The following is a 57671-nucleotide window of genomic DNA, read 5'->3' on the forward strand; positions in this document are numbered from 1 at the left end:
GCCGCCGTGAACGGGCTGTTCTTCTGCCTGCCGATGCTCGGCGCGGCCGAGGGCGCCCTCGCGCACTGGTCGGCGTACGCGCAGGACCGGCTGCGCGCCGAGCGCCCGGGAGTGCCCGGGCCCGGCCGCTCCTTCTACGAGGAGACCCTCGCCCGCGCGGGCGGCGAAATCGACGCCGCCCGGCTGCTGTTGGAGCGCATCTCGGCGGTGGCCGACTCCGGCCGGGAGATCACCGCGCTGGAGACGGCGCGGGCCCAGCGGGACTGCGCGCTGGTGGCCGACCTGCTGGTCGGAGCCGTGGACCGGCTGTTCCGGGCCTCCGGGACGGCCGGGCACAGCGAGAGCTCGCCGCTCCAGCGGCTGTGGCGGGACGTGCACTCGGCCGCCGGCCACATCGTGCTCCAGTTCGGGCCCAACGCGAGCGCGTACGCCGCGCAGGCCCTGCCCGTCGGCCCGTCCGACCGGTAGCCGCGACGCACCTCGCTGTTGCTGTGCCCCGGCGGGTCGGCTGGCCCGCCGGGGTGCTCCGCCTTCAGGCGGCGGCCGGCGGGCCGGGCGGGAAGGGGATCTCGGAGAGCAGCGGCAGCAGCGACTCCTCCTCGTAGTCGAGGTGGGCGTTCAGCTCGTGCGACATGCGGGCCAGTTCCTTGCGGAACCGCTCCGGGTCCGCCCCGCTGATGTCGGCCAGCAGCACGCTCAGTTCGTGCTGCAGTCGCGCCACCGTGACGTGCTCGGTCCGCAGCCGGTCGAAGACGTCCTTCAGGTGCGGGTTCTGCGCCGCGAGGGCGGGGAACATGTGCGCGTCCTCGCCGGTGTGGTGGATCTCCAGCGTCTGGCAGAACGCCAGGCAGTGCTGGCGGATCTGGAGCCCGAGGCCCGGCGCCGGCGCGGCACCCTCGCCCTGGTGCGCGGCCACCGTCTCGAAGTAGGCGTCCACCTCGGCACTCACGTGCCGCAGCTGCCCGCGCAGCCACACGTGCACCTCGACCAGCTTGTCGGCCAGGCTCCGGATCTCGGCCGGGCCCTCGCCGGGTGCGGGGTCGCTGCGCTCCAGCACCACCACGGGCAGCACGCGGCTGGTGTTCTCCTGGTACTCGCCGTAGCCCGGCTCGGCCGCCACGACGTGCTCGAACAGCCGGTCCCGGCGCTCGCCCTCGGCGGGCACCGCGACCGCCTCGAAGGAGTCGGCGCCGATCTCCACCTGGACCAGCGGGTTGGCGAGCACGTTGTGGTACCAGTCGGGGTGCTTCGGCCCGCCCAGGTTGGAGCCGATGACCAGCAGGCTGTCGTCGTGGCGCACGTAGCCGAGCGGGACGGTCCGCTCCTCACCCGACTTGGCGCCGGTGACCGTGAGCAGCAGCAGGTCGCTGCCCTCGAAGTACCCTCCGACCTTTCCCTGGTTGGCGCGGAACTCGTCGATGACGGACTGGTTGAAGGACATGGCGGGGTGGGACTCCTCGGGTGATGGGTCTGCGGGGAAAGGAGAAGGAAGGAAGAAAGGAGGAGAAGGGGGGAGGGTGGAAGGCGCGTGCGTGGGCGTCGTCCCGGACGGCACGCCGTGCGACGGCGGGCGGGAGGACGGACGGCGACACGGAGGGACGCGGGGGATACGGCACGGCCGGTTCGAGCGGCGGTGCGGGCGCGCGGAGGCGCCTGGATCAGGCGGAGCCTGTGAGAAGAGAACGCATGCGACGGTCCCTGATGTGCGGGTGGTCGCCCGGTCACCGGCCGGCCCAGTTCTCTTTGGCCGGCGCCACGCGCCACGTTCCTCATTAGAACGACCGCTCCGCGATCTTGTCAACGCGGTCCTAGGTCGTCCCTAGCCGCCCGCTGGCCGGATTCGAGCGGAATCCAGGCGGCCCGCACCACACTCCCGCACGACGACGACACCACAGGGGGGCGCGATGCTCAGCTCGGCCATGGCACGACGACGGTTCCTCGGCATCGGCGCGGCGGCGGGCGCCGCAGCGCTGATCGGCGACGCGGGCTGGGGCGGCACGGCGGTCGCCGCCGAACGCCCCGGCCCGTCGGCGGCCCGCACCGGCCGGCCCGACGTCCTGAACCTGCCGAACGGTTTCCACCCGGCCGGCATCGGCATCGGCCCGGCGCCCTACGCCTACTTCGGTTCGCTGCTCGGCGGCGCGGTCTACCGGGCGTGCCTGCTCACCGGCCGGGGAAAGGTCATCAACCCGGGCCTCGGCGAGGGGTACTACGCGGTCGGGCTCCAGGTGGACGACCGGCAGCGGGTCTTCGTCGCGGGCGGCTGGGGACGGCTGATCACCGTTCTGGACGGAATCACCGGGAAGGTGATCGAGACGTACGAGGTCGGCAACGCCGACACGTTCGTCGACCACGTGGTGCTCACCGCGCGAGCCGCCTGGTTCACGGACTCCTTCAACGGACAGCTGTTCCGCCTGCCGCTCGGCCCGCGCGGGGAGCTTCCGGCGCGCGACGCGGTGACGACCCTGCGGCTGGGCGGCGAATGGACGCAGGGCCCCTCGGACGGGCTCACCGCCACGGGCATCGCGGCCACCCCGGACGGATCCGCGCTCCTGGTGGTCAACATCCACGCCCACGGCGGCAGCCTGTTCCGCGTCGACCCGGTGACCGGTGTCGCCCGGCGCACCGACCTGGGCGGGGTCACGCTTCCCACGACCAACGGCATCCTGGTGCACGGCCGCACCCTCTACGCGCCCCGCATGAACGACCTCGCGGTGCTGCGCCTGGACCCGACCGGCCACAACGCCCGCCTGGCCCGTACGGTCACCGACGCCCGCTTCGAGACCCCTTGCGCGGCGGCCGTCCACGGCAACCGCCTCTACCTGCCCAACTCCCGCTTCCCGCAGCCCCCGGAGCCGGACCTCCCCTACAACGCGGTGGCGCTCGCACTGCCGCTGTAGCGGCGCCGCCCAGGGTGTTGCGCGCCTGCGGTGGTTGAGGTGTCTGGTGGTTGAGGCATCAACAGTTATCCACAGGGCTTTCGGGATCGGATCATGCGCGGGACCTTCGTGACATGACGAACAACAGCGAATCCCGTCGCCCGTCCGACCGGTCCTTCACCAGCCCGGCCGGAACCGCCGACGAACAGCAGATCACCCTGCGCAGCCCGGCCGAACTGGCCGACGCGCTGCCCTACATGCTCGGCTTCCACCCGTCCGACTCGCTCGTCATGGTCGCCGTGCACGGCGAGGGCGGGCGATTCGGCGGCCGCCTCCGCGTCGGCATCCCCACCGCACCCGCCGAATGGGAGGACACCGCCCGACAGGTCGCCGACTGCCTCGTCCGCGGCAGCGAACGGCGCGGCGTCAAGCCCGACGGCATCGTCGTCTACCTGTGCCAGGAGCCGCGCGGGGAGGAGGGCGGCCAGGGGGTGATGACCCGGCTGCGGCCGTTCGCCCAGCGGATCCGGCTGGCCTGCGGCGCGCTGGACGTGCCGGTGCTGGAAGCCCTGTGCCTGTCGGCCGGCCGCTTCTGGTCCTACGTCTGCCCCGACGAGCGGTGCTGCCCGGCCGAGGGCAGCCCCCTCGCCCCGGTCGGCACCTCGGTGATGGCCGCGGCAGCCACCTTCGCCGGGCTCCAGGTCCGCGGCTCCCTCGACGAGATCGAGGGCAGGCTCGCACCGCTGCGCGGGCCCGTGGCCGAGGAGGCGGAGCGGGCCCTGGACCGGGCTGCCACCGCTCTGATGCCGAGGATCCTCCACGGCGCCACCCGCGAGGAGGTGGGCGCCGAGACCATCTCGCTGGCACAGACCCTGATGCGGCGCATGACCCAGGCGCCGCCCGCCGAGGGCGGCCCCCAGGGCGACGACTGGGACGACGCCCTGCTCGGCCACGACGAGGCCGCCTCACTGATCCTCGGCCTCCAGGACCGCGAGGTCCGGGACATCGCGGCCGAGTGGATGGAAGGGGAGGAGGCGGCCTGCGCCCTGCGCCTGTGGCGGGCCCTGGCCCGCCGCTGCGTCGGCGCCTACGGCGAACACGCCGCGGCGCCCCTCACCCTGGCCGGATGGGTCTCCTGGTCCACCGGAGACGAGCCGACCGCCCGGATCGCCCTCGGCCTCGCCCTGCGGGCCGACGCCGAATACCGCTTCGCCCAGCTGCTCCACCACGCCTGCAACGAGGGGGTCGACCCCGAGGGACTGCGCCAGTGCCTGAGGGAGGAGCGGCGCCGCCGCGAACCGAGGCGCGACCGGTCCTCCGCCGTCACCCGGCCGCCCGGACGCCGGGGCCGGACGGCCCCGTGCCGCGGATCCCGCCGCACCGCGGGGAGCGGGCAGTGAGAGCGCGCCGGCCGTCGTACGGCGGTCCCCTGCGGTTGCCCCGCGCCACCTCGGGGCCGGTCCTGCGGCGCGGGACGCGTCCCCGGAGCCCCCGGCCGGAGTCCGGGCCCGTGACCCGGGCGGGGGTGGGGGCGTTCAGCTGGGGGGTGGTGCCGCCCCGGCCGCGCCGCCGCCCTGCTGAACCCACCGGAGCGCAGACAAGGCGACACATGTCTCACCCCGCACCTCCCCGCCCGACCGCCGTGCCCCTGGCCCGCAGGCCCGAGCTGCCGCCCGTGCACGGCGCCGTGATCTGCGTCGCCGCGCCCTGTCTGGTCATCTCGCCCGAACACGGCCAGCTGACCGGGCAGGGCATCGACGGGATCTACCGGTCCGGGCGCCGCCTGCTCTCCCGCTGCGTGCTGCGCGTCGGCGGCCGGGACCCCGTCGCCGTCCAGGGCCGCAGCCTCGGTGCCGACCGGGCCGCCTTCACCGCCACCGTGCGCACCGGGGCCGAGCCCGGCCCCGACCCGGACATCGGCGTGGAACGGATCCGCCACGCGGACGGCACCGAACGGATCACCCTGCGCAGCTTCACGGCCCGGCCGGTACGCCTCCCCGTGGAGCTGCTGCTCGGCTCCGACCTGGCGGAACTGGCCGCGGTGGCCGCCGGCCGCGCCGGCCCGGAGCTGCCCGCCGGGGTGCACGCCGCCGGCCTGCGCTGGAGCACCGGCGAAGCACAGGCCGTCACCACGGCACAGCCGGCCCCGGACGACGCCGTGGCCTCGGCCGGGCTGCTGCGCTGGCAGCTCGAACTGGGTCCCGGCGAGTCCCGCACCATCGAGCTGCGCACCACACAGGACCGGGTGGTGCGGGCCTCCGCCGGCCAGGTGGCGAACCCGCTGGCCGACGCCCGGGCCGAAGGGGACGACCCCAGGACCGAGGCGTGGTTCCGCACCAGCGTCGAGGACCTGCGCGCGCTGCTCTCGCGGGACCCGGAGCAGCCCGGCGACGCCTTCGCGGCGGCCGGGGTGCCCTGGCGGCTGGGCCTGGCACCTGCGGAATCGCTCTGGGCCGCCCGCATGGCGCTGCCGCTGGGGACCGGGCTCGCCGCCGCCACCCTGCGCGTCCTCGCCCGGACACAGACCGAGGCGCGCGGCGCCGAGTCCGGGAAGATCCCGGGGCCCCTGCGCGGAGCGGGCCCGCAGCTGCCGCCCGCGTGCACCGGCACCGAGGCGACCCTCGCCTTTCCCGCAGTGCTCGCCGAAGCCCGCCTCTGGGGCCTGCCGGAGGACGAGGTCGCCCGACTGCTCCCGGCAGCCGAACGGTGCCTCGACTGGCTGCGCGGCGCCTTCGGCGAGGACGGCTTCCTGGCCGATCCCGACCCGGGGCCGCGGCGCTGCGAGACCCAGGCCCACGCCCACCGGGCCGCCGTGCTGGGCGCCGATCTCCTCGCCGGATGCGGACGGCCCGGCGCCGAGGAATGGCGGGAGCGGGCGGCCGCGCTGCGCGAGCGGTTCCGGGACGGGTTCTGGATCGACGGCCCGGACGGCGGACGGCCCGCCTCGGCCCTGCACCCCGACGGGCGGCCACTGCCACGGCTGACCGGTGCCGCCGCCCACCTGCTCGACACCGGGCTGCTCAGCGGCGGCCGGCTCGCCCCCGGTCTCCTCGACCGGGTCCGCACCGAGCAGCTGGCCCGGCTGTTCGGCGCACCCGCCATGGACTGCGGATGGGGGCTGCGGAGCATGGCCCGCGCAGAGCCGGGACACAACCCGTACGGCCACCGCTCCGGCGCGGTACGGGCGTACGAGAGCGCCGTGGCCGTGTCCGGCCTGGCCGCGGCCGGCTTCGAGAAGGAGGCCGCGGGCCTGCTCAGAGGCCTCATGGACGCCGCAGAAGCCTTCGGGTACCGGCTGCCGGAGATGTTCGCGGCCGAGCAGCGCACCACCGGCAGCGTCCCCATCCCGCACCCGGCGGCCTGCCGTCCCGCCGCCGTGGCCGCGGCCGCGGGGGTCCACGTACTGACCGCCCTCGCCGGAATCCGCCCCGACGCCCCCTCGGGCACCGTCGCCCTCGTGCCCCTTCCCGGCGCCCCCCTCGGCGCGATCCGCCTCGCGGGTCTGCGGGTGTCGGGCGAGCCCTTCGCCGTCCGGGTCAGCCGGCTCGGCCTCGCCATGGTGGAGGAGGCCGCGGATGCGCTCCAACTGGGTGTCTAGGGGGTGCCCCGCCCGCCCGGGCCTCTTACGGGCCGTGCCGGTCCGACGCCGGCTCGCAGGCGGCGGGCGTCGCCCGTCGTGCCCGCCGGGCACACCCGCCGGCCCGTGGACCATTGTCTTCAAGGTCACCAAAGCGCTGTTTATCGTCAGGCAGACGACTATGATCGCGGCATGTCGCCCTACGACCCGTCGGCCTATCCGCCCTTCGCAGTCACCGTCGACCTGGTCGTGCTCACCGTGCGGCGCCACGCGCTCTGCGCGCTGGTCGTCCGGCGGGGTGAGCAGCCGTTCCAGGGGCGCTGGGCGCTGCCCGGCGGATTCGTCCGCGGAGACGAGGACCTCGCGGCCGCCGCCGCCCGGGAGCTCTCCGAGGAAACCGGCCTGTGCGCCCATGACCCCGCCATGCCGGGCGCGGGCAACGGGGCGCACCTCGAACAGCTGGCCACCTACGGCGATCCGAAACGGGATCCGCGGATGCGGGTCGTCAGCGTGGCGCATCTGGTACTGGCTCCGGACCTCCCCGCGCCCCGGGCCGGCGGCGACGCCAACAGCGCGCGCTGGGCCCCCGTCGACGAACTGCTGGCCGTCGGCGACGAGAGCGCCGCGGGGCTCGCCTTCGACCACGCCAGGATTCTGGCGGACGGCGTGGAGCGGGCCCGCTCGAAGATCGAGTACTCCTCCCTGGCCACCGCCTTCTGCCCGCCCGAGTTCACCGTGGGGGAGCTGCGCCGGGTGTACGAGGCCGTGTGGGGCGTGGCCCTGGACCCGCGGAACTTCCACCGCAAGGTCACCGGCACCCCCGGCTTCCTGGTACCGGCCGGAGGCACGACGACCCGTCAGGGCGGCCGCCCGGCCCAGCTGTTCCGCGCGGGCGGGGCGACCTTGCTCAATCCGCCGATGCTGCGCCCGGAGGTCTGACGCCGCGTCCCACGCGCCGCCGGTGCCGGGACCGGGTCTCCGGTTCGGGGTGAACCTGACGAAGCGTTCGGCATTCCACCGGATCGGTTGCGCCGAAAATCGGACATATCGCGTTATCTTGCTTGCGGTAATCACCCTGCCGCAGAGCGGTCTCACCCCCCGCGAGAGAAGCGATGCTCCAGGCCATCGGACTCACCAGCAAACCACGCACCGACGCCCCGCCCCTCGTGGACGACCTCACCTTCGAGGCCCGCCCGGGGCACGTGACCGCCCTGCTCGGCGAGCCGGGATCGGGCAAGACGACCGCCCTGCGGCTCATGCTCGAACTCGAACCGGGCCGCGGCGTCACCTACTTCCGCGGCCGCCCGCTGCACCGGATCCCCCACCCCGGCCGTGAGGTCGGAGTGCTGCTCGGGGACGTCCCCGGCAACCCGGCACGGACCGTCCGCAACCAGCTGCGGATGCTCTGCGCCGCCGCCGGGGTGCCCGCCTCCCGCGCCGACACCATGCTTGAGGTCGTCGGCATCGCCGGCCTGCGGGACCAGCGCCTCGGCTCGCTGTCACTCGGCATGGAGCGCAGGGTCGCCCTGGCCTCGGCGCTGCTCGGCGATCCCTGCACCCTGCTCCTCGACGAGCCGGCCGCCGGGCTCTCCCCCCGCGAACGCGGCTGGCTGTACGGCCTGCTGCGCGGCCACGCCTCCCTCGGCGGAGCGGTGCTCTTCACCACCGACGACGCCAAGGAGGCGGCCCGGAGCGCCGACCGGGTCGTCAGCATCGAGGCGGGCCGCCTCGTCGCCGACCAGGAGGCCGCGGACTTCGCGCGGACCCGGCTGAGGCCGCGTGTCGCCGTGCGCACACCGCACGCGGCCCGGCTGGCCGACGTACTGGGCCGGGAAGCCCGGGCGGCCCGGCGCGCGGTGGAGATCGTCGAGGAGAGCGGCAGCCGCCTGTCGGTGTACGGCAGCAACTGCGCCGAGGTCGGTGAGGCGGCGTTCCGCCACGGCGTACTGGTCCACCAGCTCGCCGACGAGACCGGAGACGCCGGCGCGTCGACGGCGCCGGTCCCGCACGCCCGGGCCGCCGCGACCGCCGCGACCGCAACGACGGCCCCCGCCGGGGCCGCGCCGAATCCCTCCGCGGACTCAGGCGGCCGTCCCGGGGACGCCCGCTCCCGGCGTCCGGCCTCGGCCGTGCGGCGCGTCGGCGGACCGCTGCGGCCGCTGCGCTACGAGCTGCTCCGCGTCTTCGGCACCGCCACCCCGGTCCTCACCACCACCCTCGTCGTCGTGGCCTCCGTCCTCACCTCCCTCGTGCTCGCCCGGGCCGGGCAGACCCCGCAGAACCGGCTGCTCGCCGCCTGGCCCGAGCTGCTGCCGCTGCCGCCCGCCGCCCTGGGCGCCGGGCTGCTCGGCGCACTGGCCTTCGGCGAGGAGTACCGCTACCCCGCCCTCGCCGCCGACCGGGGCACCGTGCCGCGCCGGCTGGGGCTGCTCACCGCGAAGCTCGGCGTCTGCGCCGCCCTCGCCCTGCTCCTGGGCACCCTGGTGGTGACGGCCGACGCCGCCGCCCTGGCGCTCGTCTTCGACAGCGGCCCCCTGCGCACGCCGACGGAGTGGCTCTCCCCGGCCGCGAGTTGGGCCGGCCTGCTGATCGGCTGCGCCTGGGCCGGCGTACTGGCCTCCGGCGTCTTCCGGTCCGCCACCGCGGGACTGGCGGCGGTGCTCGCCGTGCCCGTGGGAGTGGTTCCGCTGGTGCGCAAGGCGCTGGAGGGCTCGTCCGCGTACCCGGTCACCGGTCTGGGACCCCGGCTGCGGGGCCTGTCCTGGGTGCAGTGGCCGCCGGAGGCGGACCGGCTGCTCGTGGGGGCCCTACGGGTGATGACCCAGCCCGTCGCGACCGCCCTGGTGCTGTCGCTGATGGTCCTGTTGTGCGCCTATGGGTTCACCGGACTGCGCAGCAGGGTCCGTTGGTGATCGTTCCGATGCCGGAGCGGTCACGGACGGGACCGTTGCAGTCCATGTCGCGTCAAGCGGACCGCAACTCCACGCAATAGGCCCGGTTCTTTACGATAAGTCGTCAATTGCGTAGGTGGCACCGATCACCCTTTCGTGTGCTTTTCACCAAAGACCTCAAGGGTCATGGAGGCACGACCGACAAAGGATTCGTGAGTACCCTTGCGCACACCATGATGACCGCCGCCCGCCATGCCGACTCCGGCCTCGCCGGCGCGGGCGAACTCGACCGCTACCCCTACGCGGAGGCCCCCGGGTCCGACCGCGTCGGAGCACCCCACTGGGACGGCGCCGACGTCGAGTTGAGCCGCGTCGGCCGCCGCGCGGCAGGCAGCCGCGGCCGCGGACTCCACGGCCAACTCGTCCAGCAGCTCGGCCAGATGATCGTCTCCGGCGACCTCGGTGCGGACCGCCCCCTGGTCCCCGAGGAGATCGGCCAGCGCTTCGAGGTCTCCCGCACGGTCGTCCGCGAATCGCTGCGGGTCCTGGAGGCCAAGGGCCTCGTCAGCGCCCGCCCCAACGTCGGCACCCGCGTCCGCCCCGTCGCCGACTGGAACCTGCTCGACCCCGACATCATCGAGTGGCGCGCCTTCGGGCCCCAGCGCGACGACCAGCGCCGCGAGCTGGGCGAGCTCCGCTGGACGATCGAGCCGCTCGCCGCCCGCCTCGCCGCCGGCCACGGCCGGCCGGACATCCAGCAGCGCCTGGCCGACATGGTCGAGATCATGGGCCACGCCCTCGGCCAGGGGGACTCGATCACCTTCGCCCGCGCCGACAACGAGTTCCACGCGCTCCTCATCCAGGTCGCCGGCAACCGCATGCTGGAGCACCTCTCCGGCATCGTCTCCGCCGCCCTCCAGGTCTCCGGCAGCCCGATGACCTCCTGCGACCGCCCGAGCGAGGCCTGCGTCGCGCACCACGCACGGATGGTCGAGGCCCTCGCCGCGGGTGACGCGACGGGTGCCGAGAGCGCGATGCGCCAGCTCCTGACGGTTCATCCGGAGGTCGAGCGCGTGGTTCCCGCCCCGCGCGAGCACTGACGGGCGGGTGCGCGGGGGTGTACGAGACGTCGCCGGGCCCGGTCGGGCCCGGCGACACCGGCGTGCGGACCCCTTCAGGAGCCGCCGCTTCCGCTCCGGAAACCGAGGGGTGTGACCGTATGACCGGCATCCGCGCATACGGGGTGTGACTCGGGACACGAAGATTGGGCGTAACGCTCCGCGAGGTCGCGCGATGACTTAAGAGGTGATGGCCGACGGAGGGAAGACAGCAGCCCTTGGGGGTGCTGTGCAGCTCCCCGGCCCCTGCCCGCGCCGCCGGCCCATCCCCGGTCGGTGGTCGTCGGCTCCGGTCCAGCACCACCAGGCCCGGGGTCGGAAGCCGTTCCCATCGTTCCGAGAGGTTGTTCGTGTCGGCCAGCACATCCCGTACGCTCCCGCCGGAGATCGCCGATTCCGAGTCTGTGATGGCGCTCATCGAGCGGGGCAAGGCCGAGGGGCAGATCGCCGGCGATGACGTGCGTCGGGCCTTCGAGGCTGACCAGATTCCTGCGACCCAGTGGAAGAATGTTCTGCGCAGCCTCAACCAGATCCTCGAGGAAGAGGGTGTGACGCTGATGGTCAGTGCCGCGGAGTCGCCCAAGCGCACCACCCGCAAGAGCGTCGCAGCGAAGAGCCCGGCCAAGCGGACGGCCACCGAGCCCGTCAGGAAGACGGCGGCCAGGACGACGGCGGCGCAGCCCGCCGTCCCCGCGGTCCCGGCGGCCGAGACGGCGGACCCGCAGGCGCCGGACGCCCTCGTCGAGGAAGCCGCCACGGAGCCCGTGGCCAAGAAGGCGGCCGCGAAGAAGACGGCCGCGAAGAAGGCCGCGCCCGCCAAGAAGACGGCCGCCAAGAAGACCGCCGCGAAGAAGACCGCCGCCAAGAAGGACGCCGACGAGGCCGGCGAGGACGAGAACACGGAAGAGGGTCCGGACGCCGTCAAGGCCGAGGGCGACGAAGAGGACGAGAGCGGGGAGAACAAGGGCTTCGTCATCTCGGACGACGAGGACGACGCCCCGGCCCAGCAGGTCGTGGTGGCCGGCGCCACCGCCGACCCGGTCAAGGACTACCTCAAGCAGATCGGCAAGGTCCCCCTCCTCAACGCCGAGCAGGAGGTCGAGCTCGCCAAGCGCATCGAGGCGGGCCTGTTCGCCGAGGACAAGCTGGCGAACTCCGACAAGCTGGCCCCCAAGCTCAAGCGCGAGCTGGAGATCATCGCCGAGGACGGCCGCCGCGCGAAGAACCACCTGCTGGAGGCCAACCTCCGCCTCGTGGTCTCCCTCGCCAAGCGCTACACCGGCCGCGGCATGCTCTTCCTCGTGGTGGATCCGCCAGGCGATCACCCGCGCCATGGCCGACCAGGCCCGCACCATCCGCATCCCCGTGCACATGGTCGAGGTCATCAACAAGCTCGCCCGCGTGCAGCGCCAGATGCTCCAGGACCTGGGCCGCGAGCCCACCCCGGAGGAGCTGGCCAAGGAACTCGACATGACCCCCGAGAAGGTCATCGAGGTCCAGAAGTACGGCCGCGAGCCGATCTCCCTGCACACCCCGCTGGGCGAGGACGGCGACAGCGAGTTCGGCGACCTCATCGAGGACTCCGAGGCCGTCGTCCCGGCCGACGCCGTGAGCTTCACGCTCCTGCAGGAGCAGCTGCACTCGGTGCTCGACACCCTGAGCGAGCGCGAGGCGGGCGTGGTGTCCATGCGCTTCGGCCTCACCGACGGACAGCCCAAGACCCTCGACGAGATCGGCAAGGTCTACGGGGTCACCCGTGAGCGGATCCGCCAGATCGAGTCGAAGACGATGTCGAAGCTGCGCCACCCGTCCCGCTCCCAGGTGCTGCGCGACTACCTGGACTGAGCCGGCGGGCGACCGCGGCGGAGGAGGGGCGCCGGCCGCGGCGATGCAGACGGTGGCGGTGGCCGCGCGGGTGCGCTCGGCCACCGGGCATCCCACTCTGGGTGGAGTCATGCACACTCGGAGTCAGGAGGCCTCATGCGTCGTCCCTTTGCCCGTGTCCTGGCGGGCGCGCTGACCCTGGCGGCGGGAGCGGCCGCGGCGCCGCTCGCCCAGATGCCCCAGGCGGTCGCGGACAGCGTGGTGATCGGCGGGAAGCCGGTGAAGGCGGCCGACAGTCCCTGGGTCGTGGCCCTGGCCAGCCGTGACCGGTTCGGGGGTACGCGGGACGGGCAGTTCTGCGGGGGCGTCGTGGTGGCCCCGACCAAGGTGGTCACCGCGGCCCACTGCCTGGGCCGACAGGTGCTCGGCGGGCCGGTCGAGTCCGTGTCCGACTTCCGGGTGATCGCGGGCCGTACGGAGCTCAGGGCGGCCGACGGCCGGGAGATCGCGGTGCGCGGGGCGCGGGTGAACCCCGACTACGACCCCCAGAGCAACGCCGGGGACCTCGCCGTACTGGAGCTGGCGGAAGCCGTGCCGGCCCACCACGTGCTGCCCATGGCGGAGGCGGGGCACCCCGCGTACGCGGCGGGCACCGAGGCGGCCGTCTACGGCTGGGGCGACACGAGCGGGTTCGGTGACTATGCGTACGCACTGCGGGCCGCGCGCGTGACGGTGCTGGCGGACGAGGTCTGCGGGCGCGCCTACCCCGGGGACGCCGACGGACAGTACCGGGCCGAATCCATGGTGTGCGCGGGAGACGGCGCAGGCGGCAAGGACGCCTGCCAGGGAGACAGCGGCGGGCCGCTGGTCGCGCAGGGGCGGCTCATCGGGCTGGTCTCCTGGGGGCGGGGCTGCGGGCGCGCCGACAGTCCCGGCGTGTACACGCGCATCGCCCCGCTGGCCGGCTTCGTGACGGCCCCGGAGAGGACCGCACAGCCGGACGGGGGCCCGAACGCCGCGTGGGGACCCCAGAGGGGCTCCGGGACGCGGGCAGGGTCCGTACAGGGGCATCGTGCGGCGCAGTAGCCGGCTGCGGACGTGAGGACGGGCGGCACCCCTGGGTCTCAGGGGTGCCGCCCGTCGACCGGCCTGGCCGGTCCTGGCTCGTCGGATGCGAGGTTCGGCCTGTGTGTCAGCGGTCCTCGGGTTCGGCGTGGGCAGCCGGAGCGGACGTGAGCCGCTCGGTCTCATCCTGTATTTCCGCGGCGATCTTCTTGAGTTCCGGCTCGAACTTGCGACCGTGGTGGGCGCAGAAGAGCAGTTCACCGCCGCTCAGCAGGACGACGCGCAGATATGCCTGGGCGCCGCAACGGTCGCATCGGTCAGCGGCCGTCAGCGGGGTCGCGGGTGTCAGAACAGTAGTCACGTCGCCTCTTCTCTAGCTCGACGAGCTGTCGTACCAGGGTCAACATCCAACCAGGCCGAAAACGTTCCCGCTCGCGGCTTTTCCTCGAAACTTCCTTCCGAAGCTGGCCGGCTGTTGCCGGTTGGCGGCGAAGGAGCCGTATTGCGTTGCTTTACGGTTTCGCGTTGTCACTCGTGCGCTTGTTGCAGTTCCATCCTCCCCGGCGAGAGTGCCAGGTTGTTCATGAGGACGTGCCCGAACCCTAAATGGTTCATGCGCGGAAGGGAACGTGATGTTTCCTTCACCCGCCCGGGGGATCGAACATCCGTGCGGATCTGCACTAGGCTGAGGAAAGCGCGAGGGTGGCGTTGCATCGGCTCTACCTGGCCTCGGTACCCTTCGAGCGGCACCCGAGCCACCCCTGCGCCCGACCGGGCCAGAAAAGAAATTCAGCGAGGAGCGAACTGCGTGACCGCCGACACGTCCGTGCCTTCCAGCGCGCTGCTGTCCGGAGCAGACCGGGACGGTTCCAACTACACCGCGCGGCACCTGCTCGTCCTCGAAGGGCTGGAGGCCGTCCGCAAGCGCCCCGGCATGTATATCGGCTCCACCGACAGCCGGGGCCTCATGCACTGCCTGTGGGAGATCATCGACAATTCCGTCGACGAGGCCCTCGGCGGCTACTGCGACCACATCGAGGTGATCCTCCACGAGGACTCCTCGGTCGAGGTCAGGGACAACGGCCGCGGCATCCCCGTGGACGTCGAGCCCAAGACCGGCCTGTCCGGCGTCGAGGTCGTCATGACCAAGCTGCACGCGGGCGGAAAGTTCGGCGGCGGCTCGTACGCGGCCTCCGGCGGTCTGCACGGCGTCGGCGCCTCGGTGGTCAACGCCCTCTCCGCCCGGCTGGACGTCGAGGTCGACCGGGGCAGCTCCACGCACGCCATCAGCTTCCGCCGCGGCGTCCCCGGCATGTTCACCGAGCAGGGCCCCGAGAGCCCCTTCGACCCGGCGAACGGCCTGCGCAAGGTCAAGCGCATCGCCAAGGGCAAGACCGGCACCCGGATCCGCTACTGGGCCGACCGCCAGATCTTCCTCAAGGACGCCCGCCTCGGCCTGGAGACGCTCTACCAGCGCGCCCGGCAGACCGCCTTCCTCGTCCCCGGCCTGACCCTGGTCGTCCGCGACGAGCGGGCCATAGACGGCGCCGGCAAGACCGAGGAGACCTTCCGCTTCGACGGCGGCATCAGCGAGTTCTGCGAGTACCTCGCCCAGGACAAGGCCGCCTGCGACGTGCTGCGGCTGACCGGATCGGGCACCTTCAAGGAGACCGTCCCGGTCCTCGACGACCGTGGCCACATGACCCCCACCGAGGTCACCCGCGAGCTGGGCGTGGACATCGCCCTGCGCTGGGGCACGGGCTACGAGACCAACGTCAAGTCCTTCGTGAACATCATCGCCACCCCCAAGGGCGGCACCCACGTCACCGGTTTCGAACGCTCGGTGACCAAGACCGTCAACGAGGTGCTGCGCTCGGCCAAGATGCTGCGCGTCGCCGAGGACGACGTGGTCAAGGACGACGCGCTGGAGGGCATGACGGCCGTCGTCACCGTCCGCCTGGCCGAACCCCAGTTCGAAGGCCAGACCAAGGAGGTGCTCGGCACCTCCGCCGCCACCCGGGTCGTCGCCGCCGTGGTCGCCAAGGAGCTCAAGGCATTCCTGACCTCCACCAAGCGCGACGACAAGCAGCAGGCCCGCGCCGTGATGGAGAAGATCGTCGCGGCCGCCCGAACCCGGATTGCGGCCCGCCAGCACAAAGAGGCCCAGCGCCGCAAGACCGCGCTGGAGACCTCCTCGCTCCCCGCCAAGCTGGCCGACTGCCGCAGCGACGACGTGGACCGCAGCGAGCTCTTCATCGTCGAGGGGGACTCCGCCCTCGGCACCGCGAAGCTCGCCCGGAACTCCGAATTCCAGGCGCTCCTGCCCATCCGCGGCAAGATCCTCAACGTCCAGAAGTCCTCGGTCTCGGACATGCTCAAGAACGCCGAGTGCGGGGCGATCATCCAGGTCATAGGGGCCGGCTCGGGCCGGACCTTCGACATCGACGCCGCCCGCTACGGCAAGATCGTGCTGCTCGTCGACGCCGATGTCGACGGCGCGCACATCCGCTGCCTGCTGCTCACGCTCTTCCAGCGGTACATGCGCCCGATGGTCGAGGCCGGTCGGGTCTTCGCGGCCGTCCCGCCGCTGCACCGGATCGAGCTGGTCCAGCCCAAGCGGGGCCAGGACAAGTACGTCTACACGTACTCGGACAACGAGCTGCGCCAGACCCTTTTGGAGTACCAGCGCAAGAACATCCGCTACAAGGACTCGATCCAGCGCTACAAGGGCCTCGGCGAGATGGACGCGGACCAGCTGGCGGAGACCACCATGGACCCCCGCTTCCGCACCCTGCGCCGGATCAACATCGGCGACCTGGACTCGGCCGAGCAGGTCTTCGACCTGCTCATGGGCAATGAGGTGGCCCCGCGCAAGGAGTTCATCACCAGCTCCGCGGCGACGCTGGACCGCTCGCGCATCGACGCCTGAGCACGGGGGCACCGGAGGCCGGCGGCGCCTGACACGGGCGGGCGCCACCGCACACCGGTGCCCTTCGCTCCATCACCTGTTGGAGTGAAGAGCACCGGTACACCAGTCCGGAAACCGTCCATTCCGCACATCCTTGTGGGCACGCGGCCAATGCGGCAGCGGACAAGGAGAGTTCGGTGGACAAGCACGAAGGTCGTGATGCCGGAACGATCCGGCTGGACGACCCCTGGTACGACGCGCTGGCCGTCGGCTGGGGCGAGGGCGAGGAGCCGTCCCCGCCGCGGCCGGCCGCGGCCGGCCGCCCGGCGCCCGGCGCATCCGACATCTACCTGGAAGTGCAGCGCAGCGCCGCCTTCCAGGAGGTCCGGAGCCGCTATCGCCGGTTCGTCGTCCCCGCGACCGCCGGGTTCTTCCTCTGGTACGTCGCCTACGTGGTCGCCGCGACGGCCGCGCCCGGCCTGATGGCCCGGCCCGTCCTGGGCGCGGTCAACGTGGCCATGCTGGCGGGGCTCGGCCAGTTCCTCAGCACCTTCCTGCTCACCTGGGCCTACGCCCGGCACGCACGGCTGCGCCGGGACCGGGCCGCGCTCGACCTGCGCTGGACGGTCTTCGAGCAGGAACGCGGCCAGGAGCGGACCCGGGCGAGGAGGGCGGGCCGGTGACGACCGAGCACCAGACCCTCGCGCTGATGCTGTTCAGCCTGTTCATCGCGGTGACCCTGGGCATCACCACCTGGGTCAGCCGCAACCGGCACGGTTCGGCCGAGGAGTTCTACGCCGGCGGGAGACTCTTCTCCCCGATGGAGAACGGTTTCGCCATCGCGGGCGACTACATGTCCGCGGCCTCCTTCCTCGGCATCTCCGGTCTGATCGCCCTCTTCGGCTACGACGGCCTGCTCTACTCGGTGGGATTCCTCGTCGCCTGGCTTGTGGTGCTCTTCCTCGTCGCCGAACTGGTGCGCAACTGCGGGCGCTTCACCCTCGCCGACGTAGTCGCCGCCCGGATGAGCGAGCGCCCGGTGCGGATCGCCGCCGGCATCTCCTCGGTCGTCGTGTCCGTGCTCTACCTCGTCGCGCAGATGGTCGGCGCGGGCAGCCTCGTGGGGCTGCTGCTCGGGAACTCGAGCCCCGTGGCCCGGACCCTCACCGTGATCGGGGTGGGCGCCCTGATGGTGGTCTACGTGTCCTTCGGCGGCATGCGGGCCACCACCTGGATCCAGATCGTGAAGGCCGTGCTCCTGATGGGCGGGGCGATCACCCTGACGGTGCTCGTGCTGCTGCGCTTCCACGGCGATTTCGACCGGCTGCTCACCACCGCCGCCGAACGCAGCGGGTACGGAATGGAGTTCCTCAGCCCCGGCCTCAAATACGGCGGGGACTGGACCGCCCGCTTCGACTTCATGAGCCTGGGCCTCGCGCTCGTCCTGGGGACCGCCGGGCTGCCGCACATCCTGTCGCGCTTCTACACCGTGCCCACCGCCCGCGCGGCCCGCCGCTCGGTGGTGTGGGCGATCGGGCTGATCGGCAGCTTCTACCTGATGACCATCGTGCTCGGTTTCGGTGCGGCGGCCCTGGTCGGGCCGGACGAGGTCCGGGCTTCCAACGCCTCGGGGAACACGGCCGTTCCGCTGCTCGCGGCCTTCCTCGGCGGGGGTGCCGAGACGACCGGTGGCGCGGTGCTGTTCGCCTTCGTCGCCGCCATCGCCTTCGCGACCATCCTGGCCGTGGTGGCCGGCATCACCCTGGCCTCGTCCGCCTCCGTCGCGCACGACCTGTACGCCTCGCTCAAGCGGAGGCGGGCCAGGCAGCGCAGCGAGGTCTCGGTGGCCCGGGGCGCGGCCGTGGGAATCGGGGCGGTGGCCATCGCCCTCGGGCTGCTCGCCCAGAACCTCAACGTGGCGTTCCTGGTGGGGCTGGCCTTCGCGGTGGCGGCCTCCGCCAACCTTCCGGTGCTGCTGTACTCGCTGTTCTGGCGCGGTTTCACCACGCGCGGTGCGGTCTGGTCGGTGTACGGGGGCCTGGTTCCGGCGGTGCTGCTCGTCCTGGTCTCGCCCGTGGTGTCGGGCAGCCCGGAGTCGCTGTTCCCGGGAGCGGACTTCCAGTTCTTCCCGCTGCAGAACCCGGGGATCGTCTCGATCCCGCTGGGCTTCCTGGCCGGCTGGCTGGGCACGGTCACCTCCGGTGAGGAGCCGGACGAGGCGAAGCACGCGGAGACGGAGGTCCGCTCGCTGACCGGCGCCGGAGCGGTCTGAGCCAGGCCGTCAGACCGGTCCCTCCGAGGGGAGCCAGGTGTAGCGGTGCTCGGGGCGGCCGGTCTCGCCGTAGCGCAGGGCCAGGGTGACACGGCCGTTGCGTTCGAGGAGCTTCAGGTAGCGCTGGGCGGTCTGGCGGCTGATGCCCGCGCGGTCGGCGATCTGCTGGGTGGACAGCGGGCCCTCGGCCGTGCGCAGGACCTGGCGGACGAGTTCGGCCGTGGTGGGGGAGTGGCCCTTGGGGAGCTCGTTCACGGTGCCCGCTCCGGCCAGGGCTCCGAAGATCCGGTCCACTTCCGCCTGTTCGGCCTCGCCGCCCGTGTCCAGGGTGCGGCGCAGCGAACCGTACGCCTCCAGCCGGGCGCGCAGCCCGGCGAAGGTGAAGGGTTTGACCAGGTACTGGAGGGCCCCGAGGCGCATGGCGGCCTGCACGGTGGCCAGGTCGCGGGCGGCGGTGACCATGATCACATCGGTGCCGTGGCCGCGCTGGCGCAGGCGGCGGACCAGGTCCAGGCCGTTCTCGTCGGGGAGGTAGTGGTCGAGGAGGACCAGGTCCACCGGGTGGGTGGAGAGGAAGTCCAGGGCCTCGGCCGCCGAATGGGCCTGCGCCGTCACCCGGAATCCGGGAACCTTCGCCACGTACGCCGCGTTGATCCGGGCAACACGCATGTCGTCGTCGACGACCAATACGTGGATCGGGGTCTCGTTCATCGCAGGGCCTCCGGGAGTACGACGGAGAATTCCGCCCCTCCGTCCGCTGCTTCACCGGCCCGGGCGCTGCCGCCCTGTCGCTCCGCGAGGCGGCGTACGAGGGCGAGGCCCAGGCCGCGCTCGCGGTGGGCCCGGGGCTGCTTGGTCGACCAGCCCTCGGTGAAGATCTCCTCGCGGCGCGCGGCGGGGACCCCGGGGCCGCTGTCGCGCACCCGCAGCACGGCGGTACGGCCCTCCGCGTGCAGCTCGACCTCGACCAGGGGCGCGGCTCCGCCGGCGGCGGCGTCCAGGGCGTTGTCCACCAGGTTGCCGACGATGGTGACGAGCCCGCCCGGGTCGACCAGGCGGTCGGGGAGGAGGGTGGCCGCGGCCAGCCGCAGGGGGATGCCGCGTTCGGCGGCGACGGTGGCCTTGCCGACGAGGAGGGCGGCCAGCAGCGGGTCGTGGACCCTCTCGGTGACCTGTTCGGCGGTCGTGCGGTGCACGCCGACGACTTCCGTCACGAATTCCACCGCCTCCTCGTGCAGGCCCAGTTCGAGCAGGCCGAGGAGGGTGTGGAGGCGGTTGGCGTGCTCGTGGTCCTGGGCGCGCAGGGCGTCGATGAGGCCACGGGTGGAGTCGAGTTCGCGGCTCAGGTGCTCCAGTTCGGTGCGGTCGCGCAGGGTGGCGACGGCGCCCCCGTCCTCGGTGGGCATGCGGTTGGCGACCAGGACCCGGGGGCCCTGGACGGTGAGCAGGTCCCGGCCCGTCACGCGGCCGGAGAGTACGTCGGCGGTGCGGCCGGCGCCGAGGACGTCCTCCAGCGGGCGTCCGGCCAGGGTGCCGGTGGCGTCGGGGCTGAGGCCCAGCAGGCGGGCGGCCTCGTCGTTGACGAGGCGGACGCGGCCGTCGGGGGCGAGGGCGATCACGCCTTCGCGGATGGAGTGCAGCATGGCCTCGCGCTCGGCGAGCAGGCCGGCGATGTCGGAGAAGGCCAGGTCGCGGGTCTGGCGCTGGATCCTGCGGGAGAGGAGGTAGGCGGCGAGGGCGCCCGCGGCCAGGGCGCCGCCCGCATAGGCGAGGAGCCCCGGGATGGCCCCGAGCAGCCGGTCTCGGACGCTGTCGTAGGCGATGCCGACGGAGACCGCGCCGACGATCTCGCCGTCGGCGGCGACGAGCGGGACCTTGCCGCGAGCGGAGCGGCCCAGGGTTCCGTCGTCGATCTCCATGACCTCGCGGCCGGCCAGGGCGTCGGCCGGGTCGGTGGAGACGGGCAGCCCGATCCGCTCGGGGCTCGGGTGCGAGCGGCGGATGCCGTCCAGGTCCAGGACGACGACGTACTCGGCGCCGGTCGCCCGGCGGATCCGTTCGGCCGAGGCCTGCACGGGGCTGTCCGGCGACGCCCCGGAGTCCAGGAGGCCGGCGGCGATCGAGGGGTCGGCCGCGGTGCTCTGCGCGATGGCCAGGGCACGCCGCATGGCCTGGTCGTCGAGCTGGGCGCCGAGCGGTGCCAGGAACAGGCCCGTGGCCAGCACGACGACCCCCGCGGCGATGGCCAGCTGGGTCAGCAGGATCTGCGAGACCGCCCGTCTGGGCAGCCCGAGGCGCCGAGCGCTCATGTGGGGGAACCGCATGGACAGCAACGGTAGGTCGGCCCCGGCAGAAGCGGAACGGTTGTGCCCTTTTTGTCGGCTACGCCATCGCCTACGGCATCGGCTGGGGCGGGCGTGGGCCGTGGTACTGGCCGCTCGGCCGCATGCGCAGCGGGCGCTCCTGGTACTCCTCCAGCGCGTGGGCGATCCAGCCCGCGGTGCGGGCCACCGCGAAGACGGTCTCGCCGGCCTCGGCGGGCATTCCGCACGACACCGTCAGCACCGCCAGGGCCAGGTCCACGTTGGCGTGCAGTCCGCCCTGACGGGCCATGACCGCGGCCACCTCGCGGGCAGCGGCCAGTGCGGGACCGGCTTGCCCCAGCCCTTCCAACCGGGCGAACAGCGCCCCCGCCCGGGGGTCCTCGCCCTGGTAGAGGCGGTGGCCCAGGCCCGGGACCCGGCGCCCGGCCCGCAGGTACTCGGCGACCACCGGAGCGGCCCCGCCCTGTTCCAGGACCTCCACCAGCATCCGGTGGGCGAGCCGCCCGGCCGCGCCGTGCAGCGGTCCTTCGAGCGCGCCGAGTCCGGCCGAGACCGCCGCGTACGGGTGGGCGCGCGCCGACGCCGCCACCCGTACAGCCAGTGTGGAGGCGGCCAGGTCGTGGTCGACCAGCAGCGCCAGCGCCAGGTCCAGCACGGCGAGCGCGTCGGGGTCGGGCTCCCGCGGTGTCAGCCGGGACCACAGCCGGCGGGCGATGCGGCCGTCGCCGGCCCATGCGGTGCCGGCCGCGGGCAGGGCGCCGACCAGCGTCGGAATCAGGCAGCGCGCAGAGCCCAGTACCGCCTCCTCCGACAGGTCGAAGCGCAGCGGATCAGCCACCGCGGCGGCGGCGACCGCCACCCGCAGCCGGTCCACCGGGCCGCTGTGCGCCGGCAGGGCCTCCACCGCCCGCCGGGCCGCCTCCAGCGCCTCCGGGGGAGCGGTGAACCGGGTCCCGGGGGTGAGGGTGCCCGTCCAGAGCCACTCGGCGACCTCCTCGTAGCGGTACCGCGAGGCCAGGGCCACGGCGTCGACGCCCCGGAAGTAGTACCGGTCGGGTTCGATGAGGGTCAGTGCCGTGCGGACGGAGAGTTCCCCGGCGGCGGGAGCCGCCGCCTCGCGCCGGCTGCGCCGGGCCAGCGCCTCCACCTCGACGGCGTCGAAGCTGCTGCCGCGCCCGGTGGGATCGCGGCGGCTGGCGAGCTGGCCCCGGCTGACGTAGGCGTACACCGTCGCCGGCTTCACGCCGAGCACCCGCGCCGCCTCCTGTGTGCTGAGCCTGCGTCCGCCCTCGGTCTGGTCACTCATGCCGAACACCCTACAGAGGGCTTGCAATGTTGATTTGATCAATATTGACAAGGATTCAATCCATCATGGATGGTCGATTCATGAACACCACCGACAGCACCATCGAAGGACCGCGGGGCCTCGCGGGAGTCGTGGTCACCGAAACCGAGCTGGGTGACGTCCGCGGCCGCGAGGGCTTCTACCACTACCGCCAGTACTCGGCCGTGGAGCTCGCCGCCGTCCGCGGCTTCGAGGACGTGTGGCACCTGATGTTCCGCGGCACGCTCCCCGCGGACGCCGCGGAACGGGCCGCCTTCGCCGCCGAGACCGCCGCGCTGCGCCGGCTCCCCGAGGAGGTACGGGCCGTCCTGCCGGACCTCGCCCGCGCCACCCGCCTCTCCGGCCCGCTCGCCGGGCTGCGCACCGCGCTCTCGCTCCTCGGAGCCTCCGCCGGCTTCCGGCCGGCGTACGACCTGACCCCCGAGCGGCGGGCCGCGGACGCGCTGGCGGCCTGCGCCGCCGTCCCGACCCTGCTGACCGCCCTGCACCGGCTGGGCCAGGGCCTGGAGCCGGTCGAGCCGCGCGAGGACCTCCCGTACGCCGCCAACTACCTCTACATGCTGACCGGCGAGGAGCCGGATCCGGCCCGGGCCCGCGCGGTCGAGCGGTACCTGATATCCACCGTCGACCACGGCTTCAACGCCTCGACGTTCACCGCCCGGGTGATCGCCTCCACCGGCGCCGACGTCGCCGCCTGCCTGACCGGGGCCATCGGCGCGCTCTCCGGCCCACTGCACGGAGGCGCCCCCAGCCGCGCCCTGGACACCCTCGACGCGATCGGCACCGTGGACCGGATCGGGCCGTGGATCCGTGAACGGGTTCTCGCAGGCGACCGGATCATGGGCTTCGGGCACCCCGTCTACCGCACCGAGGACCCCCGCTCCCGCATGCTGCGCGAGATCGCCCTCGGCTTCGGCGGCCCCCTCGTGGACTTCGCCGTCGAGGTCGAGCGCCAGGTGGAGGAGATCCTCGCCGAACTCAAGCCCGGCCGGGAACTGCACACCAACGTGGAGTTCTACGCGGGCGTGGTCATGGAGCTGTGCGGACTGCCGCGCGGGATGTTCACCCCGACCTTCTGCGCCGCCCGGGTCGTCGGCTGGAGCGCGAACATCCTGGAACAGGCCACCGATTCGAAGATCATCCGACCGGCCGCCCGGTACACGGGACCCACCCCGCCACAGCCGGTGCCGCTCCTCGACTGACCGGACCTGGCTACGATCGACCGGGTGAACAGCAGGCAGCCCATCCCCGTCGTCGTCCTCGCCGGATTCCTCGGATCCGGGAAGACCACCGTGCTGAACCACCTCCTCGCCGGCCGCGGCGGCACCCGGATCGGGGTCGTCGTCAACGACTTCGGCTCGATCGAGGTCGACGCGATGTCGGTGGCCGGCCAGGTCGGGGACTCGATGGTCTCCCTCGGAGGCGGCTGCCTGTGCTGCGCCGTCGACGGCAGCGAGCTGGACGCGTACCTGGAGAAGCTCTCCGCGCCCGTCCACAGGATCGACGTGATCGTCATCGAGGCGAGCGGCCTGGCCGAACCCCAGGAGATGATCCGCATGCTGATGGCCAGCGAGAACCCGGCCGTCCGGTACGGCGGCATGGTGCAGGTCGTCGACGCGGCGGAATTCGACGCGACCCGGGCCCGGCATCCGGAGACCGACCGCCACCTCGCCGTCGCGGACCTGGTGGTGCTCAACAAGACCGACCGGGTCGACGCGCGCGAACGGACCAGGATCGAGACCGAACTCGCCACGCTCTGCGCGCCCGGCACCCCGGTCGTGGGCGCCGAGCACGGCCGCATCGACCCGGAGCTGCTCTTCGACCGCCGGCCCTGGACCGAGACCCGGGGACAGCTCTCCTTCGAGGACCTGCTCGCGGAGGCCGGCGGCCACGACCACCGCACCCACGCGCACGCCGCCTACGAGAGCACGGAGTTCAGCTCGGAACAGGCCCTCTCCCCGCGCCGGTTCATGGACTTCCTCGACCGGCGCCCGGCCGGGCTCTACCGGATCAAGGGCTTCGTGTGGTTCGGGGTCCCCGGACACGAGGAGCGCTACGAGGTCCAGGCCGTCGGCCGCTTCCTCCGCTTCGCCCCGCAGCCCTGGGGGCGGGGCGAGGCACGCCTGACGCAACTGGTCCTGATCGGCTCGGGCACTGACGGCGAGGGCCTGGTGAGGGAGCTGGAGGCCTGCCGCGAGGAGGCCCCTCAGGACGCGAACCCCGAGAGCATGTGGGGCGTGCTGCGGTACGTCGACCGGCCCGCGCAGGAGTGGGGCGACGCCCCCGAGCCGGACATGTCCGAGACGCCCCTGACGTATTGATCACGCCCCGGGCGTGATCCTCCCCTACTTGCCGTCCGAGAAGTTGTGCACGCCCCACCAGCCGGAGGAGTCGTGGTACATGCCCACGCCGACCTCGGTGAACTCCGCGCTGACCTGCGCCTTGTAGTGACCGGGGCTGTGCCGCCACATCGACTGGAACTTCTCGGCGGCTTCCTGGGCGGTCATCGAGGCATCGCTCCACCACACGATGTTCTCGCCCGTCCAGGTACGCGAGCCGGTCTTCAGGTAGGCGCGTTCCTCCTCGGAGGAGTGGCCGAACCCGTTCTTCTGCATGTGCTCGGCCCACCTGCGGGCGAAGTCGCCGAGGTCCTGCCTGAGCACGAGCGGGGGCCTGCCGACGGTGGCCCGTTCGTCGTTCAGCAGCTGCAGGGACAACGACTGGGCCGTTCGGACGTCCTGCGTCGAGGTGCGGGCACCGGGGAGCTTCGGGTCCGGTCCCACCGGACCGTTCCCCGAAGGGCCGCGGCCCGGCTGCGCGGGCCGGTCCTGCTGCGCGGACTGCCCGGACGAGGGTTCGGCCGACGCCGCGGTACGCGAGGGGGAGGCGGCCGTGGCGCTCGCGCCCGGTGTCGCCCCGGCCGTGGGGGTCCCTTCCGCCGCACCGGCCCCGACGGTGGGTGAGGCCGGTCCGGCCGACGGGCCGCCCAGAGGGCCCGGGCCGACGGCGTCGGAGGACGAGGACGAGGAAGCGGCCGTCGCCGCGGTGCGGTCAGGAGCCTCGCCGGATATGAGCGTGTACGCACTCCCGGCTCCGGTCAGCAGGACCACGGCGGCGACCGCCACCGGCACGGGCACCTTCCTGCGGGTCCGGCGGCGACCACCGGCCACCCGGCCCGCGTGGCGCGGCCCGGAAGGCCGGTCCGGCCCCGCCGTGTCCACGCCCTGCCCGAACTCGTCGTCGCGCAACTGCATCGCATCTCCTCGGAGGTGTGACGGCCCACTCGGCCTGACACATGAGGAGCCCCGCGGGGCGGGCGGCGATAACACTTTCTCCGCGTTATCCGCGTGATCCGCGTGATCCGCGTGATCCGGCTCGATGCGTGCTCACCAGACGGCGGCAGGAAGCGGTCCTAGGCGACCTCGACGCCGTATTCGCGCAGCAGGTCCTCCAGGCCGCCGCGGTAGCCCTTGCCGCCTATCACGAAGTCCCAGTCGCCGTTGGAGCGGCGCCGGAAGGAGCCGAGCACCAGCGCGGTCTCCCCGGCCCGGCCGTCGGAGACCTCCAGCTGCCCGGCCTCCGCGCCCGCCGCGTCCAGGAGCCGGATCCGGGCGTCGGTGAAGCCGCCCAGGTCGGCATGCGGATCGGCCTCCGGGTCGACGGCGGCCACCAGTACCAGCCGGTCGGCCTCGCGCGGCAGGGCCTCGAAGGAGACCTCCAGCGCCGCCTTGTCCGGCGCCGCGTGCGCCCGGGCCCGTACCGAACCGTCCGGCGTGCGCGGATTGTTGAAGAACACGAAGTGGTCCTCGCTCAGCACCCGGTTGCCCGTGCAGACGAGGGCGCACACGTCCAGGGCGACCCGGCCGGACCAGCTCATGCCGAGCACGTTGTGGTCGGCGGGCGGGGCGGGCTCGGGAGAACGCTGCGCCGGGACCGCCCCCGCGGAACCTCCGCCGAGGCGCCCGCGCAGCCCGTACTGGTGCAGGAGCTCCACCAGCTTGTCCCCGGGAACCAACTCCAGCGGCTTGCCGTTGGAGAAGGTGTACGACGTGGGACCGAAGGACGAGGTGGTGACCAGCACCCCCTTGTTCGCCCCCTTGTCCTGGACCGTGCCGTACAAGTCCCGTACCGCCGTGGGCGGCACGGTGTTCCGGTAGCGCTTGACCTGTACCACGATGCGTCCGCCCGTGATCGGGGAAGGGTCGTTCGCCTCGATGTCCACACCGCCGTCCCCGGACCGCTGGGTGGTCACCGCCTCCATGCCCATCGCCCGGAAGAGCTCCGCCACCAGGTTCTCGAAGGCGATCGGGTCCATCACGAAGAGGTCCGGCTCCTCCTCGTCGTCGCCCCCGTGCCCGCCGTGGCTGACGACTCCTCCGCCGACCTCGTCGGGCCTGCGTCCCGGGCGTACGGCCGTCAGCTGGTCGGGCCGCGCCGACAGCTGCCCGCGCAACCCCTCCACCAGGCAGTCCACCGCGCTGACCTGCTCCAGCCGCAGCCCGGTGAAGGTGGAGCGGGCCGCCGACACCGAACCCAGGACGATCCGCGCCTCCTGCCCCGTCACCGGATCGTGGTCGTCCACGAACCCGTTGACCACCACCGACTCCAGTGCGCCGAACTCGTCCGCCGCGTACAGCTCACGCACCACCAGCAGCAGGCACTGCGCCAGCAGGTCCCGGTACAGTGCGCGCCGCTGCGTGGCGGGGCGGGCCGTCTCCTTGTCCTGGTCCGTACTCGGCATGTACCGAACCGACTTGGCCTCGGGCACCACCTGGAATCCCGGAAGCTGCCAGTCCAGTACCAGCTCCCGCCCGCCCCGGTCGTAGGCGGCGGCCAGCTGCCTGGGCAGCGCTTCGGGCCAGGCGGTGGAGGCGTAGAGAGCGGCCGAGAAGTACTCCACGGCGGCATCCGCGTCCCCAGCGCGCAGCGCCCTGGCCAGCTCGGTGAGGCCGTTGTTGTGCTCGCGGATCCCGGCGAGCTGCTGCGCGGCCCACTGGTCGTACTGCTGCCGGTACGCCGCCAGTTGCTGCTGCCGCTGCAGCTCGGCGGCATGAGCGGCCTGCCAGGCCTGGGTGTAGCGGGCGTGCGCGTCGCGCTCCGCCTGTGCCCGGCGGTTCGATCCGAGGGCCCAGCCGGTGTTCTGCTGCTGGAACTGCTCGATGCGCGGCATCGGCAGCGGATGTGCGAGGTTCCCCGGGGCGAAGGGTTCCAGCTGTTCGGACCTGATCAGCGCGGCCGTGCGGAACGCGGGTGCCCGGCAGCCCGCGGCCAGCAGCCCCTGCAGGGCGGCGACCTCCGCCTCGATGCGCTCGGTACGCCGTCGCGCCTCGGCCTCCCGGTGCTGGCGGTATGCCGCCTGCTGCTCGCGCTGCCCCCGCGCCGCCTCGCGTTCGTACGCCCGCTGTCGGCGTTCCGCCTCGCGGTGCTGGATCAGCTGTGTCTGCTGCATCCGGCGCTGGGCCTCGGCCCAGTCCCCGATCAAACCGCCCGACCGACGACTCATCAGCTCTGTGTTCTCCCGCCCCACCCGACAGTGCCAAGAGGGAAAACACTAGTCGCCATTCGGGTGGTACGTCCCCCGGACGTACCACCCGAATGGTCTGGAACCTCCTACAGCGCGGGTCCCGCCAGCGTCGCCACGGCCGCCGGCAGGGGCGCCCCCGAGCCGTCCCGGCGCGGGTCCGTGGCCGGCAGCTCGGCCGGAGTGCCGTTCGCCGCCGCCGCGCGGACGGGCGCGCCGCCGGCCCAGGCCAGCACCAGCAGGTCCTCGCCCTTGAGGAACCGCTGGCAGCGCACGCCGCCGGTGGCGCGGCCCTTGCGCGGGTACTGGTCGAAGGGGGTCAGCTTCCCGGACAGCAGGGAGTCGTCCAGGGTCCCGTGCGAGCCGGCCACCGTGAACACCATGGCGTCCCGGCCCGGGTCGACGGCCGAGAAGTGGATCACCTTGGCGTTCTCGGAGAGCTTGATGCCCGCCATACCGCCCGCCGGGCGGCCCTGCGGGCGCACCTGGCCGGCCGGGTAGCGCAGCAGCTGGGCGTCGTCGGTGATGAAGACCAGGTCCTCCTCGCCCGTGCGCAGCTCGACCGCGCCGACGATCCGGTCACCGTCCTTGAGGGTGATGACCTCCAGCTCGTCCTTGTTGGCCGGGTAGTCCGGCACGACGCGCTTGACCACGCCCTGCTCGGTGCCCAGCGCCAGCCCCTGCGAGGACTCGTCCAGCGAGGTCAGGCAGATCACCTTCTCGTCGGCCTCCAGTCCGGAGAGGAACTCCGAGACCGGTGCGCCGCCCGCGAGGTTCGGCGCGGCGTGCGTGTCCGGCAGCTGCGGCAGGTCGATCACCGAGAGCCGCAGCAGCCGGCCGGTGGAGGTGACCACGCCGACGTCGGCCCGCGCGGTCGCGGCGACCTGCGAGACGATCAGGTCGTGCTTGGCCCGGGAGCCGCCCTCGTCCTGCGGCAGCGGCTCGCCGTTCGCCGTACGGGCCAGCAGGCCCGTCGAGGACAGCAGCACCCGGCACGGGTCGTCCGCGACCTCCAGCGGAACGGCCGCCACCGCGGTGCCCGCCGACTCCAGCAGGACCGTGCGGCGCTCGGTGCCGAACTTCTTCGCGACGGCCGCCAGTTCCGCGGAGACCAGCTTGCGCAGCTCGTTGTCGGACTCCAGGATCCCGGTCAGCTCGTCGATCTCGCCCGTCAGCCGGTCGCGCTCCGACTCCAGCTCCAGGCGGTCGAACTTGGTGAGCCGGCGCAGCGGGGTGTCCAGGATGTACTGGGTCTGCGTCTCGCTCAGCGAGAACCGCTCCATGAGCCGGGCCTTGGCCTGGGCGGAGTTCTCGCTGTCGCGGATGAGGCGGATGACCTCGTCGATGTCGATCAGGGCCACGAGCAGGCCCTCGACGAGGTGCAGCCGGTTCCGGCGCTTGGTGCGGCGGAACTCGCTGCGCCGCCGGACGACCTCGAAACGGTGGTCGAGGTAGACCTCGAGCAGTTCCTTGAGGCCGAGGGTGAGCGGCTGCCCGTCCACCAGAGCCACGTTGTTGATGCCGAAGGACTCCTCCATCGGCGTCAGCTTGTAGAGCTGCTCCAGCACGGCCTCCGGGTGGAAGCCGTTCTTGATCTCGATGACCAGGCGCAGGCCGTGGGCCCGGTCGGTGAGGTCCTTGACGTCGGCGATGCCCTGGAGCTTCTTCGAGCCGACCAGGTCCTTGATCTTCGCGATGACCTTCTCGGGGCCGACCGTGAAGGGCAGTTCGGTGACGACCAGGCCCTTGCGGCGCGCCGTCACGTTCTCCACGGCCACCGTCGCGCGGATCTTGAAGGATCCGCGGCCGTTCTCGTAGGCGTCCTTGATGCCGGAGAGCCCGACGATCCGGCCGCCCGTGGGCAGGTCGGGACCCGGCACGAAGCGCATCAGCGCCTCCAGGTCCGCGTGCGGGTGGCGGATCAGGTGGCGGGCGGCCGCGATGACCTCGCCGAGGTTGTGCGGCGGCATGTTGGTCGCCATGCCGACCGCGATCCCGGACGCGCCGTTGACCAGCAGGTTCGGGTAGGCGGCGGGCAGTGCCACCGGCTCCTGCTCCTGGCCGTCGTAGTTGGCGGTGAAGTCGACGGTGTCCTCGTCGATCGACTCCGTCATCAAGGACGTGGCGTCGGCCATGCGGCACTCGGTGTAGCGCATCGCGGCCGGCGGGTCGTCGTTGCCGAGCGAACCGAAGTTGCCGTGGCCGTCGACGAGCGGCAGCCGCATCGAGAAGGGCTGGGCCATGCGCACGAGGGCGTCGTAGATCGACGCGTCACCGTGCGGGTGGAGCTTGCCCATCACCTCGCCGACGACGCGGGCGCACTTGACGTACCCGCGGTCGGGACGCAGACCCATCTCGTTCATCTGGTAGACGATGCGGCGGTGCACCGGCTTCATGCCGTCCCGGGCGTCGGGCAGGGCACGGGAGTAGATCACCGAGTACGCGTACTCGAGGAAGGAGCCCTGCATTTCGTCGACGACGTCGATGTCGAGGATCTTCTCCTCGAAATCCTCCGGCGGCGGGGTCTTCGTGCTGCGGCGGGCCATCGCTGCGCGGCTCCTTAACCAAGAATGTATGTGCTGGGTGTCTGGCTGGTCTGGCGGGGTCTGGCTGGGTCCTGCCGTTGTCCGGCGGGGGTACGACGCCGACCATTGTGGCCCGAGGGACCGACAACGCCGACTCCGACCCAGGTCTGGCCCGGGAACTTATCCGGTGGCCGACGCGCTTGCATACAGTGGCAGGTCTGACGGAAATCTCTGCATCGCGATCGAAGGGACCACATGCCCATGGGTCACACGGCCACAGCCCAGGCCGGCTCCGGCGGCCTGACAGCGACCGAGCACCGGCTGGCCAACGGCCTGCGCGTGGTGCTGTCCGAGGACCACCTGACCCCGGTCGCCGCGGTCTGCCTCTGGTACGACGTCGGCTCGCGCCACGAAGTCAAGGGGCGTACCGGCCTGGCTCACCTCTTCGAGCACCTGATGTTCCAGGGTTCGGCGAGCGTACCGGGCAACGGACACTTCGAGCTGGTCCAGGGTGCCGGCGGCTCCCTCAACGGCACCACCAGCTTCGAGCGCACCAACTACTTCGAGACGATGCCGACCCACCAGCTGGAGCTCGCGCTCTGGCTGGAGGCGGACCGGATGGGGTCGCTGCTGGCCGCCCTGGACGAAGAGTCCATGGAGAACCAGCGCGACGTCGTCAAGAACGAGCGCCGCCAGCGCTACGACAACGTCCCGTACGGCACCGCCTTCGAGCGGCTGACGGCCCTGGCCTACCCGGAGGGCCACCCGTACCACCACACCCCGATCGGCTCCATGGCCGATCTGGACGCCGCGTCCCTGGAGGACGCGCGCACCTTCTTCCGTACGTACTACGCGCCCAACAACGCGGTGCTGTCGGTCGTCGGTGACATCGACCCCGAGCAGACGCTCGCCTGGATCGAGAAGTACTTCGGCACCATCCCCTCCCACGACGGCAAGCAGCCGCCCCGCGACGGCTCGCTGCCCGACGTCATCGGGGAGCAGCTGCGCGAGGAGATCGTCGAGGACGTCCCGGCACGCGCGCTGATGGCCGCCTACCGGCTGCCGCACGACGGCACCCGCGAGTGCGACGCCGCCGACGTGGCGCTGACCATCCTGGGCGGCGGCGAGTCCTCGCTGCTGCACAACCGCCTGGTACGCCGCGACCAGACGGCCGTCGCCGCCGGCTTCGGCGTGCTGCGCCTGGCCGGGGCGCCGTCGATGGGCTGGCTGGACGTCAAGACCTCCAGCGGGGTCGAGATCCCCGCCATCGAGGCGGCCGTCGACGAGGAGCTCGCGCGGTTCGCCGCCGAGGGCCCGACCGCCGAGGAGATGGAGCGCGCCCAGGCGCAGCTGGAGCGCGAATGGCTGGACCGGCTGAGCACGGTGGCCGGGCGCGCCGACGAACTGTGCCGTTACGCGGTGCTGTTCGGCGACCCGCAGCTGGCGCTCACCGCCGTCCGGCGCGTCCTCGACGTCACCGCCGAGGAGGTGCAGGCCGTGGCCGCGGCCCGACTGCGGCCGGACAACCGCGTGGTGCTCGTCTACGAGCCCCTCGCGGCGGACGCGGCCGAGGGCGGAGAGGGCGAAGAGAACGCCGACAGCGACGAGAACGAGGGGGCGGAGCAGTGAGCGACACCGCAGCCGTCACGATGACCTTCCACCCGCGCCCGCAGGCCGGCGAGCCGCAGCCGTGGGCCTTCCCGGCCCCCGAGCGCGCGACGCTGTCCAACGGGCTGACCCTGCTGCGCTGCCACCGGCCGGGCCAGCAGGTCATCGCGGTCGAGATGAACCTCACCGCGCCCCTCGACGCCGAGCCCGAGGGCCTGGACGGCGTGGCGACCATCATGGCGCGCGCCCTGTCGGAGGGCACCGACAAGCACTCCGCCGAGGAGTTCGCGGCCGAGCTGGAGCGCTGCGGAGCCACCCTCGACGCGCACGCCGACCACCCGGGCCTGCGGGTCTCCCTGGAGGTGCCCGCCTCCCGGCTGGCCAAGGCGCTGGGCCTGCTCGCCGAGGCGCTGCGCGCGCCCGCCTTCGCCGACGCCGAGGTCGACCGGCTGGTGCGCAACCGGCTCGACGAGATCCCGCACGAGCTGGCCAACCCTCAGCGCCGCGCCGCCAAGCAGCTCTCCAAGGAGCTCTTCCCGGCGTCCCTGAGGATGTCCCGGCCGCGCCAGGGCACCGAGGAGACGGTCGCCCGTATCGACTCCGCCGCCGTACGCGCCTTCTACGAGGCCCACGTACGGCCCGCCACCGCCACCGCGGTGGTCGTCGGTGACCTGACCGGCATCGACCTGGACGCCGTCCTGGCGGACACCCTGGGCGCCTGGACCGGTGGCACCGCCGAGGCGCGTCCCGTGCCGCCGGTGACCGCCGACGACACCGGCCGCGTGGTCATCGTCGACCGGCCGGGCGCGGTCCAGACGCAGCTGCTGATCGGGCGCATCGGGCCGGACCGCCACGACCGCGTCTGGGCGGCCCAGGTGCTGGGCACGTACTGCCTGGGCGGCACCCTCACCTCCCGTCTGGACAAGGTGCTGCGCGAGGAGAAGGGCTACACCTACGGCGTGCGGGCCTTCGGCCAGGTGCTGCGCTCCACCGCCGACGGCAAGGGCGCCTCCATGCTCGCCATCAGCGGCTCGGTGGACACCCCCAACACCGGACCCGCGCTGGAGGACCTCTGGAAGGTGCTGCGCACCCTCGCGGAGGGCGGTCTGACCGACGCCGAGCGCGATGTGGCCGTGCAGAACCTGGTGGGCGTGGCCCCGCTGAAGTTCGAGACGGCGGCCTCGGTCGCCGGCACCCTGGCCGACCAGGTCGAGCAGGAGCTGCCCGACGACTACCAGGCGCAGCTGTACGCGCAGTTGGCCGAGACGGGCACGGTGGAGGCCACCACGGCCGTCGTGAAGGCGTTCCCGGCGGACCGGCTGGTCACGATCCTGGTGGGCGACGCCTCGGTCATCGCGGAGCCCGTGCGGGCCCTCGGGATCGGTGAGGTCACGGTCGTCACCAACTGACGTCGCAGGCGCCCGGACGACGGGCAACTGACGCACTTTTCAAGGGGCTCCGGCGATTTTCCGCCGGAGCCCCTTTTGTCCGTTTGGTGGTGAGGTTGCTTGTATGCGGTGTGGCGTACGCAACAAAAAGGCGCGTCTGTTTGGCGATTGACTGATGATCCGCCTAGCGTCATCCGTGCTGTCCGTCAGTTGTGCCCGCCGCACCCGCGGCACCGGACAGCGATCGCCGAGTCCCCGTCAGGCGCGAGCCTGGGGAGCCGGGGACCCACATCAGTCCCTGGGGTGAATCGGACCCCCTCGCAAGAGGAGGCCCGTAGGAGACCTTCCTGCTCCGAACCCGTCAGCTAACCCGGTAGGCGAGAAGGAAGGAAAGGATCAAACCCTTCATGGCGTTTGGCAGTCGTCCCGCTGGTACCGGCAAGCACCGTGGTTCCAGCCGCCTGAGCAAGAAGACCGCCGGCTACGCCGGTATCGCCGCGATCGCCACCACGGGTGTGGTCGGCTCCCTCGCCGCCCCGGCCTTCGCCGCGGACAACCACAGCAGCTCCGCTCCGGAGAACGGGCTGGGTGCCGTCGTCGTCGCCGAGGACCTCGCGGGCGACATCGAGGACCAGGCCGAGGCCCAGCAGCGCGCCGCCGAGCACGCCGCCGCCAAGGCCCAGGCCGAGGCCGACGCCAAGCAGAAGGCCGCCGAGGCCAAGCGCCTCGCCGAGGCCAAGGCGAAGGCCGAGCGCGAGGCCGCCGAGCGCGCCGCCCGCGAGGAGGAGCGCAAGCGCCTCAACACCTTCGTCTCCCCGCTGGACGACTCCTACGTCAGCACGCAGTACAAGGCGGGCGGCGGCATGTGGTCCTCCGGCAGCCACACCGGCATCGACTTCCACGCCGCCTCCGGCACCTCGGTCCACGCGGTGGGCTTCGGTACCGTCGTCGAGGCCGGCTGGGGCGGTGCGTACGGCAACAACGTCGTCATCAAGCACAACGACGGCACCTTCACGCAGTACGGCCACATGTCCTCGCTGAACGTCTCCGTCGGCCAGCAGGTCACCCCGGGCCAGCAGATCGGCCTGTCGGGCTCCACCGGCAACTCCAGTGGCCCGCACCTGCACTTCGAGGCCCGCACCGGCTCGCAGTACGGCTCGGACATCGACCCGATCTCGTACCTGCGCTCGCACGGCGTCAGCCTCTGACCCGTTCCGCGGCTCACCGCGTACCGCGCACAGCTTCACGAAGACCCCGCCTCCCGAGCCGGGGTCTTCGTGTTTTCGCGTTCCGGCGCAATGTTTCGGATTTCCGTCCGTTCTCGAAATCTTGCTGTGCTGCAATAGAGTCGTTGTGTGCGCGTGGGTGCGCACGGGGGGCTGGCGGTCGGAAATAGGCGGAGGTTCGGTCTTGCGTATTCCTGCGCACGCGGTATGCACGGCAATTCGCGACGACATCGTCTCCGGGGTGTTCGAACCGGGCGGTCGGCTGACCGAGGAGGTGCTGGCCCGCCGGTACGGAGTCTCGCGGGTGCCGGTGCGCGAGGCGCTGCGGACCCTGGAGTCCGAGGGCTTCGTGACCACGCGCCGCCACGCCGGTGCCTGTGTGGCCGAGCCGACCGCCCAGGAGGCGGCGGACCTGCTGGAGCTGCGGATGCTGCTGGAGCCGCTGGCGGCGTCCCGGGCCGCCCGGCGCCGCACCGACGCACACCTCAAGGTGCTGCGGGGGCTGGTCAGGCTGGGTCAGGAGCGGGCCAGGCGGGGCCAGGGAGAGGACCTGCGGGCGCTCGGGGGCTGGTTCCACGAGACGCTCGCGCAGGCCTCCGGCAGCCCCGGACTGATTGCGCTGCTCACGCAGATGCGGCACAAGGTGGCGTGGATGTTCGTGGTGGAGGCGTCGGCCCGGCCCGCGGAGTCCTGGGCGGAACACGGCGCGATCGTCGACGCGGTGGCGCGCGGCGACGCCGAGCGCGCGCGGACCCTGGCCGCGATCCACACCGATCGCGCGGCCGCCGCGCACCGGCTGAGGCGGCAGCCGGTGAGCACTTCGCAACCTGCCGTAAACATGTCGGGTGGCCGGCATTAACAGACGGCGTATACAAAGGATGGAATCGCGGGAATTCTCCGGCGCCTCATTTCTGCGCAGCGGCGGGAAATAGGTGCGGCGCGCCGCTTTCCGGGCGACCCGCATTCCCTGAATTCCGGCCGATTCCGCGAGCCGTCGCGAAGCCCGCCGGAGAACTCGCGAAGCGGTGCCCCGGCCCTGGCCCCGGACGGCGACTCCCTCGCGCGGCGGCACCGCCCCGACGGGCGGCCGGTCCGGCAGTCCGCGTGCCAACGGCGAAGCCGCGGCCCCGTGATGGGGCCGCGGCTTCGGCGCTGGTGTTCGGTGGGGCGAACCCGAAGGGTCAGACCGTCTCGGGGAGCTCTTCGAGGCCCTCGGCGACCAGCTTCGCGAGGCGGTCCAGGGCGGCCTCGGCACCCTCGGCCTCCGAGGCGAGGACGATCTCCTCGCCGCCCTGGGCGCCCAGGCCCAGCACCGCCAGCATGGAGGCGGCGTTGACGGGGTCGCCGCCGGACTTCGCGATGGTCACCGGGACGCCGGAAGCGGTCGTCGCACGGACGAAGATCGAGGCGGGACGAGCGTGCAGGCCCTCGGCCCAACCGACGTTGACGCGGCGCTCTGCCATGGTGATGCCCTTCAGGTTCTTACGGTTGTCTAGACCAGTCTCTCACGGCGCCCCGAATGCTCGGACCGACCCTCGGCCTGAATTCCTTGTTTTCGCCGCTGAACGAGCTTCCCCAGCTTGCACCGGTTCATCCCGGCTTGCCTACTGCGCCGCGCGAGCGCTGTCCGGCCCGGTCCGGCCGTAAGGTATGCCCATGACCATAGAGTCGGACCCGTCCTACCCGGCCCACTGGGAAGCCGACGTCGTCCTCCGTGACGGCGGTACCGCCCGGATCAGGCCCATCACCACCGAGGACGCCGGCCGGCTCGTCAGCTTCTACGAGCAGGTCTCCGACGAGTCGAAGTACTACCGCTTCTTCGCGCCCTACCCCCGCCTCTCCGACCGCGACGTGCACCGCTTCACGCACCACGACTACGTGGACCGGGTGGGCCTCGCCGCGACCATCGGCGAGGAGTTCATCGGCACCGTCCGCTACGACCGCATCGGCCCCGACGGCCGCCCCGCCTCCGCCCCCGCCGACGAGGCCGAGGTCGCCTTCCTCGTCCAGGACGCGCACCAGGGCCGCGGCGTCGCCTCGGCCCTCCTCGAACACATCGGCGCGGTGGCCCGGGAGCGCGGCATCCGCCGGTTCGCCGCCGAGGTGCTGCCCGCCAACACCAAGATGATCAAGGTGTTCACGGACGTCGGCTACCAGCAGAAGCGCAGCTTCGAGGACGGCTCCGTCCACCTCACCCTCGACCTCGAACCCACCGCCGAGTCCCTCGCCGTGCAGCGCGCCAGGGAACAGCGCGCCGAAGCCCGCTCCGTGCAGCGCCTGCTGGCCCCCGGCTCGGTCGCCGTCGTCGGGGTCAGCCGGTCCGGCGCCGGCGTGGGCGCGGCCGCCCTGCGCAACCTGCGCGACAGCGGCTTCCACGGCCACCTCTACGCCGTCAACGAGGCCGTCACCCGCGATCTCCTCGACGGAGTGCGGGCCTACCGCACCGTCGAGGACATCGGCGCCCCCGTCGACCTCGCGGTGATCGCGGTCCCGGCCGACCGGGTCCCGGGCGCGGTGGCCGCCTGCGGCGAGCACGGCGTGCAGGGGCTCGTCGTCCTCTCCGCCGGATACGGGGACAGCGGCCCGGCCGGACTCGCCCGCCAGCGCGAGCTGCTGCGGCAGGTGCGCTCGTACGGGATGCGCCTCATCGGACCCAACGCCTACGGGGTGATCAACACCGCCCCGGAGGTGGAGCTCAACGCCTCGCTGACCCCCGCGCCGATGCCCGTGCGCGGCCGGACCGGCCTGTTCACGCAGTCCGGGGCGATCGGGATCGCCCTGCTCTCGGCGCTGCTGCGGCGCGGCGAGGGCCTGTCGTCCTTCGTCTCCGCGGGGAACCGGGCCGACGTCTCGGGCAACGACATCCTCCAGTACTGGTACGAGGACGAGGCGACCGACGTCGCCCTGATGTACCTCGAAACCCTCGGCAACCCGCGGAAGTTCACCCGCCTCGCCCGCCGGACGGCGGCCGTCAAGCCGGTCGTCGTCGCCAAGGGCGGCCGGCACACCCCCGCCGGGCACGTCGTCCCCGGCACCCGGCTGTCGGAGGACACCGTCTCCGCCCTCCTGCGCCAGGCCGGCGTCATCCGCGTCGACACGGTCACCGAGCTGGTGGACGTCGGCCTGCTGCTGGCCTCGCAGCCGCTGCCCGCCGGACCCCGGATCGCGATCCTCGGCAATTCCGAGTCCCTCGGGGTCCTCACCTACGACGCCTGCCTGGCGCAGGGCCTGCGGCCGCTGCCGCCCCTGGACCTGACGACCGCCGCGTCCCCGGAGGACTTCCGCACCGCCCTGGCCGCCGCCCTCGCCTCCGACGACTGCGACGCGGTGATCGTGACCGCCATCCCGTGGGTCAGCGAGCACGCCCTCGCCGACGACCTGGCCGACGCGCTGCGCGAGGCCGTCGCCGAGGCCCCCGGCAAGCCGGTGGCGGTCGTGCACGTGGAACTGGCCGAGCTGGTGCGGGCCCTGTCCGCGACCCGCGGGCCCGCCGACCGGCCACCGACCCGCCCGGGCACCGACGCCGCCGGGATCCCGGCCGCCCTCACGCCCACCGGCACCGGCACCCCCGACCCGGACCGGATCCCCAGCTACCCCGCCGCCGAGCGCGCCGTCAAGGCCGTCGCGGAAGCCGTGCGCTACGGGCAGTGGCGCCGCGCCCTCGCCGACGCCGGGCAGGTCCCCGAATACGAGGACATCGACGAGGCCGGCGCCGCGGCCCAGCTCGCCGGGCTGCTCGCGGACGTCGACGACGGCGCCGTGCTGACCCTCGCCGACTGGGACGCCCGCGAGCTGCTCGCGCGCTACGGGATCCGCGTCCTGCCCACGCTTCCCGCGCCCAGCCCCGACGCCGCCGTCCGGGCCGCAGCCGTCCTCGGCTACCCCGTCGCCCTCAAGACCACCGCCCCGCACCTGCGCCACCGCGCGGACCTCGGCGGCGTACGGCTCGACCTGACGAACGAGGCCGAGCTGAGGCGCTCATACGAGGAGCTCACCGACGCGCTGGGCAAGCCGGCCGAGCTCCAGCCCGTGGTGCAGCCCATGGTGCCGCGGGGCGTCGACACCGTCGTGCGGTCCGTCATCGACCCGGCCGCCGGCGCCGTCCTCTCCTTCGGGCTCGCCGGCGTGGCCTCCGAACTGCTCGGCGACACCGCCCACCGGCTGGTCCCGGCCACCGACGCCGACGCCGCCGCGCTGATCCGGTCCATCCGGGCGGCACCCCTCCTCTACGGCTGGCGCGGCAGCGACCCCGTCGACACCCCCGCCCTGGAGGAGACGCTCCTGCGGCTGTCCCGGCTCGTCGACGACCACCCCGAGGTGATCGGGGTCACCCTGGAGCCCGTCGTCGTCGCCGTCGAGGGCGTGTCCGCCCTCAGCGCGACCGTCCGCGTCGCCCATCCGCCCGCCCGCGGTGATCTCGGCCCCCGGACGCTTCCCAGTTACTGAGCGGGTACGGCGCGGTAGGAGGGACCCCGGGGGGCCTTACCATTGACCCCATGGCGAAATCCGGTACGACGACCCAGGGGCTGCGCACGGCGATCGAGCGCAGCGGCTACTACCCGGCCCTCGTGGCCGAGGCCGTGGAGGCCGCGGTGGGCGGCGAGCCGATCTCGTCGTACCTGGTCCACCAGGAGACGACCTTCGACTCCAACGAGGTGCGCCGCCACGTCACCGTGCTGGTCCTGACCGGCAACCGCTTCATCGTCAGCCACACCGACGAGCAGGCGGCCGACGCCGGGTCCCCCTCGCCGTACGCGACGACCTCCACCGAGTCGGTCAAGCTCTCCAGCATCTCCTCCGTGGTGCTGAGCCGTGTCGTCGCCAACCCGGAGTCCTACACCCCGGGCACCCTGCCCCGCGAGGTCGTCCTGACCATCGGCTGGGGCGCGGTCTCCCGGATCGACCTGGAGCCGGCCGCCTGCGGCGACCCCAACTGCGACTCCGACCACGGCTACACCGGCAACTCCACCGCCGACGACCTCAGCCTGCGGGTCAGCGAGGCCGGCGACGGGCCGGAGGCGGTGCGCCAGACCCTCGTCTTCGCGCAGGCGCTCAGCGAGGCGACAGCGGCCACGTCCTCCTCCTCCGCCCGCTGATGGCGTACTCCGCACCGCAGGACTGGACCGAGCCGGAGCTGCTGGACCTGGCCGGCGCCCCCGTCCCGGAGTACGGAGCCGGGTCGCTCGCCGACCTGCTGCCGACGCTCGTGGCCGGGCAGGGCGTGCCCGGCTACACCGCCGCCATCGCCGAGCTGACCCCGGCCGACCGCAACTGCGTGTTCCTGGTCGACGGCATGGGCTGGGAGCAGATCAAGGCCCACGCTGACGAAGCCCCGTACCTGGCCTCCCTCCTCGGCAGCTCGCGCGGCGGCACCGGGCGCCCGATCACCGCGGGCTTCCCGGCGACCACCGCCACCTCCCTGGCCTCCGTCGGCACCGGGCTGCCGCCGGCCCGCCACGGCCTGCCCGGCTACGCCGTGCGCAACCCGGCCACCGGCGAGCTGATGAACCAGCTCCGCTGGCAGCCGTGGGCGCCGCCGAAGCCGTGGCAGCCGTACCCGACGGTCTTCCAGGAGGCGGACAAGGCCGGTGTGGCGACCGCGCAGGTGTCCTCGCCCGCCTTCCAGACCACCCCGCTCACCAAGGTCGCCCTGAGCGGCGGCACCTTCCTCGGCCGGATGACCGGCGAGGAGCGGATGGACCTGGCCGCCGAGCGCCTCGCCGCCGGCGACCGCTCGCTCGTCTACACCTACTACAGCGAGCTCGACGGGGCCGGCCACCGCCACGGCGTGGACTCCGACGCCTGGCGCGGCCAGCTGATGTACGTGGACCGGCTCGTCCAGCGGCTCGCCGAGCAGCTGCCCGCGCGCACGGCGCTGTACGTGACCGCCGACCACGGCATGGTCGACGTCCCCTTCGACGAGGACTCGCGGATCGACTTCGACGAGGACTGGGAGCTCGGCGCCGGCGTGGCCCTGCTGGGCGGCGAGGGCCGGGCCCGGCACGTGTACGCGGTGCCGGGGGCGGAGGCCGACGTGCTGACCGTGTGGCGCGAGGTGCTCGGTGACCGCTTCTGGGTCGCCGGCCGCGAAGAGGCCCTGGACCTGGGCTGGTTCGGCCCGCCGGGGGAGTGCGACGAGCGCGTGCTCGGGCGGATCGGCGACGTGGTCGCCGCCGCCGCGACCGATGCCGCGATCACCGCTTCGCGCAACGAGCCGAACGAGTCGGCCCTCGCCGGGATGCACGGCTCCATGACCGCGGCGGAGCAGCTCGTCCCGCTGCTCGAAATCCGCACCTGACCGCCTCGCTCAGGCCTGCTCCCCCCAGCCCCGTCACCTCCACCCACGATCCGAAAGGTCCCGTACCTCCCATGCCCGAGCTGGTGTTCTTCTCCGGAACGATGGACTGCGGAAAGAGCACTCTGGCGCTCCAGATCACGCACAACCGCTCGGCCCGCGGCCTGCAGGGCGTGATCTTCACCCGCCAGGACCGCGCCGGTGAGGGCAAGCTGTCCTCCCGCCTGGGCCTGGTCACGGAAGCGGTCGAGGTCGCCGACGCCATGGACCTCTACGCCTACCTCGTGGGCGAGCTCTCCCAGGGCGGCAGGGCGGACTACGTCATCGTCGACGAGGCCCAGTTCCTCGCGCCGGAGCAGATCGACCAGCTGGCCCGGATCGTCGACGACCTCGACATGGACGTCTTCGCCTTCGGCATCACCACGGACTTCCGCACGAAGCTCTTCCCCGGCTCGCAGCGCCTGATCGAGCTCGCCGACCGCATAGAGCAGCTCCAGGTCGAGGCCCTGTGCTGGTGCGGAGCCCGCGCCACGCACAACGCCCGCACGGTGGGCGGCGTGATGGTCGTCGAAGGCGAGCAGGTCGTGGTCGGGGACGTGAACCGCCCGGCCGAGGAGATCGGCTACGAAGTCCTCTGCCGCCGTCACCACCGCCGGCACATGACCTCCGCCGCGGCCCACGCCGCCGCCCTCTCCCCGGACGTCCTCCCCGTCAACAACCCCTGACCGGACCGGTCAGGAGGGGCGGCGGCGGGCGCCGATGCCCTGGGGGTCGGGCGTGCGGGCCAGGGTGCGGCGGGCCGGGTCGGTGTACGCGCGGTCGACGGACTCCCGCAGCAGGGCCAGTTCGGTGTCGACGGCCGGGCGGGACGCGGCCGGCACGGCGCCTAGGAGGCTTTCCAGCAGGGCCCCGAGCCGCCGGCAGATCTGGAGGGACGAGGTGCCGTACTCGCGGATCTCGGTCACGGCCAGCTGGAGGTAGTCCACCCAGTCCCGGCCCCGGACCACCAGCCGCGGGGTGCCGTGACGGTCGCCGAGCACGTAGCGCTCGCGCAGGCCGGTGCGGCCGACCGTGTGGAGGAACGCCTCGATCTGGTTGAGCACTTGGACCGCGGTGGTCGGGTCGTTCACGGCGGGGGAGAGCGCCCGGACGGCGATGTCGACGAGCACCCGCAGCGCGAACGCCGGGTCCTGCTCGATCGTCCGCTCGGAGCCGAAGGCGATCAGCCCGGTCACCCGCCGCGGCTCCGGGGCCGACGACCCGCCGTGGACCTCGACGACGACCCCGCCCGGCGGTACGAAGTCCCCGACCAGGCGGGTGACCACGAGGACGCAGTCGTGGCGCGCCGCCAGGGCCGTCAGCCGGTCCGCGTGGACGGCCTGGATCACCCCGCCGCGTTCGGACCGTACGTACGCCACCGGACCGCCGTCCGCCGGCGGTACGGTGTCGCCCGCGCGCGGCGCGGCGCCGAGGACGGCGGCCTCTCCGCGGACCAGGACCGTTTCCCCCATCCGTCCGACCAGTTGGGCGATGGCCACGGGCCGGAGGTTGTGGGTGAACCGGTTGAGGTAGACCAGCAGCAACAACAGGCTGACGGACACGGCGGCACCGGCAAGGGTGATCCCGAGGTCGGGCACGGAGTCCGACTCGATGGTGCGCAGCAGGGCGAAGGAGAAGGAGAAGGTCCCGGTGAAGGTGGCCAGCACCGCCTTCTGCAGCCGGTCCCGGTACCACAGGCGCATGTAGCGCGGGGACAGGGTGCCGGTCGCCTGCTGGACGACGAGCACGCCGATGGTGACGACGAAGCCGAGCAGGGCGATCATCGCGCCGACGATGGCGGTCAGCACGCCGCTGGCCGTCGAGGCGGAGTACCGCCAGCCGGCCGGGAGCCCGGTGGTGTCCACGGTGACGGCCCATTCCGCGAGCAGTACGCCGAGGAGCAGACCGAGCAGCGGCACGATCCAGAGGCTGGCCTTCGTGTACTGCAGCAGCCGGAAGCGGGAGGCCCAGGACATCAGGGGGCGCGGCGGGATTCCGGTCGCCCGCCGGGCGGCGTCGTACGTCGGTGCGGCACAGGTGACCTCCGGCCTCCGGTTCGCGGTTCGGGACGGCCTTCAGGCCCACGGTAAGGCCGCCCGGCGCCCTCCGCACGCCGCCGCCGGGCCTCCGCAGGCCCACCTGCGGAGCCAGGGTGCTCCGCAGGACCGGCCGGACATTCCTGCCTAAGCTGACTGTGTGACATCGGCGAAAGGCGTACCCGATGGACGAGTACCCCCTGATCGAGAACCACGGCCTGATCGGTGATCTGCAGACGGCCGCCCTGGTGACCACCGACGGGACGATCGACTGGTTCTGCTGTCCGCGCTTCGACTCGCCGAGCGTGTTCGGGGCACTGCTGGACCGGGAGAAGGGCGGGCACTTCAGGGTCGCCCCGCTGAACACCACGTACACGACGAAGCAGTTGTACCTCCCCGACACGGCCGTCCTCGTGACGCGCTTCATGACCGAGTCGGGCGCCGGCGAGGTGGTCGACTTCATGCCGCCGACCGGGCGGACGGCCACCGACCGGCACAGCATCGTCCGCATGCTCCGGTGCGTGCGCGGCAGCATGACCTTCGAGGTCGACATCGCCCCGCGGTTCGACTACGGCCGGGCACCCCACACCCTCCACGCGACCGAGCACGGCGCCGTGTTCGTGTCCGAGGGGATGGAGCTGACCGTTCACGCCGTCCGCGAGCAGGAGGACGAGCGGCTCCTGACCGGTCTGTCGAAGGAGCACGACCTGCACTTCTCGCTGACCCTGCAGGCCGGCCAGCAGCGCGGCCTGGTACTGGAGTCGGCGGCCGGCGGGCCGCCGCGCGAGATCCTGCCCGCCGCCTTCGACACGATGTTCGCCGACGCCGTCGGGCACTGGCGCACCTGGCTGCGCCAGTCCCGGTACACCGGCCGCTGGCGGGAGGCCGTCGAGCGCTCCGCCATCACGCTGAAGCTGATGACGTACGCGCCGAGCGGCGCCCTGGTGGCCGCGCCCACGGCGGGGCTGCCCGAGCAACTGGGCGGCGAGCGCAACTGGGACTACCGGTTCACCTGGATCCGCGACGCCTCCTTCTCCGTGTACGCCCTGCTGGGCCTGGGTTTCACGGAGGAGGCGACGGCCTTCATCGGCTGGCTGCGCGACCGGGTCAGGGAGAAGGCCGGCAGCGACGGGGACACCGGCCCGATGAACATCATGTACCGGGTCGACGGCTCGTCCGACCTCTTCGAGGAGACCCTGGAGCACTGGGAGGGCTACCAGGGCTCCCGGCCCGTACGCATCGGCAACGGCGCGGCCACCCAGCTGCAACTGGACATCTACGGCGAGGCGCTGGACAGCATCTTCTTCGCCCACCAGCACGGGATCCAGCTGGACCACCGGGCCTGGACCTCGCTGCACACCCTCCTCGACTGGCTGACCGACCACTGGGACCAGCCCGACGAAGGCCTGTGGGAGACCCGGGGAGGCCGCCAGGACTTCACCTACGGCCGGGTGATGTCGTGGGTCGCCTTCGACCGCGCCCTGCGCCTGGCCGCCTCCAGCGGCCGGCCCGCGGCCAGCGGCCGCTGGGTCGAGGCCCGCGACGCGATCTACGAGCAGGTCCTCCAGCGGGGCTGGGACCCGCAGCGCAAGGCGTTCGTGCAGCACTACGGCAGCGACGTGCTCGACTCGGCCCTGCTGCGGATGCCGACGGTCGGCATCATCACCCCCGACGATCCGATGTGGACGTCCACCCTGGAGGCGATGGACCGGGAGCTGGTCACCGACAGCCTCGTCTACCGGTACAACCCCGAGGCGTCACCGGACGGGCTGCGCGGCTCCGAAGGGACCTTCTCGCTGTGCACCTTCATGTACGTCGACGCGCTCGCCCGCGCCGGACGCATCGACCAGGCGCGGCTGGTGCTGGAGAAGATGCTCACCTACGCCAACCACCTGGGCCTGTACTCGGAGGAGATCGACCTGACCGGGCGCCAGCTCGGCAACTTCCCGCAGGCGTTCACCCACCTGGCGTTCATCGACGCGGCCATCACCCTGGACGCGAACCTCAACCGGGCTCGGGCCCGGGCGGCGTGAGCGGTGCGGGACCGAGCAGGACGAGGAGGTCCCCCTCCGCCGGGGTGACGGCCCCGGCCTCGGAGACCGGGACGAGCCCGCCGTCGGCCCGCACCACGAACAGCGTCTCGCAGTCCGCCGGGACCGGCAGGCCGGCCGGCTGCACCAGGTACCGGGCGCCCTGCCGGTGGCGCTCGGCCAGGACGTGCCGGACCAGGCGGGAACCGAAGAGGACGTCGCCGCCCGTGTAGGGGGCGACGACGCCGTGGCTGGTGTGCGGGGGGCCGACGCGGTAGACGGGGCCTTCGACGTTGCCCTGCACCATGACCGAGGCCAGGGCGTTGAAGTCGTCGTCGTCCGTGAGCAGGAAGACGGCGGTGACGCCCTCCAGCCGTGCGCGCGGATTGGTGGCCGTTGCCAGCAGCTCCCCGTGCGCCAGTTCGATCCCGGCGTCCTTGATCCGCTCCCGTTCGTCCTCGTCGCCCGCCCACATGAGGACGTCGAGCCCGGCCGACCGCAGCGCCTTCCCCATGTCGACGACCCAGCGGTCTCCGCCGACCAGCAGGGGGCGTGTGCGGGAGGGGCGCACGACGCCCAGTCTGCGGGCCACGGGGCCGGCGGTCAGCGCGTAGAGCAGGACCGTCCCCACGATCACCAGGAAGGTGACCGGGAGGATCTTCGAGGCCCCGGGCAGGCCCTTGTCCGACAACGTGGCGGCGAAGGCCGAGGCGGTGGAGGCCGCGACGATGCCGCGCGGCGCCATCCAGGCGAGGAAGCCCCGCTCCCCCCGGGTGAGACCTGAGTTTCTGGTGGACAGGAAGGCGATCGCCGGCCGCAGGACCAGGACGAGGAAGGCGATGAGGATGAGGGAGGGGAGGAGCACGGGCGTCAGGGACGCCGGGGTGACCGTCGAGGAGATCGAGACGAAGAGCAGCCCGATGATCAGCTGGACCAGCGTCTCGAAGAAGGGGCGGCGGGCGGGCATGTCGAAACCGGGGAGGTTGGTGACGGCCAGCCCCGTGACGATCGCGGCGATCAGCCCGGTGTCGTCGCGGACGATGTCGCAGCCGGCCGACACCGTGATCACCACGGCCAGCTGGGCGAGCGTGCCGAGCGTCTCGCCGAGCCGCATGATCCGCAGCGTCAGCCACAGCAGGGCGACGCCCACGGCCCCGCCGACCAGGCCGACAGCCATGCTGATCAGGAACTGGCCGATCTGGTAACCGCGGCCGATGTCGATCCGGTGGGAGGAGGAGACGGCGTGGAAGACGAGCGCGCCGAGGATGCCGCCGATCGGGTCGATCAGCGTCCCTTCCCAGACCAGGATGCGCCGTACCTTGTCGGTCGGCCGCACGTACTCGAGCAGCGGGCCCACCACCGTCGGGCCCGACACCACGAGGATCGTGCCCAGCATCGCGCCGGTGGCGAGCGACATGCCGAACAGGGCGGGGGACACGAAGCCGACGGCGAGGAAGGTGCCGAGGACGCCCACCGTCAGCAGTCTGCCCACGATGCCCCGGGTGCGGCCGGTGAGCTGGCGCAGGTTGAGTCCGAGACCGGCGTCGTAGAGGATCACGGCCACGGACAGGGACACCAGCGCGTCGAACTCCGCTCCGATGAGCCGGTCCGGGTGGATGACGTCGGTCAGTGCCCCCGCGACGAATCCGGCCGGCAGCAGCAGGATCAGCGCCGGCACGCGCAGCCTGTTGGCCAGGATCTGCGAGATCGCGGCCAGCGCCACCGTCAGGGCGATGCCGAGGAGGATCTGGTCCTCGCTCACGGGGCCGGCGCCCCTCGGACGCGGCCCGACGGGGGCCGGCGGCCGTCAGCCCCCATCGGTGCCCTCTCCCGGTTCGACGGCGCCGCGGCGGAGGTCGGCGTCGGTGAGCGACTCCAGCTCGCCGTGCGTGTCCAGCCAGTACAGGAGGGCGACGGCCGGGGCGACGATCACCACGGCCACCAGCGTGACGAACGCCAGCCAGGTCAGGGTGGAGGGGGCGCCCGCGGCGTCGGCCACGGTCAGCGAGGTGGGGATGAGGTAGGGCCGCTGGGCCATGCCCCAGGCGAGGACCGCCGCCGCGACGACCCCCACCGCCGCGACGCGTACCCAGGTGCCCGGCGGGCGCAGCAGCAGCCAGGCCGTGGCGAACGTGGCGGCCACGGCCAGGAGGACGAACAGCAGCCCCATGCCGTGGGTGAGGCCGTGCCAGATGTGCGGGGCGTCCGAGCGCGTGACGAACAGCGCGACCACGGCCAGCACGGCGACCACGGCCAGCGCGGCCAGCGCCCGCCCCCGGAAGTGGTCGACCAGATCGGGTGCGTCGAAGCGGCGGGCGTCACCGGAGAGGAACACGGCGCCGAGGAAGGCCGTCGTCGCGATGGCCAGCAGCCCGAACACCAGGGAGGTCGGGTTGGACCAGGCCTCCGCCGAGGCCTCCGTACCGAGTGCGACCCGCCCCGAGGCGACCCCGCCGACGGCGGCGCCGAGGAAGAAGGGCGTCACGAGGGAGGACAGGGCGAACAGGGCCCCGAACAGGCGCCGCCCGGCGATCCGCCGGGAGGCCTTGCGGAAGGCGAAGCCCGCGCCGCGCAGGACCATGCCGACGGCGGCCAGGGCGAGCGGCAGCCACATCGCGGAGAACACCGTCTGGAAGAAGACCGGGAACCCCGTCCACATGATGACGAAGATGAAGATCAGCCAGACGTTGTTGACCTCCCACACCGGAGCCATGGCGTGGTCGATGAGCCACCGGGGGCGCTTGCCCCGCTCCGCCCCTCCGGCCGTCAGGTCCCAGAAGCCGGCTCCGTAGTCGGTGCCGCCGGCGCAGGTGTACGCGGTCACGGCGAGCAGCAGCACGAAGGCGATGACGTCGGCGGTCACGGGCGGCCGTCCCCGGACGCGGACGGGACGGGCGAGCGAGGTCCGTACGGCGTGTCCGCCTCCGGCTCCTCGCCCGGCCCCCCTGCCCCCTGTTGCGCGTCGGCGAGCCGCCATCGGGTGCGCATCTTGAGGAGGACGGCGAGGAACGCGCCGAAGACGAACACGTACACCACGATCACCAGCCCGAACATGATCCACAAGGTCGTCGAGCGGGTCGCCGTGACCGCCTCGGCGACCCGCATGTTCTGGTAGACGATCCACGGCTGGCGTCCCACCTCGGTGGTGACCCAGCCGCACTCCACGGCCACGACGGACGCGACGCCCGCGCAGGCCGCGCTGCGCCAGAACCACTTGGAGGCCGGCAGCCTGTGGTGCCGCCACCACACCAGCGCGTACCAGAGGGCGAGCAGCACCAGCACGGACCCGATCACGACCATGAGGTCGAAGGCCCAGTGGGCGATGGTCGCCTGGGTGGCGTTCGGCCGGTCGCTCGCCGGGACGGAGGACAGCCCCGTCACCTTGGTGTCCGGGCTGAAGCCGGCCAGGATGGAATCGAGCTGGGGGATCTTGATGCCGCCCGAGATGGACCCGTCCGGATGCAGACGGCCGAACAGGTACTCGGGCATGTGGGTGTCGGTCTCCCAGACGATCTCCATGGCGGCGAACTTCACCGGCTGCTTCTGGAACACCTGCCGGGCGATGGAGTCGCCCAGGACGAACTGGATCGGGGTGGCGACGGCGGCGACGGTGAAGGGGACGGTGAAGCCGAGCCGGTGGTAGTGGTCCCGGCGGCCGCGCAGCCAGCCGACGGCGTAGACGCCGGCCACCACGTACCCCGCGGTCAGCATCATCGCCACGACGAAGTGCCAGTACTGCGGTCCGAACATCGGGGTGAAGACGGCCTTCCAGATGTTCACGTCGACCGGGTTGCCGGCGGAGTCGAGGGAGAAGCCCCGCGGGGTGTTCATCCACGAGTTCGCGGCCAGGATGCCGAAGGCCCCCATCAGCGCGGCGGCCGGCAGCGGGAGCCCGAGCAGGAAGTGCGTACGGGGTTTCAGCCGGCGCCAGCCGTACAGGTAGACGGCGATGAGCACGGCTTCGAGGAAGAAGGCCCACGCCTCGACGCCGAAGCCGATGCCGAACACGTCACCCCACTTGCCCATGAGCCCCGGCCAGAGCAGGCCGAACTCGAAGGACAGCACGGTGCCGGTGACGACTCCGACGGCGAACTGCACCGCCATGACGGCCGACCAGCGCCGTGCCAGCAGCAGGGCAGTGGGGTCGTTGTGGCGGATCCCCCGGTAGTGCATCAGCAGGGTGATGAACGGCAGGGCCACGCCCATCGGCACCAGGATGATGTGCGAGGCGAGGGTGAAGGCCATGAGCTGTCTGGCCGGGAGCAGCTGGGCCGGGGCGTCCGCCGCCAGCAGGAGAACCGTGGAGTGCATGCGTGCCTTCGCTGCTAGAAGCGACCGGAGGGGCTGGGGCGGCTACCCGCCGGTGGCGAACCCGGGGAAGAGGGTCATTCCGCCGTCGACGTAGAGGGTGGTGCCCACCACGTAGTCCAGGAGGTCGGAGGCGAGGACGACGACCGCGTTGGCGATGTCGTCGGGATCGCCGATCCGGTCGTAGGGGATCAGCTTGAGCAGGTCCTCGCGGGCCTGCGGGGTCTCCCAGGCGCTGCGGTTGATCGGTGTCCTGATGGCTCCGGGGGCGACCGCGTTCACCCGGATCTTCTGCGGTGCGAGCTCCTGGGCCAGGGTCTCCATCATCATCTGCACGCCGCCCTTGGAGGAGGCGTAGTTGACGTGTCCCGCCCACGGGATGAGCTGGTGCACCGAGCTCATGCAGATGATCTTCCCGGCCGCCCGGGACACCTCGGGCACGACACCGCGCCGCACGAACTCCTTCGTCGCCTCGCGGGCGCACAGGAACTGTCCCGTCAGGTTGACGTCCAGGACCTTCTGCCACTGGGCGAGGGTCATCTCGGTGAACGAGGAGTCCCGTTGCAGGCCGGCGTTGGCGACCATGATGTCGATCGTCCCGAACTCCCGGACCATCCGGTCCACCATGGCGACGACCTGGTCCTCCTGGGACACGTCCGCCTCGTACGCCGCCGCGCGCACCCCGAAGGAGGTGATCTCCCGGACCACCTCCTCGGCGGACTCCTGGTCGGCCACGTAGTTCACGACCACGTCGGCGCCGGCCCGGCCCAGCCCGATGGCGGTCGCCTTCCCGATGCCGGAGTTGGCGCCGGTGACCAGCGCCTTCTGGCCCTTGAGCAGGTGAGCCGGAATCACGTCCTGCGGTGCGCCCACGGTGGAATCCACGTTGTGCTGCCTCCTCGAAGAGCGGGCTCCGGCGCGCCCCGGCCGCGGCCGGGGCGACCGACCGCCCACGTAATCACCGGCCGGTGACGGGGGCCTGCCGGGCGGGTCCCGGTTGGGCCGTTCGGCGGAGGATCTTCCTCCGGTCGGCGCAGGTGGGCGATGGGGTCCGCGCGGACACCGGGAGGGGCTCAGTTCAGCCGCGACAGGAGGTGGTCGCCGACCCGCAGGGCGTTGGCGATGGCGGTCAGGGACGGGTTGACCGCGCCGATGCTCGGGAAGAAGCTCGTGTCGACGACGTAGAGGTTGTCGAGGTCGTGGGCCTTGCAGTTGACGTCCAGCACCGAGGTGGCCGGGTCCGTGCCGAAACGGACGGTGCCCGCCTGGTGCGCGGTCGCCCCGATCGGCATGCCCTTGTGCAGGTAGATGCTGTGCGGCAGCAGGTGGTGCTCGTGCATGCCCAGGTGTCCGAGCATGCCCTGCAGCTTGTGCCTGAGCCGCCCCAGGCCCTCGATGTTGTTCTTCTCGTCGAGCGAGAGGTGGATGGCGCCGTCGGAGTCCAGGGTGACCCGGTTGTCGGGCATCGGGAGGTCCTCGCCGCACAGCCAGAAGTCGACCGCGTGGTGCGCCAGCACCTCGAAGGGCATGTCCGGCGTGATCGCGCCGGCCCAGCGCGGGGCCTCACCGTGGATCTGCTCGGCGTCCGACTTGCCGAGCATCTGGATGCCGCCCAGCGGGAAGTCCCAGTCGTCCGCGCCCAGATACCAGTCGTGCAGCGCGAGGGTCTTCTGGAACTGCGTCGGGTTGGGCTCCTTCGACACCGCCATCAGGGCCAGGTTGTTGTGCCGCATGTAGTGCCGGCCCACCATGTCGGAGCTGTTGGCCAGACCCCGGGGATGCCGGTCGTCGGCCGAGGCCAGCAGCAGGGCCGCGGAGTTGACCGCCCCGCAGGAGACGACCACGACGTCCGAGGAGAACCGGGTCTCGGACCCGTCGGCCAGCCGGACGACGGCGGCGGTGACGCTGCGCCCGGTCGGGTCGGTCTCCAGCCGGACCACGTGGGCGTTGGTGATCATCTCGACACCCGGATGTTCCAGGGCGGGCTCCACGCAGATCACCTGGGCGTCGGACTTGCCCCGCACCAGGCAGGGGAAGCCGTCCACCCGGTCGCAGCGGATGCACACGCTGGAGGGAACGGCCCGCCCGTCGGCGTCCTGGACGAGGTCCACCCCGATGGGCAGGTGGAAGGGGTGCAGCCCCCGCTTCTCCAGGTCGTCGCTCAACTGCTGGATGCGCGGCTCGTGTTCGACGGGCGGGTAGGCGTACTGCGCGCTCACCGGCCCCTCGCCCGGGTCCTCGCCGTGCCGTCCGTGGACGAGGTAGAGGTGCTCGGCCTGTGTGTAGTACGGCTCCAGGTCCTCGTACCGCAGCGGCCAGGCGGGGGAGATGCCGCCGTGGTGCCTGATCTCGCCGAAGTCCTCGGGCCGCAGCCGGAAGAGCGCGGCCCCGTAGAACTTGGTGTTGCCGCCGACGTAGTAGTTGACCTCGGGCGGGAACTCGTTGCCGTGCTTGTCGAACCAGAACTCCGGCGCCCGGTACTTGCCCCTGACGAACACGGCGGTGGATTCCCAGTTGTCCCGCTCCCGCGGCAGGTAGCCGCCGCGTTCGAGGAGGAGCACGCGCTTGCCGGAGGGCGCCAGCCGGTGGGCGAGGGTACCGCCCCCGGCGCCGGTGCCGATGATGATGACGTCGTAGTGGGGAGAGTCGCCCACGTCGACCACCGTCCTTGGGCTCGTGGCCCCGCCCGGCGGGCCGGGACCTGTCACTCCGCGGAGCGGAGGCCAAGCATTCCCACCCATTCGAAGCTAGCCGCCCTTGCACCGGACGGCGACCCGGCCGGACGGCGACCCGGCCGGACGGCGACCCGGCCGGACGGCGACCCGGCCGGGCGGACCCCGGACGCGGGCCGCCGTCACAGCACGGCGATCGGGTTCACGGGGGATCCGGTGGCGCCCGGCAGGCGCAGCGGGGCGACCACGCACAGGAAGCTCCAGCGGCCGGCCCGCGCGCAGGCCCCCGCCAGCTCCTCGAACTGCAGGTAGTCCATGAGGTGCACGCCCATCGCGTGCACCGCCAGGACGTGCACGGGGAAGGCCACGTCCGCCACCGCGCTGGGCGCGGTGTCGTTGTTGCCGTCGCCGCCCAGGACGGCCACTTCCCGCTCCGCCAGGAACACCATGGCCTCCGGGTGCAGCCCGGCCCTGGCCCGGGCCGCCTCCCACGCCCCCAGCTCCCCGCGGCGGCGCCGGTGACCCACCCGGACGAGCAGCAGGTCCCCGGGGCCGACCCGGACGCCCTGCGCGTCCTCGGCGGCCGTCAGGTCCTGCGCCGTCACGTGGTCCCCCGGCTCCAGCCAGGGCACGCCCCGCAGCCGTGGGACGTCCAGCAGCACCCCCCGCCCGGCGATGCCCTCCCGGACCAGGTCCACGGAGAGCGAACGGACCTCCGCGGCCGTCGCGTCGACGGCCGGGACGCCGTCGTAGAGCTCGCCGTCGTACAGCACGTGGTTCAGCGCGTCGAGGTGGCTGTCCGCGTCGCCGTGGACGTTCATCGCGAACCGGTCGAGCGCGAAGTGCAGTCCCTCGGCCCCGGCCTCCCCGGGGGCGGGCCCGGTCATCCGGTGCTTCGCCGGCTCGGGGTTGTCCGGGCCCGGCCGGGTCTCGATCGGCGCGGCCAGGGACACCGTGCGGCCGAGCCGGACCTCGGCCGCGGCCGCCGCGACGCGGGCGGGCGTCAGATGGCGCAGCGCCCCTCGCCGGCCGCCGTGCCCACTGCCGTGCGCACCGCCGTGCGCTTCGGGCCGGGCCGCAGCGCGCAGCCGCTCGTACAGCGTCCGGAAGTCCTCCCCGCTCATGGGCCGCGCGACGGGCGGCTGCGGCCGCCGGGTCATCGGATCGCCGCCCCGCCGAGGGTCACCCATGGGCGCAGGCCCCAGCGGAGCACATGGCCGGCCCCCGGCTCCAGGACGGTGAGGCCGGTACCGGTGCGGAAGGCGTCCGCCGGGCACGACATGGCCTCCACCGCGACACCGCGCCGGCGCCGCTCGGGCTGCCCCAGGGTGTCGCCCGTGTAGACCTGCACGTACCCGGTGCCCTCGCCGAGCCACAGGTCGGTGCCGCGCTGCCCCGACGGGTGCGCCAGCCGGACCACGGCCCGGCCGGCCCCGTCGCGTTCGAGTCCGGTGAAGGCGGTGTCCAGCGCCATCCCACCGATGGGACGGGCGGTACGGAAGTCGTACTGCGTGCCCTCGACGGGCTCCTCGCCCGTCGGCAGGCCCTCGTCGTCGGTGGTCAGCCGGTGGCCGGCGGGCACGGTGAGCAGCGCCGTGTCGACGAGATCGGTGCCGACCGTGAGGTACGGGTGCTGCCCCACGCCGTACGGGGCCCTCGCGGTGCCCGCGTTGACGGCGCTGACCAGCACCTCCAGCCCGTCGTCGGTGAGCCGGTACTCGGCGGACACCTCCAGCAGGAAGGGGTACCCGGGCTGCGGATGGAGGGTGGTGCCGACCCGCACCCCTTCGTCGGAGCGGGCGAGCAGCCGCCACGGGACCCAGCGCAGCAGCCCGTGGATCGCGTTGTGCCGCTCCGGCTCGCTCAGTGGGAGTTGCAGGTCCGCGCCGTCGAAGCGGTAGCGGCCGCCGCCCACCCGGTTGGGCCAGGGCACGAGCAGCTGCCCCCGCCCCGAGGTGACCGGCTCGTCGGCGGCGAACCCGTCCAGCAGGGGCACGCCGTCCGCCTCGTAGTGCCGCAGGGCGCCGCCGAGTTCGACCACGACGGCTCGCTGCCCGCCGCGGCGCAGCTCCCACTGCTCACCGGTCGGGCCTGCGGACCGGGGTGTCTGCTCGGACACGGGAGCCTCCTCGGACGGTGCGGACGGTGCGGACGGTGCGGCCGGGTCGGCGAGGCCCAGCAGGGAGAGCGCGGCCGCCACCACGGCCCGCGGCGGCTGGTCGATCTCGACGACCACGGGGTGCTCGTCGGGCTGCGGTTCCTGGAGGTCGGCGAACTGGCTGTCCAGCAGGGCCGCCGGGAAGAAGTGGCCGTGCCGTGCCTCCAGGCGGGCCCGGATCAGCTCCCGCGTACCGTGCAGGTACAGCAGACGCACGCCGGGCCGGCCGTGCAGCAGCCGGTCCCGGTAGGAGCGCTTGAGCGCCGAGCAGGTGACGACCGCGGGCCGGTGCGCGGCGGCCTCCTGGTCCATCCAGGCTCCGATCGCCGCCAGCCAGGGGGCCCGGTCGGCGTCGGTGAGGGGATGACCGGCGGCCATCTTGGCGCGGTCGGCCGGGGAGTGGAACTCGTCCGCGTCCCGGTGGGGCCAGCCCAGCCGGTCCGCGAGCAGCCCGGCCACCGTGGTCTTGCCCGAACCGGACACGCCGACGACGAGTATCAGCGGAGTCGGCTGCCCGGCTTCCGCCGGCATTCGGGCTCAGTCCCCCGTGAGACCGGGTGCCGTGCACAGCGCCCAGACGATCAGGCCGTCGATCGCCAGGAGCACCAAGGCCCAGAACGGCGTGTACGGCAGCCACATGAAGCTCGCCACCATGCTGAGGCCCGCCAGTGCCAGGCCCACGATCCGCGCCCACAGGGCGCCCCTGATCACGGCGAGTCCGGCGAGGAGGACCACGATGCCCAGGACGAGGTGGATCCAGCCCCAGCTCGTGAGGTCGAACTCGTAGGCGTAGTGCGGGGTGGAGATGAAGAGGTCGTCCTTGGCGATCGCGGAGATCCCCGAGAACAGCATCATCAGTCCGCCGAAGACCATCAGGAACCCGGCGAAGAGCAGCCAGCCGTTGCGGGCGCCGAAGCCGTCCCTCCGCGCGGCCGGGGCAGCGCTGTTCGGGCGGGCTCCGCCCACGTGACTCGTCATGACACGCTCCTTCCCATCCGGACCCGGCGGGCGCATACCGCTCACGCCGGTCACTTCGTGGCGGGGGCCGGTGCGCCGACCGCCCTGCCCACCGGGGGAACCTCGGGCCCGGGCGGCAGCAGTTCGGTGACCACGAAGGCGACCACGGCCGAGATGATGACGACGGGGATCATCGCTCCGCTGCCGAGCAGCAGGACGACGAGCACCACACTGCTGACCGGCAGCCGCAGCGCGCAGACGGCCGCGGCCGCCATGCCGGCCGCGAGGCCCGGTACGACTCCCAGCCCGGGCAGCGGCGCGAACAGCACACCCGCGGCGGCGCCCAGGAACAGGGCCGGGAAGATGGGGCCGCCGCGCAGGCTGCCCAGGCAGAGCGCGTAGGCCGCGCCCTTGCACAGCAGGACGGCGATCAACGCCCCGATGCCCCAGGCCTGTGGGTCGGCGGCCAGACTGCCCATCACGGCCTGGCCCGACGAGGCCACGTCGACGGGGGAGTTGCCGGTGACCAGCGCGTACAGGGCGCCGAAGGCGCCGGCCGCCACGGCGCACACGGTCGTGTGGGCGACGGGCCGCCTGGCCACGTACACGGAGGCGTACCGGCCGCCGGCCAGCACCATGTGCATGAAGACGCCCATGACGGCCGCCAGGACCACCGACCACAGGACGTCACCGGCGTCGAGGCGGGGGAAGGGGGCGTTCAGGTCCAGCGTCAGGCTGCCGGACGACAGGCCCGTCCAGCGGCCGAAGCCGGTGAAGACGAGCTCGCCGATCCCGCTGGAGAGCAGGGCCGGCAGCATGATCGCGAAAAGCTGCGGTCCGCCCACTCCGGCCACCTCCATCAGCAGCACGGCGCCGACCAGCGGATTGCCGAAGATCGCGGAGATGGCCGCGGCGGCTCCCGCCGCGGCCAGGATGACCGTGCTCTGCGGGGTCGCCGGCGCCTGGGCCAGGTCCCTGAACAGCAGCGCGAGCCCGCCGCCGAGCGCGATCAGCGGGGCTTCGGGGCCGAGGGTCGCACCGAGCGGCAGACTGAGGACCGCCGCCAGGACGACCCCCGGCAGCGCCGCCGAGGTGGCGCCGCCGGCGTGCAGCCCGGACGCGGGGATGTGCCCGCCCGCGCCGGGCAGGCGGGTCACCACCAGTCCGACCAGGACGCCGGCGACCAGCAGCAGCGGCAGCGGCCACCACCAGGGCGGCTGGTTCCAGCCGAGCGCCTGGGGGAAGTCGGCCCACATCACGTGCTCCAGCTCGTGGAGCGCGACCAGGAACCAGAACGCCGCGAGGGAGACGGGGATGCCGATGAGGGCGCACAGGACGAGCAGCTTCAGGTAGCCCGGCGTGCGCAGCATGTCCCGCAGCCGGTCGCCCTCCGCGGGTTCCTCGGCGGTGGCCGGTCCTGGGGTACGCGGTGCCGTCATGGGGTCATCCCCTTCCGTCCCCCGTGACCGACCTGCGTCTCAGCCGAGGAGTCTGCTCTTCTGCTGCGCGAACTCCTCCTCGGTGAGCAGCCCCTGGGCCTTCAGCTCGCCCAGCTTCTGCAGCTGGTCGAGCTTGCTGCTCATGTCGTCGCCGGCGGGCGGGGCCGCGGGCGGCGGGGGCGGCGGCGCGGCGGCGGCCTGCTGCTGGTACGCCTGCTGCTGTTCGGATTCCTGCTGGGACCAGCGGCCCGCCTGCCGCCGCGAGACGCGGTTGGACACCGCGGTGGCGGTTCCGGCCACGACGGCGGTACGGGCTACACCGCGAAGAAGTCCGGGCATGGAGCGTCATCTCCCTGGTTGCCTAGGGGCGGACGGCCGCACCGCGCGTCCGGTCCGCGAGTCGTCACGTGCCGCCGGTCGGGCGTCCGGGCCGCTGCCCGCCGCACGCGGCTCGGGCTCACGCCTCCATCGCGTCGAGCGAGGCCAGCAGTGCCTGGACGGGAATCCGGCCGCCGGCCACGAGCTGCGCACCGCCGCGCCGCAGGGCGCGGGCGAACGGCGCTGCCCAGACGTTCTCGTACACCAGGATCCCGGCGGAGTTGCCGGCCTCCAGGGCGGCGCCGGCCTCGTCGATGTCGTCCTGGCCGAGCAGGCCCGAGGCCGCGCCCTCGAAGACGGTCAGGTCCATCTCGCCGCCGCCGGCGTCCTTCAGCTCCAGGGCGACGACCGAACCATCGGCGTCCTTGCGGACGAAGACCAGGTCGAGGATGCGAATGATGCCGCGATCCACGAGATCGACGAGCAGGGGCAGGCCCTCGCCGGTCATCCTGTTCCCGGGGAACTCGACGACCAGGTAGTCGACCGGCCCCATCGTTTCGATGTCTTCGCTGATCTCCTCGCTCATCACCACTCCTCATGTGCGATGCGGTGGGGGTGACCGCGCCGTGAGCCGCCACACTGCGGGGCAGCCCACCAGCTCATTGCAGCACCCCCACGACGCCTCCGCACCTCCGGCCGACGGCCGCGACGGCCGCGCGTGCGCCGCTCCGTGAACGGCGTATGGCAGTCGTGTGTCGGGCCCCGGCGGTCCCTTCACCCCGCCGCGCGCTGCGCCTACGGTCGTACTCGAAGCGCCACCACGACCGTGTGCCCGAGTGGCCCAGGGGCCGGACTGCAAATCCGGTGACGCGGGTTCGAATCCCGCCACGGTCTCTACGAAGGAGGGTCCGCCCGGTTCCAGTCCATACGGGACCAGGGCAGGGCCAG

44 protein-coding genes, 1 tRNA gene, 1 pseudogene and 1 riboswitch (2 of these 47 cut by a window edge) are annotated in these 57671 nt (G+C 72.7%); of the genes and pseudogenes, 24 read left to right on the forward strand and 22 right to left on the reverse strand.

Translation table 11 applies throughout. The features are described from left to right. Window positions 1–468: the 3' end of an acyl-CoA dehydrogenase family protein gene (locus tag IG86_RS0117405; RefSeq protein ID WP_030821341.1), read on the forward strand. It extends 723 nt beyond the left edge of the window; the window shows 468 of its 1191 coding nt (coding positions 724–1191); its start codon lies beyond the left edge, outside the window; it ends in the stop codon at window positions 466–468. 64 nt (window positions 469–532) lie between these two features. On the opposite strand, the gene IG86_RS0117410 is transcribed toward IG86_RS0117405, so the two are convergent. Next, complete coding sequence (locus IG86_RS0117410; protein ID WP_030821344.1) at window positions 533–1441, reverse strand: nitroreductase/quinone reductase family protein; 909 nt, start codon at window positions 1439–1441, stop codon at window positions 533–535. A gap of 478 nt (window positions 1442–1919) precedes the next feature. Here IG86_RS0117410 and IG86_RS0117415 point away from each other — a divergent pair, with 478 nt between their 5' ends. The 8 genes and pseudogenes from IG86_RS0117415 to IG86_RS0117450 all read left to right on the forward strand — a co-directional run bounded on the left by IG86_RS0117415 (window position 1920) and on the right by IG86_RS0117450 (window position 13375). Further along, on the forward strand, window positions 1920–2900 hold the full coding sequence (locus tag IG86_RS0117415) for an NHL repeat-containing protein (protein ID WP_078848622.1): 981 nt from the start codon (window positions 1920–1922) through the stop codon (window positions 2898–2900). Window positions 2901–3013: 113 nt separating this feature from the next. Beyond that, entirely contained in the window at window positions 3014–4279 is a 1266-nt protein-coding gene (locus IG86_RS0117420) for a DUF4192 domain-containing protein (RefSeq protein WP_107056248.1), read from the forward strand. Between the two features lie 209 nt (window positions 4280–4488). After that, window positions 4489–6477, forward strand: a complete 1989-nt coding sequence (locus tag IG86_RS0117425) for an amylo-alpha-1,6-glucosidase (protein ID WP_045937369.1) — start codon at window positions 4489–4491, stop codon at window positions 6475–6477. Between the two features lie 171 nt (window positions 6478–6648). Continuing rightward, window positions 6649–7395 (forward strand): NUDIX hydrolase, encoded by a 747-nt coding sequence (locus IG86_RS0117430; RefSeq protein ID WP_030650452.1) that lies wholly within the window; start codon window positions 6649–6651, stop codon window positions 7393–7395. Window positions 7396–7568: 173 nt separating this feature from the next. Next, complete coding sequence (locus IG86_RS0117435) at window positions 7569–9368, forward strand: ATP-binding cassette domain-containing protein (RefSeq protein ID WP_030821360.1); 1800 nt, start codon at window positions 7569–7571, stop codon at window positions 9366–9368. 137 nt (window positions 9369–9505) lie between these two features. Continuing rightward, window positions 9506–10447 carry a FadR/GntR family transcriptional regulator gene (locus IG86_RS0117440; RefSeq protein WP_276329191.1) on the forward strand — a complete coding sequence of 314 codons (942 nt, stop codon included), beginning with the start codon at window positions 9506–9508 and terminating at the stop codon, window positions 10445–10447. 368 nt (window positions 10448–10815) lie between these two features. Next, a pseudogene (locus tag IG86_RS38805) lies at window positions 10816–12310 on the forward strand (RNA polymerase sigma factor). A gap of 135 nt (window positions 12311–12445) precedes the next feature. Continuing rightward, window positions 12446–13375: a S1 family peptidase gene (locus IG86_RS0117450; protein ID WP_078848077.1), complete on the forward strand. Its 930-nt coding sequence runs from the start codon at window positions 12446–12448 to the stop codon at window positions 13373–13375. 106 nt (window positions 13376–13481) lie between these two features. Here IG86_RS0117450 and IG86_RS0117455 read toward each other — a convergent pair whose 3' ends face one another. Then, window positions 13482–13715 (reverse strand): DUF7455 domain-containing protein, encoded by a 234-nt coding sequence (locus IG86_RS0117455; RefSeq protein ID WP_030028922.1) that lies wholly within the window; start codon window positions 13713–13715, stop codon window positions 13482–13484. A 447-nt stretch (window positions 13716–14162) separates the two neighbouring features. Here IG86_RS0117455 and IG86_RS0117460 point away from each other — a divergent pair, with 447 nt between their 5' ends. From IG86_RS0117460 to IG86_RS0117470, 3 genes are all read left to right on the forward strand, one after another. Then, on the forward strand, window positions 14163–16283 hold the full coding sequence (locus IG86_RS0117460; protein WP_030821367.1) for a DNA gyrase/topoisomerase IV subunit B: 2121 nt from the start codon (window positions 14163–14165) through the stop codon (window positions 16281–16283). Between the two features lie 176 nt (window positions 16284–16459). Next, complete coding sequence (locus tag IG86_RS0117465) at window positions 16460–16945, forward strand: DUF485 domain-containing protein (protein ID WP_037848134.1); 486 nt, start codon at window positions 16460–16462, stop codon at window positions 16943–16945. Further along, window positions 16942–18534, forward strand: coding sequence for a solute symporter family protein (locus IG86_RS0117470; RefSeq protein WP_030821371.1), 1593 nt, complete (start codon window positions 16942–16944; stop codon window positions 18532–18534). The genes IG86_RS0117465 and IG86_RS0117470 overlap by 4 nt, the downstream gene beginning before the upstream one ends. 9 nt (window positions 18535–18543) lie before the next feature. On the opposite strand, the gene IG86_RS0117475 is transcribed toward IG86_RS0117470, so the two are convergent. From IG86_RS0117475 to IG86_RS0117485, 3 genes are all read right to left on the reverse strand, one after another. Continuing rightward, complete coding sequence (locus IG86_RS0117475) at window positions 18544–19245, reverse strand: DUF7342 family protein (protein WP_030897775.1); 702 nt, start codon at window positions 19243–19245, stop codon at window positions 18544–18546. Further along, the gene (locus IG86_RS0117480; protein WP_244305907.1) at window positions 19242–20843 is read right to left on the reverse strand and encodes an ATP-binding protein; all 1602 of its coding nucleotides are present in this window, start codon (window positions 20841–20843) and stop codon (window positions 19242–19244) included. The genes IG86_RS0117475 and IG86_RS0117480 overlap by 4 nt, the downstream gene beginning before the upstream one ends. Window positions 20844–20928: 85 nt before the next feature. Further along, window positions 20929–22164: a citrate synthase gene (locus IG86_RS0117485; protein ID WP_030821377.1), complete on the reverse strand. Its 1236-nt coding sequence runs from the start codon at window positions 22162–22164 to the stop codon at window positions 20929–20931. Window positions 22165–22229: 65 nt separating this feature from the next. Between IG86_RS0117485 and IG86_RS0117490 the strand changes: the two genes are divergently transcribed. Continuing rightward, window positions 22230–23405: a citrate synthase/methylcitrate synthase gene (locus IG86_RS0117490; RefSeq protein ID WP_173429189.1), complete on the forward strand. Its 1176-nt coding sequence runs from the start codon at window positions 22230–22232 to the stop codon at window positions 23403–23405. A 24-nt stretch (window positions 23406–23429) separates the two neighbouring features. Further along, entirely contained in the window at window positions 23430–24524 is a 1095-nt protein-coding gene (locus tag IG86_RS0117495; RefSeq protein WP_030821382.1) for a CobW family GTP-binding protein, read from the forward strand. 24 nt (window positions 24525–24548) lie between these two features. On the opposite strand, the gene IG86_RS0117500 is transcribed toward IG86_RS0117495, so the two are convergent. The 3 genes from IG86_RS0117500 to IG86_RS0117510 form a co-directional block, all read right to left on the reverse strand. Continuing rightward, the gene (locus IG86_RS0117500) at window positions 24549–25457 is read right to left on the reverse strand and encodes a CAP domain-containing protein (protein ID WP_030821384.1); all 909 of its coding nucleotides are present in this window, start codon (window positions 25455–25457) and stop codon (window positions 24549–24551) included. Between the two features lie 158 nt (window positions 25458–25615). After that, complete coding sequence (locus IG86_RS0117505) at window positions 25616–27706, reverse strand: restriction endonuclease (RefSeq protein WP_030897781.1); 2091 nt, start codon at window positions 27704–27706, stop codon at window positions 25616–25618. A 107-nt stretch (window positions 27707–27813) separates the two neighbouring features. After that, window positions 27814–30270, reverse strand: coding sequence for a DNA gyrase/topoisomerase IV subunit A (locus IG86_RS0117510; protein ID WP_030821388.1), 2457 nt, complete (start codon window positions 30268–30270; stop codon window positions 27814–27816). Between the two features lie 240 nt (window positions 30271–30510). Here IG86_RS0117510 and IG86_RS0117515 point away from each other — a divergent pair, with 240 nt between their 5' ends. The 4 genes from IG86_RS0117515 to IG86_RS0117530 all read left to right on the forward strand — a co-directional run bounded on the left by IG86_RS0117515 (window position 30511) and on the right by IG86_RS0117530 (window position 35330). After that, complete coding sequence (locus IG86_RS0117515) at window positions 30511–31878, forward strand: M16 family metallopeptidase (protein ID WP_030821390.1); 1368 nt, start codon at window positions 30511–30513, stop codon at window positions 31876–31878. Window positions 31879–31898: 20 nt separating this feature from the next. Continuing rightward, window positions 31899–33266, forward strand: a complete 1368-nt coding sequence (locus tag IG86_RS0117520; protein ID WP_030897784.1) for a M16 family metallopeptidase — start codon at window positions 31899–31901, stop codon at window positions 33264–33266. 214 nt (window positions 33267–33480) lie between these two features. Next, window positions 33481–33639: riboswitch (cyclic di-AMP (ydaO/yuaA leader) on the forward strand. Window positions 33640–33652: 13 nt separating this feature from the next. Next, complete coding sequence (locus IG86_RS0117525) at window positions 33653–34453, forward strand: M23 family metallopeptidase (protein ID WP_030821395.1); 801 nt, start codon at window positions 33653–33655, stop codon at window positions 34451–34453. A 202-nt stretch (window positions 34454–34655) separates the two neighbouring features. Then, entirely contained in the window at window positions 34656–35330 is a 675-nt protein-coding gene (locus IG86_RS0117530; protein WP_030897788.1) for a GntR family transcriptional regulator, read from the forward strand. A gap of 322 nt (window positions 35331–35652) precedes the next feature. On the opposite strand, the gene IG86_RS0117535 is transcribed toward IG86_RS0117530, so the two are convergent. Next, the gene (locus IG86_RS0117535; protein ID WP_030026990.1) at window positions 35653–35934 is read right to left on the reverse strand and encodes an HPr family phosphocarrier protein; all 282 of its coding nucleotides are present in this window, start codon (window positions 35932–35934) and stop codon (window positions 35653–35655) included. Between the two features lie 187 nt (window positions 35935–36121). On the opposite strand from IG86_RS0117535, the gene IG86_RS0117540 reads away from it, so the two are divergent. From IG86_RS0117540 to IG86_RS0117555, 4 genes are all read left to right on the forward strand, one after another. Further along, complete coding sequence (locus IG86_RS0117540; RefSeq protein ID WP_030897791.1) at window positions 36122–38917, forward strand: bifunctional acetate--CoA ligase family protein/GNAT family N-acetyltransferase; 2796 nt, start codon at window positions 36122–36124, stop codon at window positions 38915–38917. Window positions 38918–38967: 50 nt separating this feature from the next. After that, window positions 38968–39567, forward strand: a complete 600-nt coding sequence (locus IG86_RS0117545; protein WP_030897793.1) for a DUF5998 family protein — start codon at window positions 38968–38970, stop codon at window positions 39565–39567. After that, window positions 39567–40769, forward strand: a complete 1203-nt coding sequence (locus IG86_RS0117550; RefSeq protein ID WP_030821402.1) for an alkaline phosphatase family protein — start codon at window positions 39567–39569, stop codon at window positions 40767–40769. The genes IG86_RS0117545 and IG86_RS0117550 overlap by 1 nt, the downstream gene beginning before the upstream one ends. 71 nt (window positions 40770–40840) lie before the next feature. Further along, window positions 40841–41491: a thymidine kinase gene (locus tag IG86_RS0117555; RefSeq protein ID WP_030650516.1), complete on the forward strand. Its 651-nt coding sequence runs from the start codon at window positions 40841–40843 to the stop codon at window positions 41489–41491. 9 nt (window positions 41492–41500) lie between these two features. On the opposite strand, the gene IG86_RS0117560 is transcribed toward IG86_RS0117555, so the two are convergent. After that, the gene (locus IG86_RS0117560; RefSeq protein WP_030897796.1) at window positions 41501–42781 is read right to left on the reverse strand and encodes a DUF2254 domain-containing protein; all 1281 of its coding nucleotides are present in this window, start codon (window positions 42779–42781) and stop codon (window positions 41501–41503) included. A 245-nt stretch (window positions 42782–43026) separates the two neighbouring features. Here IG86_RS0117560 and IG86_RS0117565 point away from each other — a divergent pair, with 245 nt between their 5' ends. Further along, complete coding sequence (locus IG86_RS0117565) at window positions 43027–44874, forward strand: glycoside hydrolase family 15 protein (RefSeq protein WP_030897799.1); 1848 nt, start codon at window positions 43027–43029, stop codon at window positions 44872–44874. On the opposite strand, the gene IG86_RS0117570 is transcribed toward IG86_RS0117565, so the two are convergent. The 11 genes from IG86_RS0117570 to IG86_RS0117620 form a co-directional block, all read right to left on the reverse strand. Further along, window positions 44846–46633, reverse strand: a complete 1788-nt coding sequence (locus tag IG86_RS0117570) for a cation:proton antiporter (protein ID WP_030821408.1) — start codon at window positions 46631–46633, stop codon at window positions 44846–44848. The two genes, IG86_RS0117565 and IG86_RS0117570, sit on opposite strands and share 29 nt — an antisense overlap. 45 nt (window positions 46634–46678) lie before the next feature. After that, window positions 46679–47734, reverse strand: coding sequence for a cytochrome d ubiquinol oxidase subunit II (locus tag IG86_RS0117575; RefSeq protein WP_030821410.1), 1056 nt, complete (start codon window positions 47732–47734; stop codon window positions 46679–46681). Beyond that, window positions 47731–49182, reverse strand: coding sequence for a cytochrome ubiquinol oxidase subunit I (locus tag IG86_RS0117580; RefSeq protein ID WP_030897803.1), 1452 nt, complete (start codon window positions 49180–49182; stop codon window positions 47731–47733). The genes IG86_RS0117575 and IG86_RS0117580 overlap by 4 nt, the downstream gene beginning before the upstream one ends. 42 nt (window positions 49183–49224) lie before the next feature. After that, on the reverse strand, window positions 49225–50064 hold the full coding sequence (locus tag IG86_RS0117585) for an SDR family oxidoreductase (RefSeq protein WP_037848139.1): 840 nt from the start codon (window positions 50062–50064) through the stop codon (window positions 49225–49227). A 188-nt stretch (window positions 50065–50252) separates the two neighbouring features. Next, window positions 50253–51833 carry a GMC oxidoreductase gene (locus IG86_RS0117590; RefSeq protein WP_030897806.1) on the reverse strand — a complete coding sequence of 527 codons (1581 nt, stop codon included), beginning with the start codon at window positions 51831–51833 and terminating at the stop codon, window positions 50253–50255. A 200-nt stretch (window positions 51834–52033) separates the two neighbouring features. Then, a complete protein-coding gene (locus tag IG86_RS0117595; RefSeq protein ID WP_030897809.1) occupies window positions 52034–52975 on the reverse strand; it encodes a cyclase family protein in 942 nt (313 codons plus the stop codon). A gap of 32 nt (window positions 52976–53007) precedes the next feature. After that, on the reverse strand, window positions 53008–54540 hold the full coding sequence (locus IG86_RS43950) for a gluconokinase, GntK/IdnK-type (RefSeq protein WP_078905935.1): 1533 nt from the start codon (window positions 54538–54540) through the stop codon (window positions 53008–53010). Between the two features lie 6 nt (window positions 54541–54546). Next, the gene (locus IG86_RS0117605) at window positions 54547–54987 is read right to left on the reverse strand and encodes a DUF7144 family membrane protein (protein ID WP_030821424.1); all 441 of its coding nucleotides are present in this window, start codon (window positions 54985–54987) and stop codon (window positions 54547–54549) included. A 50-nt stretch (window positions 54988–55037) separates the two neighbouring features. Beyond that, window positions 55038–56405 carry a chloride channel protein gene (locus IG86_RS0117610; protein WP_037942637.1) on the reverse strand — a complete coding sequence of 456 codons (1368 nt, stop codon included), beginning with the start codon at window positions 56403–56405 and terminating at the stop codon, window positions 55038–55040. 39 nt (window positions 56406–56444) lie between these two features. Next, window positions 56445–56744, reverse strand: coding sequence for an SHOCT domain-containing protein (locus IG86_RS0117615; protein ID WP_030821429.1), 300 nt, complete (start codon window positions 56742–56744; stop codon window positions 56445–56447). 118 nt (window positions 56745–56862) lie between these two features. After that, complete coding sequence (locus tag IG86_RS0117620; RefSeq protein ID WP_030650553.1) at window positions 56863–57276, reverse strand: DUF6325 family protein; 414 nt, start codon at window positions 57274–57276, stop codon at window positions 56863–56865. A 269-nt stretch (window positions 57277–57545) separates the two neighbouring features. Between IG86_RS0117620 and IG86_RS0117625 the strand changes: the two genes are divergently transcribed. Beyond that, a tRNA-Cys gene (locus tag IG86_RS0117625) sits at window positions 57546–57617 on the forward strand. Here the strand turns inward: IG86_RS0117625 and IG86_RS0117630 are convergent. After that, on the reverse strand, window positions 57618–57671 hold the 3' end of the coding sequence (locus IG86_RS0117630) for a pyridoxal-phosphate dependent enzyme (protein ID WP_030821432.1). It continues 945 nt past the right edge of the window; only the last 54 of its 999 coding nucleotides appear in the window; its start codon lies beyond the right edge, outside the window — the gene reads right to left on this strand; its stop codon occupies window positions 57618–57620.

It is taken from the genome of Streptomyces virginiae, assembly GCF_000720455.1.
Taxonomy (GTDB): domain Bacteria; phylum Actinomycetota; class Actinomycetes; order Streptomycetales; family Streptomycetaceae; genus Streptomyces; species Streptomyces virginiae.

Bases quoted from the DNA above. Each gene is read 5' to 3' on its own strand.
- IG86_RS0117410 (WP_030821344.1), bottom strand. From the start codon at position 1,441: ATGTCCTTCAACCAGTCCGTCATCGACGAGTTCCGCGCCAACCAGGGA.
- IG86_RS0117415 (WP_078848622.1), top strand. From the start codon at position 1,920: ATGGCACGACGACGGTTCCTCGGCATCGGCGCGGCGGCGGGCGCCGCA.
- IG86_RS0117420 (WP_107056248.1), top strand. From the start codon at position 3,014: ATGACGAACAACAGCGAATCCCGTCGCCCGTCCGACCGGTCCTTCACC.
- IG86_RS0117425 (WP_045937369.1), top strand. From the start codon at position 4,489: ATGTCTCACCCCGCACCTCCCCGCCCGACCGCCGTGCCCCTGGCCCGC.
- IG86_RS0117430 (WP_030650452.1), top strand. From the start codon at position 6,649: ATGTCGCCCTACGACCCGTCGGCCTATCCGCCCTTCGCAGTCACCGTC.
- IG86_RS0117435 (WP_030821360.1), top strand. From the start codon at position 7,569: ATGCTCCAGGCCATCGGACTCACCAGCAAACCACGCACCGACGCCCCG.
- IG86_RS0117450 (WP_078848077.1), top strand. From the start codon at position 12,446: ATGCGTCGTCCCTTTGCCCGTGTCCTGGCGGGCGCGCTGACCCTGGCG.
- IG86_RS0117475 (WP_030897775.1), bottom strand. From the start codon at position 19,245: ATGAACGAGACCCCGATCCACGTATTGGTCGTCGACGACGACATGCGT.
- IG86_RS0117480 (WP_244305907.1), bottom strand. From the start codon at position 20,843: ATGAGCGCTCGGCGCCTCGGGCTGCCCAGACGGGCGGTCTCGCAGATC.
- IG86_RS0117485 (WP_030821377.1), bottom strand. From the start codon at position 22,164: ATGAGTGACCAGACCGAGGGCGGACGCAGGCTCAGCACACAGGAGGCG.
- IG86_RS0117490 (WP_173429189.1), top strand. From the start codon at position 22,230: ATGGATGGTCGATTCATGAACACCACCGACAGCACCATCGAAGGACCG.
- IG86_RS0117500 (WP_030821384.1), bottom strand. From the start codon at position 25,457: ATGCAGTTGCGCGACGACGAGTTCGGGCAGGGCGTGGACACGGCGGGG.
- IG86_RS0117505 (WP_030897781.1), bottom strand. From the start codon at position 27,706: ATGAGTCGTCGGTCGGGCGGTTTGATCGGGGACTGGGCCGAGGCCCAG.
- IG86_RS0117510 (WP_030821388.1), bottom strand. From the start codon at position 30,270: ATGGCCCGCCGCAGCACGAAGACCCCGCCGCCGGAGGATTTCGAGGAG.
- IG86_RS0117515 (WP_030821390.1), top strand. From the start codon at position 30,511: ATGGGTCACACGGCCACAGCCCAGGCCGGCTCCGGCGGCCTGACAGCG.
- IG86_RS0117520 (WP_030897784.1), top strand. From the start codon at position 31,899: ATGACCTTCCACCCGCGCCCGCAGGCCGGCGAGCCGCAGCCGTGGGCC.
- IG86_RS0117525 (WP_030821395.1), top strand. From the start codon at position 33,653: ATGGCGTTTGGCAGTCGTCCCGCTGGTACCGGCAAGCACCGTGGTTCC.
- IG86_RS0117535 (WP_030026990.1), bottom strand. From the start codon at position 35,934: ATGGCAGAGCGCCGCGTCAACGTCGGTTGGGCCGAGGGCCTGCACGCT.
- IG86_RS0117540 (WP_030897791.1), top strand. From the start codon at position 36,122: ATGCCCATGACCATAGAGTCGGACCCGTCCTACCCGGCCCACTGGGAA.
- IG86_RS0117545 (WP_030897793.1), top strand. From the start codon at position 38,968: ATGGCGAAATCCGGTACGACGACCCAGGGGCTGCGCACGGCGATCGAG.
- IG86_RS0117550 (WP_030821402.1), top strand. From the start codon at position 39,567: ATGGCGTACTCCGCACCGCAGGACTGGACCGAGCCGGAGCTGCTGGAC.
- IG86_RS0117555 (WP_030650516.1), top strand. From the start codon at position 40,841: ATGCCCGAGCTGGTGTTCTTCTCCGGAACGATGGACTGCGGAAAGAGC.
- IG86_RS0117560 (WP_030897796.1), bottom strand. From the start codon at position 42,781: ATGTCCTGGGCCTCCCGCTTCCGGCTGCTGCAGTACACGAAGGCCAGC.
- IG86_RS0117565 (WP_030897799.1), top strand. From the start codon at position 43,027: ATGGACGAGTACCCCCTGATCGAGAACCACGGCCTGATCGGTGATCTG.
- IG86_RS0117580 (WP_030897803.1), bottom strand. From the start codon at position 49,182: ATGCACTCCACGGTTCTCCTGCTGGCGGCGGACGCCCCGGCCCAGCTG.
- IG86_RS0117595 (WP_030897809.1), bottom strand. From the start codon at position 52,975: ATGAGCGGGGAGGACTTCCGGACGCTGTACGAGCGGCTGCGCGCTGCG.
- IG86_RS43950 (WP_078905935.1), bottom strand. From the start codon at position 54,540: ATGCCGGCGGAAGCCGGGCAGCCGACTCCGCTGATACTCGTCGTCGGC.
- IG86_RS0117605 (WP_030821424.1), bottom strand. From the start codon at position 54,987: ATGACGAGTCACGTGGGCGGAGCCCGCCCGAACAGCGCTGCCCCGGCC.
- IG86_RS0117610 (WP_037942637.1), bottom strand. From the start codon at position 56,405: ATGACGGCACCGCGTACCCCAGGACCGGCCACCGCCGAGGAACCCGCG.
- IG86_RS0117615 (WP_030821429.1), bottom strand. From the start codon at position 56,744: ATGCCCGGACTTCTTCGCGGTGTAGCCCGTACCGCCGTCGTGGCCGGA.
- IG86_RS0117620 (WP_030650553.1), bottom strand. From the start codon at position 57,276: ATGGGGCCGGTCGACTACCTGGTCGTCGAGTTCCCCGGGAACAGGATG.